Consider the following 56,755-nt stretch of genomic DNA (forward strand, 5'->3'; position numbering starts at 1 on the left):
TCACCGCCTGAATTGTTATTAAACAGCACGTAAACGTTTTTCGACTGCTGTTCAAGCAGCTCAAGGTTTTTCTTCCAGTCTTTTAATTCTTGTTCATTATATAAATATAAATATCTGACCTCACGCCAATTTTGCCCGGAAGACAGCCTTAACCAGCCTTCCTTGTTGCGGCCGTGAAAACGGACGAGCGTTTTCCTGCTGTCAGTCGCATGAAGAACCGTCGGTATGCTGCCTTCGCCCGCCTGGGGTTCATCGCAAATGCTGTGAATCCATTGCTGTTCCTCCATAAAAGCGAGCGTTTTGTCGTAAAACTGGGGCATAAACCATGACCGATGCCTGAATTCAAGCGCACACGGTATATCTCCCATTTTCTCTTTTACCCATCTTAAGTAATTGACGTTTTCTTTTTTGCAATCAAACCATGGCGGAAACTGAAAGAGGACCATCGCCAGCTTGCCCGCTTTTATGTATGGCGTTAACGAAAGCTTAAAAGCAGCAAACATGTCGTCTTTCGTTTCAAAGGGGATTTCCCCGCGCTGATGCCCCGTCATTCCCTGATATGCCTTAATGATAAACTGAAAGGTTTCCGGCGTCTCCTTCACCCATTTTTCATTGTTCCGCTCGGGCTGAATCGCGTAAAAGCTCGCATCAAGCTCGACGATCGGAAAATGCGCCGAATAGTGGATCAGCTTGTTTTGACTGCTTGTCTTGGGCGGATACAGGCTGTCATGATCCCCCCATCCTGTTAATCCAATATAAATCAATGCAGTTCACCTCTTCCTTTAGTTTATCACAGGTTTTTTTCGAAAACTTGATCCAGGTCTGCTTGTAGCATTTCCTTTTTCAGCGGCGGAATACTTGAACATGAAAAAGAAGCCGGATGTCCGGCTTCTTTTAACGGGCTTTCTTCGGAAAAAGGGTAAAGCTGAAACTGTACAGAAAATCGATGGCAAGGATGATCGACCATAAAGAAGCGATGCTGATTAACGGTTCTGTTCTTTCCGGGTCGCCGATGAACAGATGCATCCCGGCCAGCAGCGCCGCCCCGATCAGCCATGCGATAAAATGCCGCAACCAGCCTTTGCGCTCTTTTTTGGCGTGTTCCTTGCCGTACTGCGGGCCTTTGTCAGGCTTCGGACCGCCGGCAAAGCGATAGGCGAACCTTTCATCCGCCCATTTGATCATGCGGCTTCCGAACGCGATGCTGACGCCGATATAAACGGCGGCGAGGCCGTGCAAAACATCCGCTTGCGCCCCATTGTACAGATCAAGCGCCGTTGCAGCCAAAAGCAGCAAATCCAAAACCGGTGTGCATGCAAACATGATCAAACCAGCCTTTTTCCAGCCTGCCATATAGCGAAAAATAAGGCCAAGCAGAATAAAAATCCAAAAACCGATCTCACAAGCTATAATCAATAAACCAATCACCTTTTATCCGCCTCTCTTTTTAACACATTTGTACTAAAAAATTATAACACATATGTATTAAATAATACACCCGTGTTATAATGTGTGTATGCCAAAAATAGTTGATCACGAAAAACAAAAAGAAAAAATTGCCGAAGCGGTGTGGAATGTGATTCACAGAGATGGACTTGAACATTGCACCGTCAGAAATGTCGCTAAGGAAGCCGGACTTTCGGCCGGATCGATGCGCCATTATTTTCCTCAACAGTCTGAGCTTTTCATTTATTCAATGAGGCTTGTGGCAAACCGGGTCAAAACGCGGATTGAGAGCATGACATTTAACGGTACACCGGCTGAGAACGTCAAACAGCTTCTTTTTCAGCTTATGCCTCTTGATGAGGAGCGAAAACTGGAAATGGAGGCATGGTATGCATTTACGGCCAAATCGCTCAGCGATCCGGAGCTCAAACCGTTAAGAAAGGAGATGAATGAAGGCATTTATTCAGCCTGTAAATCGGCTGTTGAAATGCTGGTGAATACCGGCGCCAAACCGGGGATCGATGTTCTAAAGGAAACCGAGCACCTGTACGCCCTTGTCGACGGGCTGGCGCTTCATTTGATCATGGCCCCTGAAAGGCTGACGGCTGAAATGATCGATTCTGTATTGGCCGGTTATTTAAGATCGTTGGAATAGACACAGATCGATCGGATTGCACCAAAAGAGACTTACACAAAACCACGGAAAAGCAGGCCTCTCAGCCTGCTTTTTTTGATTAATTCTCTTGTTTTAGATTCTCACGGATGTCGCAAAATTGTTTTTTCTGGTCATCCCACAAAAAACAGCCTGATCACAGGCTGCTTTTTGCGCTTCAGTGAACCGCTTTTGCTTCTCTTTCGTCTGCCTTAAAAATGTATTGACGCACTGCCGTCAAGCACGCCCAGCACAGCAATCAGCCCGCCGACGCCGATATCAGTTTTTCTTACGCCTTCCGGGCTCACGACGGAAGCGCCTTTCAAAAGCAAGTCAAACGTTTTCATGAGATTAGCCTACTCATGATAGAAATCCAGAGCCGCCTGAAGCGCATTTCCCGGCGATACTGAAGCACCTGTGCGAATGAGAACCGCTTCGAGAGCAGCCAATGTAAAAAGAACATTTTCTTTTCGGCAGCTGTACCCCATTGTCCCGATTCTCCATATCTTTCCGGCCAGCGGTCCGAAAGAGCTGGCGATTTCGACGCCGAAGTCGTCAAGCATCATCTTCCTGACAAGGTCCGCGTCAACCCGATCAGGCACTTTCACACAAGTGACGGTCGGCAGCTTTTTCCGGCCTTCCGTAAACAATTCGAGACCCATCGCTTTGATGCCCTTGATTAGCGCTGCTTCATGCAGCCGGTGTCTTGAGAACCGCTCGCGGAGCCCCTCCTCAAGAACGACCCGCGCTCCTTCACGCAAACCGTACAGCATCGAAGTCGCTTCTGTATGATGATTGAGGCGCCTCGGGCTCCAGTAATCCATCAGCATGCCGAGGTCAAAATAATTGCTGGAAATCGGCAAGCGTCCTGTTTCAAGCTCGATATCTTCTCTTGTGGCAATGCCACGTTCTACCTTTTTCCTTTCATTGATGCGCTTTTCAACCCGGCTGTTAAATGTGATCGGCGCCATCCCGGAAGGAACGGATAAACACTTTTGCGTACCTCCGACGACCGCGTCAAGGCACCATTCATCCGTATTGACATCCGTGCCGCCGATCGTAGCCACCGCATCGACTACACAAAGCACATCAAGCTCCCGGCAGGCCCGGCCGATTTCTTCAAGCGGCTGAATGCATCCCGTTGACGTCTCGCCGTGCACAACCGCGACGATCTCCGGTTTCGTCCGTTTGATTTCGGAGATGATATCTTTCGGTTCAAAAACGTCTCCCCACGGGCATTCCATTGTATAAACATCAGCCCGGTACCGTTCGCAAATTTCGGCCAGCAGATAGCCGAACCGTCCGAAAATGGGAATGAGCACCCGGTCCCCCGGTTTGATGAGACTGGCAAGGACGGCTTCAAGCCCGGCCCGCGATGTCCCGTCTATCGGAAATGCCCATTTATTTGTCGTTCGGAAAATCTGCCGGAGCAGCGCCATGACGTCATTCATCATGTCTGTAAATGCAGGATCGAATTGTCCCAGTACAGGTGAGGAAAGCGCCCTCAGCACTCTCGGATGAACCTCGACAGGACCGGGAGTCATAATTGTCCGTTTCGGAATATTCATTTCGCCAATTGTCATGTGAAGAAACTTCCTTTCTTTTTTCTTGTTATATTTCTTTACAACTCTCTATATAAATACAAGTTTACTGGTAACATGAAAAATAAACATCGGCATAAATGTCACAAATCCGCTCATTTTTTGTTGATAATGACTAAAATGACAAAGGAGGTCTGTACAGATCAATGAATATCTATGACATGATGAAACTCCCCGTGTTTAAAGGCGCAACGCTTGCCGCCGGAAAAACGGGAGGGACCCGGAACATCGAACACATCAATATGATGGATGCGCCAGATATTGCCGATTATCTGCATCACGGCGAGCTCCTCGTCACGACCGCATACCATTTAAAGGACCGGCCTTTTTTATTGAAGGAATTGATTGAAAGGATGATCAGGCGGGGCTGCGCCGGACTCGGCATCAAAACGCGCTTTTTGCAGAAAATACCCGACGAGGTGATCAAGCTTGCCGACGAGCGGTCATTTCCGATCATCGAGCTAAATAAAGATGTCCGCCTCGGTGATATTGTCAATCATACACTGAGCCATATTTTGGACAAACGGACGGCAGAACTCGAACAGGCCATTACCGCCCAAAAAAAGTTCACAACCCATATTATGAGCGGAAAAAGCATTCAATCGCTCTTGCATAACGTCTCTGCTGTTTTGAAGCTTCCCGTTCTTCTTTTCAATCAGCATCTCAAGCCGATCGCCTCCTCAAAAGCGGATGCCGCCGGGACGCTGTCGCATTATGAAGGAATATTTCAAAAAGGAAACAGGACGGGGCTCACCTGTTTTTCAACGCTTCCCGACAAACAAACCTATTCGGTATTTCCGATCTATACTCATGAAAAAAAATGCGGCTTCCTCGTTGTCTGCGGGATGATTTCCCCTTCAGACAAAGGCTTGCTGTTAACCCTCGAACAAGCCGCCAATGTCATCGCCTTTGAGCTGCTGAAGGAAAATGCGCTCAAACAATATTTGCGAAGAGCACGGAACGAGTTTTTCAGCAATTTTTTGGACGGCGCCTTTTCCTCTGCTGAAGAAATTAAAAACCGGGCCAAAGAATTTCAGCTCAAGTGGGATCAAAAATATGTGTGCATTGCGGGCAAATTGGACCGCCGCGAAAAATCGCTCAGCTTCACGGAAAATCAGCTTGAATCAGATTCCGTGTTCGAACGCCTGGAAGAAGAGCTGGTTGACTTTCCGTTCCCTCCGCACCTTTTCACAAAGGGAAATGTCTGCTTCCTGCTGGCCGAAGCGACGGACAGCTGGGCTGAACTGAATGCAGACGTCGGCGGATTTTTAAAGACGTTTCAGCGTCATGCAGCGGAGCACTTTCAGCGGACAATCTCTTTCGGAATCAGCAACCTCAGCCATCAGCTGAGCGACGTTCCGCACATTTGCAAAGAAGCCGTCGACGCGCTCCACTCCGGCCATTTGTCCGGCAGCACCGAGTTCATCCAGACGTACCATATGAAAGACGTCTCTGAGCTTTTACGCATGATTCCGGCTGATGATTTGAAGACATTTTACACGCATGCACTGCATCAGCTTGCCAGCCTGCCGAAGGATGACCAGGGGCTCCTGCAAACATTGTCCGTCTATCTGGAAACGCACTGTCAGATTTCTGAAACGGCCAAGCGCCTGTATGTCCACAGAAACACAGTCATCTACAGGCTTGAAAAATGCGAAGAATTGCTCGGGAAAAGCCTGAAAGATGCGGACACAACCCTGCGCTTGAGACTGGCGCTCAGAATTCAAATGCTGCTTGGATTGTGAGAAACTCCAACAACAGCAACCGGAGAAAGTTAAGCCATACCGGCATTGCTGATGATTAGACATTCACCATAGAAAAAAGCCGGCATATGTGCCGGCTCCCTTATACTTTTTCGGGAATTGCGCGCGTCTGCTGCTTCCGCCCCCAGCTGACTGCCGCCAAAAAGCTGAGCACGAGAACGACCGCACCAAAAATATATGGAATTTCCACGTTCACATCGAATAACAGACCGGCCACCGTCGGTCCGACAATGTTGGCAAGGCTCATAAACGCATTGTTCATGCCTGCGGCAAAGCCCTGTTCATCACCGGCCATTTTTGAAATCAGCGTATTAATCGCCGGACGGAGGATGGACGTCAGCATGAAGAAAACAATTGTTGCACCGAAAACGAGCCAGTACGAACCGGCAATCGAGCAGACGGCAAGCGCTGCGGCTGAACCGATCAGCGTCATGTTCATCAGCTTTTTTTCGCCGAAGCGGTTCGTCAGCATCCCGAGGGCCACCGCCTGGACGAACACGCCGATCAAGCTTGCCGCTGTAATGACAAAGGCAATGTCTCCCGGTGTAAAGCCGTGCTTATGATCGACATAAAGGCTGAATACCGCCTCAAAATTCATGATCCCGAAGTTCAGGATGAACACGAGGACAAACAGAAAAGCATACGGCGATCGCAGCGCGCGCGCCATTTGCTTAGGAAGCGGTTCGCGCTTTTGAGCGGAGCGGCGCTTTTCAAGCATCTTTTCTTGACTGAGCGTTTCCGGGAGGACAAAAAGCGATAAAACCGTCGCCAAGCCGGCTAATCCTGCTGACACGTAAAACGGAAAAGTGAGCCCGTACGCAGCCAAATATCCGCCGGCTCCCGGACCGATGACAAAGCCGAGAGACATCGCGGCGCTGATCAGCCCCATCCCTTTGCTTCGATCCTTTTCCGATGTGATGTCGGCGATGTAGGCAAACATGGCCGGCACCAAAAACGCCGCTCCCGCTCCGCCGAGAAGGCGGGAAACAAACAGCAGCCACATCTGGCTCGCCAAGGCGAAAAGCAACTGGGAAACCGCAAACGCACCGATGCCTAAAATGATCATTTTCCGTCTTCCGTATTTATCGGTCATTTCCCCGGCAACGGGCGAAAACAGCAGCTGGGTAATTCCCGAAGCCGCAATCAGCAACCCGAGCGTGCTGCCTGACGCGCCGAATTCTTCTATAAACGTAGGCATGAGTGGAATAATCAAGCCTATACCAAGCATAACGATGAACACGTTCAGCATGAGAATATACAATCTGGCCATTTTTTTCATCCGCGGATACCTTCCTTAAAGCCCGATAATACCGGACAATCTTAAATTCGATCAATTACTAAATTAGTATATCCACAGATAGGTTCAAAGTCTAGTTTTTTCATATTTTTGCATATTTTTTCTTCTGAAGGAATGATGGGAAAATAAAAAAGCGGAGGATTCCCCCGCCTTTTTATCCATTTACGACCAGCCGACAGCGTTAGCAAACAGCAGGAAAAGCACGGCCGCTCCCATCCAGAGGCAAAACAGCGGAAGGATGAATCGCAGCCACTTGTTCCAGGCAATCCGGCTGATCGCAAGCGTCGCCATAAAGTAACCCGATGTCGGAAAGACGATGTTTGAAAAACCGTCGCCGAATTGGAAAGCCAGAATTGCCGTCTGCCGCGTAATTCCGACAATATCAGCCAAAGGCGCCATAATCGGCATCATTATTAAAGCCTGTCCGCTTCCGCTTGGAACAAAAAAGTTAAACAGCATCTGTGTGAAAAGCATCGCCGTAACCGTTAAATAAGAAGGAAGTTGTGAGACCGCATGAGACAAGCCGTAAACAATCGTATCCATGATCTGCCCGTCGGCCATAACGACCGCAGCAGCTCTTGCAATGCCGCAAATCATCGCCCCGACGAGCACTTCTTTAAAGCCCTCATTAAAGGACTCGGCAATGTCTCTCGAGCTCATGCCGGCAATGTAAGCAGGAATGATGCCGAGCGCGAGGAAATAGCCCGCCATTGTCAGCATATCCCACCTGAAATAAATGACACAGCCAATCAAGCCGGCAAACAACCCAAGCGCCGCGATACCGGCCCATTTCACCCGTCTGCCTGCTTTAAAAGCAGGCACCGCTTCTACTGCTTCTTTCCCCGTCAGGCTTTTTTCAGGATGCGCCCTGACCTTTTCCGCATATTTGAGCACATATACAGCGGCAATCGCCGTAATGACAACAAAGATGACCGCCCTGTACCCCATCCCTGAATAAAGCGGGAGACCGGAAATCATTTGTGAGGTTCCTACGGTAAAAGGGTTTGTCAAAGCGCTCGTAAAGCCGGCGATCGTCCCGCACAACGCAATTGCTGCTGCTGTCATCCGGTCATATCCGAAAGACAGCAGCAGCGGAAGAATGACAGGGACGTAAACGATGGAAAGCTCAGGCGTCCCGATAAAACAGGAAATGCCGGAAAAAACGAATATTAAAACAGGTGTAACGAAAACCGGTTTGTTCCTGAACTGACCCGCCAGCAGACGGACACCGAGCTCAATGACAGACGCTTTCCGCAGAACGGCAAAAGCGCCGCCAATCACAAATGTAAACACGATAATCGGGGCCGCTTCTGTCATCCCTTTCGGAACAGCCGTAAGCAACCCCAAGATATCAACCGGCGTCTGTTCGATCCGTTTGTAGGACGCCGGATCAATCATTTCCCTGCCGTCCGGACTTTCCACCCGTTCATATTCGCCCGCCGGAATCACATATGTCATAAGCGCCATTAGACCAATCATGACAGCCAGAATGACATAAATATGCGGAAATTCCTTTTTGCTTTTTTCTTTCTTGTTCACGTCTTCTGTTTTGTAAGCCGGCATTCCCATTTTCGATCATCCCCTTTTCCATGTTAACTTTTTTAACATATTAAATGATTACAGCATTAATCGCATTGAAAAATCCTCTAAATTTCAGCATGTTTTCAGTTAAAATACCTAAATCTACACGGCCAATCCAGAAAATCGTCATATTTTCTATCAAGTATTAAGCCGACAATCTCGACTGTTCCTTTTCTGCATTTTCATGTAAAGTCATAAGAAAGATCAGCATGTAAAGGAGAGAGTTCACATTGCAACAGTGGATTAAAGAAGTCGCAAGAGGAAAAAGGGGCGCCCGCGATTTAACTTATGAAGAGGCCAAACAGGCTGCAGAAGCGATCGTTACGGGAAATGCCAGCCCCGTCCAGACCGCCGCATTCTTAATAGCGGAGCGGATGAAAACAGAGTCCCCTGAGGAATTGCTCGCGTTTACCGAAGCATTGCGGAACAGCTCGAAAACACTGAACCTTTCCAAAGCTGTAAAAGATGCGGTCATCGATTTTGCGGGACCTTACACAGGAAGACATTCTTTTTTAGCAACCATTCCCGCCTCGCTCCTTCTCGCAGGAAACGGAGTCCCCGTGTTTCTCCACGGCAGTGATGCATTGCCGCCCAAATATGGAACGAGTGTAAAAAATGTCCTAGACAAACTCGGAATCCCCTCTGAGACTGATCCTGCGCAAACGGCACACTCACTGGAAGAGGCCTCAATCGGATTCGCAGCCGCCGAAACATTTTGCAAACCGTTTGTTCGGATGAGGAAAATTCGCGAAGAGATCGGCATCCGCACCGTGCTGAATACAGCTGAAAAACTGGTCAACTTCTCTGATGCCGACAAGCTCATGATTGGCGCGTTTCACCGGACGGCCATTCAGAAAATGCATCCCGTTTTTCAGCACTTGACGTACAAAGAAGTGTTCATTGTCCAGGGGGCGGAAGGCTCGGAAGACGTACCGGTCCACAGAGGCAGCTTTGTGTTTACGATAAAAAACGGCGTGATCGATTCCTTTATATTAAAGCCGGAAAAATTCGGGCTTTACGCAGATGAAGCAAAGCTCAACAAACCGCTGTCTGCTGAGGAACAGGCGGAAAAAATAACGGCCGTTCTCGCCGGAGATGAATCGGCCGATACCGAATACGAAAGAAAACAAGTCATCATGAATACCGCATTGCGCTATTATTTGTTCGGACACTGCGCGGCCATTGAAGAAGGCGTCCGAACGGCGGAAAAACAGCTGAAAGAAAAAGCCGGCCTGGAAGCCCTCGAGAGGTGGAAAGCTTCATTTACAAGACCGTAAGAAAACCGTAACCAAAATGATATTTCCTTTTCATGAAAAGATTGGATAATGGAAGAAATGAAAAGGAGGGAATCGAAAGATGAACCGAAAGTGTCTCATACCGTTTATTTTGATGCTGTCAGCGATGTGCGCGCCCACCCAAAACGCAGAAGCCTTCCAGTTGTTTTCCTTACACGTCCAGCCCCATCAGTCCTCGGCTCCGGCGGATTACTATGAACAGGCGCAAGGCAAAACAGGCGAAGCTTTAAAACAAGCGCTTCACGACACAATCGACGATCATAGAGAGCTTTCTTACAGCGAGGTATGGGAAGCGCTGAAAGCAACGGACGAAGATCCGGCCAATCGAAATAACGTGATTCTCTTATATTCCAGAGAGTCGCGCTCTAAACAGGCGAACGGGGGGCAAACTGGCGATTGGAACCGCGAGCACGTATGGGCAAAATCGCACGGTGATTTCGGAACAAGCAAAGGACCCGGAACAGATTTGCATCATCTCAGGCCCAGCGATGTGCAAGTAAACGCCGCCCGCGGAAACCTTGATTTCGACGAAGGCGGCAGCCCCTATCCCGGTTCTCCCGGAAACCGCTATGACGGCGATTCCTGGGAACCTGACAAAAGCATTAAAGGCGATGTCGCCAGAATGATTTTCTATATGGCGGTCCGCTATGAAGGGGACGACGGCCAGCCGGATCTTGAAATGAACGACACAACGAACAACGGATCTAAACCGTACCATGGAAAAATGTCGGTTTTATTGAAATGGCACCATGAAGATCCTGTCGATGCCCTTGAAAGAAAGCGGAACGACATCATCTATCAGCAATACCAGCATAACCGCAATCCATTCATTGATCACCCTGAATGGGCGGAGGATATTTGGGGCTCAGGCGTTTTGAATTGAACAAAAAAAGCGCCTGCCCGGCGCTCTTTTTTTAAACCTCTCTTTTTTTGTTCAGCACACCGATTTTAGGGCCAGTTCAAATTCATGGTATCCCGCGCGCCTGCAAATATTGGATTCAAACGCTTGTCAAAACGTCTCCTTCTTCAGCATGTCGAGAATGTCAAACAGCGTATGTTTGATGACAAATTTGCGATACTCAGCGGAACCCTGCGCATCGTCCAAAACAGGGCCGGGAAAGCGGCTGATCGCCTTTTCCACCCTTTGATCTACAGGGAGCGATTCGTCATTCAACGCAGATTCCACTTCTGATGAACGAAACGGAAAAGGGCAGACACCGCTAAATGCACAGCGGACGCGTCCGTCTATTTCAAGAGCTGAAATCGTCGCCAAAGGATATCCCGTATCCCATTGCTGCCTCACTTTTATACTTGCAAAAGGCTGATGAAGATAGCGTTCTTCAATCAAAAGGAAAATGAGGATTTCTCCCTTGTTCAGCTTCAGCTGCTGATCGAATACGTCGTGAATCAAATAGCGCTTTTCCCCCTTGTCTCCGATCGTCACCACTTTGCTGTCGGTTAATAAAAAAGGCAGCACTGCTTCGCGGTAAAAGATCTGCCCGCAAATATTGCCGCCAAGCGTAATCTTATTGCGCGCCGTATGGTCGGCCACTTCCCTTACCGCTTTGCTCAACAATGGAAAGCCGCCGTTTTCCGTGATCTCTGTCAATGTTAATGCTGAGCCTAAAGCGAGGTGGCGCCGTTCAAATTGCAGAGTTCTGCACTCAGGTATGTCTTTAATATCGATAACGGCATTTGGATGAATCACACTCAGCTGTCCTGGTATCAAATGTTCTGTTCCGCCGGAAAAATAAGCCGGCTTTTTGCCCTTGCGCTCCAAGCTTTGAAAGAGCTTTACCGCTTCCTGCGCAGATTGGGGCCTGTAATACTCAAAGTCAAACTGGATCATGGCGACCCTCCTTTTACTTTCCAAATTTGTTCGGGAATCAGAGGCGGCCGATTCAACCGAACACCTGCCGTTCAAAAAAACCGGCATGCACTACGAAGAAAGTCAGATGGTTTTCTCAAAATTTTCCTCCATGGATTTATATTGAAAAATTTTCTATTTTAAAACTGTAAACAAGAAAAAAGTTCACTCTAGCTTCGAGTGAACTTTTTTTTGCAACATGATTCAACTTTCAAGCGCGCCGGCCGGATCATATAAAGCGATATCAAGCTCAGGCTCCTCTACCAAGGCGAGCCTTGCCAATTCCGCCCCAAGGTAAGGACCTGACGTGAGCCCTGAAGCGCCAAGGCCGTTGGCAACAAGCAGCCCGCAAATGTTCGGCAATGAGCCGATTACGGGGAGAAAGCCTGGTGTAAACGGCCTGAATCCTACACGCGTCTCAAGCAGCTCACTCAATTCCAAACCCGGCGCAACAGCAAGCGCCTTTGAGAAAATTTCGTGAAGGCCGCCAGCCGTTACCCGAAGATCATCAAGCTCCGCTTCATTTTCGTGAGTAGCGCCGGCAACGATCCGGCCGTCTTCAAATGCCAATATGTATTGGTCATTCGGAGGCATCACAACAGGCCAGCTGCCGGTATCCGCCTCCGGAAGACGAAGATGAACAATCTGCGCTTTTTGGTGGCTGACTGAAAAACGCACGCCGAGCGGCTTCAAAAGCTCGTCCGCCCAAGCGCCCGCTGTGACCAGCACCTGATCAGCGTATATTTTTTTGTCCGCTGTGGAGATCCCTGTTACCCGGTTTCCTTCATAGAGCAATGAAGCGTTTTCGGCAACAACTGAAGCTCCGTATTTCTGTGCGGCATTCACAAGTGAGCGGCGGAGCAAATTTCCGTTTACGCGCGCGGCGCCGCTGATATGAACCGAGCCGTACCCCTCTGCCAAAGGCGGAAATAAGCGCTTCGTTTCCTCATGGGATAAACGGGTGATCTCGCCGATTTCAGGGGCATCCTTGCGCCTGAGATGCGCCCGTTCTTCCATTTTCTCCAGCTTTCGCTCGTCTGTATGCAAGCTGATAGCGCCTGTCCGTTTATACCCCGTATCCGATTCTCCGTCAGCTTCAAGCTGCTTGATTAAATCGGCGTAGTACGCCGCTCCGCCTTTTGCAAGCTTGTACCATGCCTGGTTTCTGCGCTGCGAAAGCCAGGGGCAGACGATTCCCGCCGCGGCATCTGTAGCCCTTCCCCGCTCTCCGCGGTCAATCAAGGTCACTTCCGCGCCCTTTTTTGCAAGATGATAAGCGGCAGAAGCCCCGAGGACGCCCGCTCCGACTACAATAAAAGATTTCATGATTAACACCTTTTTCATTTCTGTTTATTTACAAATATAACGGATCACATCGATGGAACACAACCTAACCAACGGCTACCGATATCACGCCAAGCACCATAAAGACAGCCGCGACAATTCTAAGCCGTCCGAAACCTTCAGACAAAAGAACCGCCCCCATCACCGTTCCGATTAAAATGCTGATTTCCCGAACCGGTGCCACATAGCTGACCGGAGCAAATACCATGACACTCAGCGCCAAAATATAAGCCAAAGAGTTAAAAACCCCCACCCCGACAGCTTCCATCCGGTGATGCTTCCACTCAAAGCGGACTTCGCTCCAGCTTTTCGCGGCAAAAGGAGTCAATATGATCAGACGGCCGAGCGTATTGCAATAATCAAGCAGCAACGGCGGAATGAGAAACCGGCTGACCGCTGCTTTATCAAGGAGGGTATATGCGGCAATAATACCGCCGACCGCCAGCCCGTAAAGAACCGGTGTGAGCGAGCCTGATTCTTTTAACCGCTTGACTCCCCCTGTGAAAAAAAGAATGCTGATCACAATCAAAAGAATCCCTGTTATTGCGGGCAGCGTCAATGACTCGCCAAAAAAGGCGACCGCCAGCACACAGGTGAGCAGCGGGCCAGTTCCTCTCGCAATAGGGTAGACGAGGGAAAGGTCGCCCTTTTTGTACCCTTTTTGAAGAACAAGAAAAAAGCCCAAGTGTGCAAGGATGCTCGCCATAATAATGGCAAGCTGCCAGATGCCGATCTCAGGCTTTTCATATATGACAACACCTATGGCCAACGGCGTGTAGACAACGGCTGCAATCGCTGTGAACAGCCAGATAAATGGAACGCCTCCATCGGCTTTTTTTGAAAGGTAGTTCCATGATGCATGGATAAATGCAGAACATAATAATACACAAAAACCCACGGCAGTCATTACACAGCCCTCCGTTCATCATAATGGAGCTCAATGTTTGATGACAATGTAGCGCTTCAATTCCCCATGCCATTTCTTTCCTTTAACAGCATCCACCCAGACGTCATACTTGCCCGGTTTCAGCTTTTTCGTCGGGAAGCTCACCCGAAAATGAGATTTTCCGCGTGTTAAATGAACATCTCGATAGATCAGGACAGTTCCTTTTTTATTGATCAGCCGGACAGCGATCATCGTTCCCGTAACAGGACTTTTTCCAGTGACAACGATCGAAGTGGCTGATTTCGTATATGTATTGGCATCCGTCCTGAATTTCACCGCGCCTTTGGAAGGCATAGCAAAGGCTTCTGTACTCCCGGCAAATGCGGCCAGCAAGAAAACAGCGGCTGTCAACACAGCCTTTTTCAACATTTTCACTGGTCATATCCTTTCTTATACAGTATGAATGTCACATGCTATACCCTTCATTATACATGACAATATGATCTAATAAAGATATTTTACAAGAAGATCCTGTTCTTCTTTTAATGGACAAATACTGTATAAGTGGGTGAAAGGGGATGATTTAAATGTATGAAGCTAAGGTGAAAAGATTAAGACAGGTATACAAATTGTTGATGAAGATGGGTATTTTCATGATGATCTTTTTCTCGCAGGCAGCCTTGTGGAAATACTCGTCGATCGAATAGCAGCCCGATTTTTTTAACAAATTTGCTTTTGCCTGGAACACAAGGCGCGCTTCATTTTATACCCATTAAATGACAATATATTAAAGAAAAAAGTAATTTAATAATGTATTGCTAGTTCAAGTCGTGAATTCCAATAAAATAAAGCCCTTCTAGCAAAATGAGAAGGGCTGTTTTGACATGCTAATTTGCTGGAATGCGCACTGAATTTATATCAAAATTATTACATCAATAATCAGAGAGTGCTTAGGATTGTAGTCTATCAGCGACTTTAAATGTAGCGTTATCTGATTGTGCAACAGAAACACCTACTATACCTATAGTCCCTATAAACAAAACAACACAAAGCAATATTTTAGCCTTCATTTGCTATCCCACTCCTTTGAATTTGTCGTCTCGCATCATATGCAATACGGTAGAACTCAAGAGCGTCGTAAATCTTTTCTCTTTTCGTTAAAGCTTCAGCCACTATAACCCCGTAATCTTCCATATCTGCATACATGCCATTTTCCCTGAAAAACTTGAATGAATCTCTGATTAAATCTAAATCGAACGATAGGTATAACCCTTTAATCATTTCCAGCTTTGCAAGGATATCAAAATTCCTATTATTCTCAGCTACTTCCTTCCCTTCAAGGTATGCGTCTTCTGCGTTACCCAATTTACGAAGTTTTGCCATAACATAGGACAAATTAAACAGTGTTTTAGGCAAGAAACTCAGATATCCATCCCTATATAGATTCAGGGCTTCCTTCAAATGATTGGATGACTTTTCAAGTTCTTCAAGCTGATTATAACATATTCCGAGATTCAAATGCGATGAGCCAATTAAATGATCAGCACCGAGATTATTGGATTCCTCAAGCGCTTTATGTAAATTGACTAAGGCTTTTTCTGGATACATTTTGTCAATTAAATTCCCTGTAAGAATAAACTGACATTGAACTCTTCTCTCCCCATAAGTGTCATATTTTTTATATATGTTATATGCACGGTTCGCGTAATTCATCGAAAAGAATGTTTGTTTCATATGATAGTAAACTTCTGATGCCTTGAAATAAAATTCTGCTTTTTCCAACTCATCACAATCAAAAGAATCAAGCTGTTTCTCGGCATTCCTGTAAAAATTCAACGCAAGTATCAATTCTTTTTGTCTGAAATGATACATACCTGCGAAGAATTGATAGTAATATTCCAACATTCCTTCAAGGCTGTTCTGATCTCGAATTTTTTTGAACTCATCAAATCGACTCGCTAAATTACCTCCAGCATCAGAATACATATAATCAAATTGAAGGTTGTGCCGAAACAACAATAAGTTATAATAGACAATCACATCTTGATTTTGCTCCATTTGTTCTAATTCTCTTTCAACTTCTTTCCTAGTATCTTCTGCCTTGCCAGGCCAATTGTTTTTTAGGGCGGTGTACCAAAAATTCATTTTCGTCGCAACCAAATCATATGGTATTACGCTCACTTATCCTCTTCCTTTCTCGTAAGATTATAATTTTTCAGAAATATCAGCAGGTTTTTCCTTTTTCTTCATAGTCATCATTTTACATAAAAGAATAATTTTTCACAACAACATTCTAAGAAATCTTTAAAAGTTAGAGGTTCTTTGACCTGATCAATTTGATTCATTTTTACTGTTGAATTTTAGGATTATAAAATTGGGATCAGAAAAGTTGTAGGATTATATATATCTGTTGGTATGATAAAAGGTAGTATAAAATGCGGTTTCTTTTGTTGAAACGTATCGTCACAGAATCGTTAAGAGAATATAAAATTGAGTCAGAGTTCTGACCGCACTTATCAAACCAGTGTTCCTCCGAACCGTATGATATTATAACTCAAAATTGAAACCGGCAAGCCGAAAAAAAAACCGTAGATATACCCCCATCTTGTCAATAAAAATTGAAGACAGGCAATAGTTTATATCTACGGTGCACAAACACATAAAATGATGACGGGTAAACAAATCGAAATCTGCTATAACCGATGGACGACCCTACCACCTTGTTTAAAGTTGCTTAAAATAGTCTTAACCACAAATATTAGTCGCTCTGCTAATTAAGCTCCAAATCCGCGGAATAATTTGGTTTATCTTATTATAATCCGGACCTGCGACAACCACAATTTCCTAAAATCGATATTGATCAATTCTTAAATGCATAATCACAACTGTGTGATCATCGGTTAAGCAGGTAACTGCACGGGCATGATTCACTACATTTGAGTAGTAATACCTTAACTCATTTGCTATGCATTCCTTGTGTCGTGCAATGTCTGAATAACTGTTGATGTTGGCTGAATAATTGACCGATGGATAAGCCATTTAATTTTCCCCCTCAGAAAATTTCCGAAAGTTATTATTTTCCAGTCATCAATTATATGCCTACTGCAAGTTAATTGTTACTTCTAAGAAATAAGTTATTCTCCCTGTTGTTGAATAAAAAAAGCAGGGTTTCCCCTGCCAATCCCCACTGCTGTAGAGAGATCAAACAAATACTTAGAAAAAAAGAAGAAGACGAACTTCAAAAGTTCGCCTCAACATTTTTTATATATTAACCAATAGACCCTTCCATTTCGAACTTGATCAAACGGTTCATCTCAACCGCGTATTCCATCGGCAGTTCTTTCGTGAACGGCTCAATGAAGCCCATGACGATCATTTCTGTTGCTTCTTCTTCAGAAATGCCGCGGCTCATCAAGTAGAAGAGCTGCTCTTCAGATACTTTTGATACTTTCGCTTCGTGCTCCAATGAAATGTTGTCGTTCAAAATTTCATTGTATGGGATTGTATCAGAAGTTGATTTGTTATCCATGATCAGCGTGTCGCATTCGATGTTTGAGCGGGCGCCTTCGGCTTTGCGTCCGAAGTGGACGATTCCGCGGTATGTGACTTTTCCGCCTTGTTTTGAGATCGATTTTGAAACGATTGTGGATGACGTATTTGGTGCAAGGTGAATCATTTTCGCACCGGCATCCTGATGCTGTCCTTTTCCTGCGAGAGCGATAGAAAGCGTCATGCCGCGCGCGCCTTCGCCTTTCAGGATAACGGCAGGATATTTCATTGTCAGCTTGGAGCCGATGTTTCCGTCGATCCATTCCATTGTCGCGTTTTCTTCACAGACCGCACGCTTTGTCACAAGGTTGAAGACGTTGTTCGCCCAGTTTTGAATCGTTGTATAACGGCAGTAGCCGCCTTTTTTAACGATGATCTCAACAACCGCGCTGTGAAGGGAGTTTGTTGTATAAACAGGTGCTGTACATCCCTCTACATAGTGAACGTGAGCGCCTTCGTCGACGATGATCAGCGTCCGTTCGAACTGTCCCATATTTTCTGAGTTGATGCGGAAGTAAGCTTGCAGCGGAGTATCAACTTTTACGCCTTTTGGCACGTAGATGAATGATCCGCCGGACCATACCGCAGAGTTCAAGGCCGCAAACTTGTTGTCAGTCGGCGGGATGACTTTTGCCCAATGCTCGCGGAAAATGTCTTCATTTTCTTTGAGGGCGCTGTCTGTGTCTTTAAAGACGATCCCTTGAGACTCAAGATCTTCTTTCATGTTATGGTAAACGACTTCTGACTCATACTGCGCAGATACACCGGCCAAATATTTTTGCTCAGCTTCAGGAATTCCAAGCTTGTCAAATGTTTGTTTGATTTCCTCAGGAACTTCGTCCCATGATCTTTCTGAACGCTCAGAAGGCTTTACATAGTACGTGATTTCATCAAAGTTCAATGAGTTTAAATCTCCGCCCCATTGCGGCATTGGCATATTGTAGAAGTGTTCAAGAGATTTCAGGCGAAAGTCGAGCATCCACTCCGGCTCTTCTTTCATGCGTGAAATTTCCTCAACGATTTCTTTTGTCAATCCCCGCTCTGAACGGAAAATGGAAACGTCTTTGTCGGCAAAACCGTATTTATATTCGCCGATATCCGGCATTTTCTTAGCCATCCATTTTCACTCCAATCTTTATTCGTTATCGCTGTTTTCTTTGGAAACGCCTTTTTCAAGGGCTTTCCATGACAATGTTGCACATTTAATCCGGGCCGGAAATTTTGAAACGCCTTGCAGGGCTTCAATATCGCCTAAATCGATCGAATCGTCGTAGTCTTTGCCCTGCATCATATCTGAAAAGATCTGTGACATCTGAAGGGCGGTCTCCACGTCTTTCCCTTTGATCGCCTGTGTCATCATGGACGCAGAGGCCATTGAGATTGAGCATCCTTCGCCTTCAAATTTTGCATCTTCTACTTTACCGTCTGTTATCTTCATCGTCAGTCTGATTCGGTCACCGCATGTCGGGTTGTTCATATCAACAACGATGCTGTCATTTAAAACCCCTTTGTTTCTCGGGTTTTTGTAGTGATCCATTATCACCTGGCGATACAGTGTATCCAAGTTCACATTAAAAGACATTTGTGAAATACTCCTTTGTCTTCTGAAGAGCTTCAATCAGTTTGTCGATGTCTTCTTCCGTATTATACAGATAAAAGCTTGCTCTTGCAGTGGCGGAAACGTTCAGCCATTTCATCAAAGGCTGTGCGCAGTGATGACCGGCTCTGACGGCGACCCCTTCTGCATCAAGCACGGTTGCCACATCGTGCGGATGAACGTCTTCAAGGTTGAATGTCACGAGTCCTGCACGTTCGGCCGGACCATAGACAGTCGCGCCTTCAAGCTCTTTAAAGCGCTCCAGGGCGTAGGCCGCCAAACGGTGTTCATGCGCCAATATTTCGTCAAGTCCGATGTCTTCAAGGAAGTCAATCGCCGCTCCCAATCCGATCGCACCGGCAATGATCGGTGTGCCGGCTTCGAATTTCCAAGGCAGCTCCTTCCAAGTCGATTCGTAAAGACCGACAAAATCAATCATTTCTCCGCCGAATTCTGCGGGTTCCATGTTTTCAAGCAATGCTCTTTTTCCATACAATACCCCGACCCCGGTCGGACCACACATTTTGTGGGCTGAAAACGTGTAGAAATCGCAGTCCAAATCCTGGACGTCAATTTTCATGTGAGGTGTGCTTTGCGCACCGTCTACGACCATGACCGCGCCGTTGTCATGCGCGATTTTGGCTATTTCCTTAATCGGGTTGATCGTACCGAGAACGTTTGAAACATGCGCAGCCGAGACGATTTTTGTATTTTCCGTCACCGTTTCCCTGACATCGTCCAAGGAAATGGTTCCGTCTTCCTGAAGCGGAATGTACTTCAGCGTGGCGCCGGTTGCTTTGACAGCCTGCTGCCACGGAATAATATTCGCATGGTGCTCCATCGGTGTAATGACGATTTCATCACCAGGCTTGAGGTTTGCGCGGGCATAGCTGAGCGCAACCATATTCAGGGCCGTTGTCGTACCCCTTGTAAAAATAATTTCCTGCATAGACTTCGCGTTTATAAACTTCCTGACCTTCTCACGAGCTCCTTCATATCCATCCGTTGCTTTCGTTCCTAATGTATGAACGCCGCGATGGACATTGGAATTGTAAGAGTTGTAATACTCATCAAGCGTCTCGATGACAACGCGCGGCTTCTGCGAGGTTGCCGCGCTGTCCAAATAAACGAGATCGTGTCCGTTGACCTGTTGGCTGAGAATCGGAAACTGTTCGCGAATATCTTTGGCATTCATTATTTTACTTTCCTTTCAATCACAGAGACCAGCTGCTTCTTCACGCCTTCGATCGGAAGTTCATTGACAACCGGTGCGAGGAAGCCGTAAATGACGAGGCGCTCTGCTTCTTCTTTTGGAATTCCGCGGCTCATCAAATAGTAAAGCTGAACCGGATCGACGCGGCCGACGGATGCAGCGTGCCCTGCCGTTACATCGTCTTCATCAATTAACAGGATCGGGTTGGCGTCGCCGCGCGCTTTTTCACTCAGCATAAGAACGCGTGATTCCTGCTCTGCATTTGATTTTGACGCGCCGTGCTCGATTTTTCCGATGCCGTTGAAGATCGAAGATGCGGAATCTTTCATAACGCCGTGTTTTAAAATATAGCCTTCTGAATGCTTTCCGTGATGAATGATTTGCGTTGTAAAGTTTTGAGTCTGTTCTCCTCTGCCGACGACAACCGTTTTCGTATCGCCGAATGTGCCGTCTCCATGCAGATTTGTCGTGTTTTCAGAAACGGTGTCTCCGTCATTCATTAAACCGAGCGCCCATTCAATTTTGCTGTCGCGTCCGAGTGCAGTTCCGCGGCGGCTGACATAAGCCGTCACCCCTGCGGAAAGGTTGTCGACCGCACCGTATTGCACGCGGGCATTCGCGCCTGTGATCACTTCTGACACGATGTTAAAGACCGCTTCCTTAGGGTTCACAGTGCTGATGTAGTTTTCTACATATGTGACTGCACTATTGTCATCAGCAACGACAAGTACATGGTTGAAAAGCGTTGTATCATTGCTTTCATGGACATAAACAGCTTGCACCGGCGCTTCCAGTTCGACGTTTTTCGGAACGTAAAGGAAGGCTCCGCCGTTCAGGAGGGCTGCATGCAATGCCGTTAATTTATGCTCATCGGCTTTTACGCCGTCTTTCATAAAGTATTTTTTGACTAGCTCGCCGTGTTCGCGGAACGCAGTATGAATATCTGTAAAGATGACGCCTTTATCCTGCAGCTCTTTTGAAAGAGAAAGGTAAGCCGGCGTCTGGTCTCTTTGGACATAAAGCGTTTTGTCTTCATTTCCAAGATCGATCAGCGATTTGACCTCATCTGAAAGATCATCCAAAGAATCAAGCGGTTTATTTTCTACAGTATGCTTATCAAACCGTGTAAAATTCCAATTTGTAATTTTCGTTTTATCAGGTTTCGGCAGCGGCAGATCTTCTGCTTTTTCAAGCGCTTCTAAGCGTAGATCTTGCAGCCATGCAGGTTCCTGGTGCTTCTCAGAGAAGCTTTTGACATATTCCCGATCTACAGATAGTTTTGTTTCCAATGTCATGTTTATCCCCCTAACGCTTACGCTTCTTGACCGACAGTTTCGTCTTCGATTCCAAGCTCATGCTTAATCCAGTCATATCCTTCAGCCTCAAGGCGCTGCGCCAGCTCAGGTCCGCCGGATTTCACAACGCGGCCCTGCATCATGACGTGCACATGGTCAGGCGTAATGTAGTTCAAGAGGCGCTGATAGTGCGTGATGATCAGGCAGCCGAAGTCCTCGCCGCGCATTTTGTTGATTCCTTTTGAAACGACTTTAAGGGCGTCGATATCCAAACCTGAATCGATTTCGTCAAGAATCGCGATTTTCGGTTCGATCATCATCAGCTGAAGAATTTCGTTGCGTTTTTTCTCACCGCCTGAGAAACCTTCGTTCAAGTAGCGCTGCGCCATATCAGGATCCATTTCAAGAAATTCCATGTTTTCGTCCATTTTGCGGATGAATTTCATTAAAGAAATCTCGTCGCCTTCTTCTCTGCGCGCGTTGATCGCTGAACGGAGAAAATCGGCATTTGTAACACCGCTGATTTCACTCGGATACTGCATAGCCAAAAACAGGCCGGCCTGAGCGCGCTCGTCCACTTCCATTTCCAGAACGTCCTTGCCGTCAAGCGTGATGCTTCCTTTTGTTACTTCGTATTTAGGGTGCCCCATAATCGCCGCGGATAAAGTTGATTTACCCGTTCCGTTCGGTCCCATTACAGCGTGGAATTCCCCGCCTTTTATTTCAAGGTTTACACCTTTTAAAATCTCTTTTCCTTCAATCTCAACGTGAAGATCTTTGATTGTTAATGTCGAAGCAGCCATGAAATATACCTCCAATATATATAATCATCATTCTCAATTTATTCTCATTCTAATTTTATAACAAATGAAAAGTGAATACAACAATAGTCTTCCTATCTTTTCGTGTACATGTTCTCAAGTTTAACAAAAAACGTTTTGTTCTTAAAGAGATTGGGACAAGAAAACTTCCCGGACGAGAGATGTGTACCTTACAATCAACAAGCTATAGAAAAACAGCGGGAATTACGAGCGGGAACGGTTTGATCCCAGGCTGCACGATTCATGACGGGAACAGCGCTCCCCTTCTATTTGGACCGTCACATGCTCCACGTTGCATTCTTTCCTTAGATATTTTGATACTTGTTTTAAGATTCTATCCCTGTCACTGTTTTCGTCTGCCACGATATGGCAGCTTAATGACGGCATGTCAGATGAGATCGACCAAATGTGGAGATCGTGAACCTCTCTGACTGACGGAATGGAAAGCAGGCCGTTTTTAAGCGCTTCCGCATCAATGTCTTTCGGTTTTCCTTCCATTAATATATGCACCGAGTCTTTCGTCACCCGCCACCCGCTGACAAGAACCAAAGCCGCGACGGCGGCGCTTGCGATTGGATCGGCGATATTCCAATTGAAGAAAAGCATGAGGAGGCCTGCGATAATCGCGCCGAAAGATCCCAGCATATCACCGATGACGTGCAAAAATGCGCTCCGCATGTTTAAATTCCCGCTTGTGTCGCCTTTCATTAATATCCAGGCTGCAGCAATGTTGACGAACAAACCAACCGTTGCAATCACCAGCATGCCACTGCCGGCGACTTCCGGCGGGCTGAAAAAGCGGTTGTACGCTTCCCAAAAGATATAAAGTGAAATCAAAAGCAAGGTGATGCCATTGATAAACGCAGCCAAAATTTCAAAGCGCCTGTAGCCGAATGTTTTGTTCACAGTTGCGGCCTTTTCCCCAATTTTAAACGCCAAGAGGCTGAAACCAAGCGCTGCAGCGTCGCTGAGCATATGTCCCGCATCCGACAGCAAAGCGAGGCTGTTCGTCAATATCCCACCTATCACTTCAATGATCATAAAAGTAAAAATTAAACCGAAGCTGATGTAGAGCGCTTTTTGATTTGCTGATCGGCTGCCATGGTGGCTGTGACCTGTGTGATCGTGAGAATGAGCCATCATAAATCCTCCTTTTAATATATGATCATATATTCATATTTAAATTTTACCTTTTCCTTCACTTATGGTCAAGCGGATTCTAAAGACATATAGAAGGACGGATTGACATCCGCCCCCCTCGTTTTATCCGATCATGGGTAAATTTGATACGATCTGCTTGCTTTTTTGATGCTGCTCTTCGCGCCTTTTCTCAACTTCAAGCCGGTTCACATGGCTTCTGCTGTACTCCTCGTACCCCATTCCATGCGACTTGTGCATCGCTTTTTCCATTTCGGCCGTGAATTCAAGGTCAAGCTGATCTTGGCTTGAACAAATAATGAATCATCCTTTCAGAGATTTTCTTTCATAGTACCAGTTATATACAAACTCTTCAAAGATGTGTGTGCTTTCAATATGCTTTCACGGATGAAAAATCAATGCTTCATTTGCTGGAATTCTTCCATCGCCTGCAGAACGAGCGTGACAGCTTGGCTCATGGCCGCGCCCCCGCCAAATGCCGCAGTTACGCCGACCGCTTCAAGAATTTCTTCCTCCGACGCTCCGCAATCCAGGCAGCCCTTGATATGATAAATAATGCAATATTCATCCTGTGTATTAACACTGATGCCCAGTGCGATCAGCTGCTTATCCTTTTCGCTGAGCGCGCCTTTTTTAAAGCATTCCTCTGTAAATTCGTTGTATTTGGCGGCAATTCCGGGCATTTTTTCGGAAAAGATGCCGATCCCTGCTTTATATTCATGCAGTGCGGATTCGATAATGCTTTCTGATTCATGCTGATTCACGTTTTGTTCCTCCATTTTCAGTTGGTAGTCTTTTTTTATTATGAGCCTCTTTTCAAAAAATACGCGAAAAAAACCCCGGTTTTCTCCAAAACCGGGGTGTTCTTTCATTTACTCAGAAACAGAAATGACAGAGCCTTCATATTTTTTGTCGATGAACTTTTTAATGTCATCAGAGCGCAATACGTCCATCAGAGCTTTCACTTTGTCAGAATCTTCGTCGCCTTTGCGGACGGCGATGATGTTAGCGTAAGGATTGTCTTTTGGAGACTCAAGCTCGATTGAATCAGTTTTCGGATTGAGCTTGTTTTGGATCGCGTAGTTCACATTGATGAACACTGCGTCAGCTTCATTGGCTTCGTATGCTTTTGCCGTCATTTCAGGCGCCACATCATTTTTGATTTTGAGGTTTTTCTTGTTTTCTGTAATATCTTTTACTGTCGCATCCACTTTTTCAATGCCTGATTTCAGCTTGATCAGTCCGGCATTTTCAAGCATTGCAAGCATGCGGCCCTGTTCAGCGGCGTTGTTGCTCATAATAATTTTTGCACCGTCAGGAAGGTCTTTTAAAGATTTATACTTTTTGGAGTAAATGCCGAATGGCTCAAGGTGTACCGCGCCGACGTTAACAAGATCGTAATCTTTATTTTCTTTCATTTCCTGTTCAAGATACGGGACGTGCTGGAAGTAGTTCGCATCGAGATCTTTCGTTGCAAGCGCCTTGTTGATCAGTTTGTAGTCCGTGAAATTTTTGATTTTAAGCTCATAGCCTTTTTCTTTCAAAAGCGGCTTTGCTTCTTCAAGGATTTCAGCGTGAGGCGTCGGCGTCGCTCCGACTGTGATGACTTTGCTGTCTTTATCCCCTTCGCTGCTGGAAGATCCGCAAGCGGCTAAAACGCCTGCAAAAATGATGAATAAAGCTGTTAATAAACCTTTTTTCATGTTGATGTCCTCCCTAACGTTTGTCTAATTTATTTGTTATAAAATCCCCGATAAACTGGATGATAAACACAATAGCTAAGATGAAAATAGTGGCGATGAGTATAATATCGGGATTGTTCATCTGAAAACCGTTTACATAGGCAAGGTTCCCGAGTCCGCCTGAACCGATTGCTCCGGCCATCGCCGTCGAACCGATCAGTGCAATCGCCGTAACCGTAATGCCAGAGATCAAGGCCGGCATCGATTCGGGCAGGAGCACTTTAAATATGATCGTCGATGTTTTGGCTCCCATCGATTTTGCCGCTTCAATCACGCCCTTATCAACTTCGCGCAAAGCGATTTCAACCAGGCGGGCATAGAACGGAGCGGATGCGATAATCAAAGCCGGAAGTGCGGCGTTCGGCCCCAAGATCGTGTTCATTAAAAACTTTGTGAAACCAAGCAGCAAAATAATCAATATAATAAAAGGAATAGACCTGAACACATTGACGATTGCCGAGATTACACCGTTCACGACTCGATTCTGCCAAATGTTTCCTTTTGAAGTCAGATACAGCAGCATACCGAGAATCACTCCGATGATAAAAGCAAACAATAGGGAAATTCCTGTCATATATATCGTTTCATACGTAGCTTCCCACAGCTGCTCCATATCTACGTTTGGAAACAGTTTTTCAAACATTCGTGATCACCTCTGCTTCTACTTGACGGCTCTTGATGAAATCGACCACATCATTGACCTCGTTTTCATATCCGTCGACATGAATGAACAATGAACCGTATGCGCCGTCCTGAGTTTGCGAGATTTTGCCTTGAAGGATGTTGACTTCAACATCGAACTTCCGAATGATCTGTGTGATCAGCGGCGATTCGGCCGCTTCACCGACGAAGGTGAGCTTGATCGTCCGCCCGGATGTCGTTTCTTCGAGGAAATGCTTCAGCGTTTCCTGTGTTTCCACCGGTTCTGTTACCTGCTGAACAAAGCGCTTTGTCATTTCTTCCTGCGGCTTGAGGAATACGTTCAGCACATCGCCTTCTTCCACGACCTTTCCGTTTTCCATGACGGCCACTCTGTGGCAGATTTTCCTGATGACATGCATTTCATGAGTAATCAGGACAATGGTCAGTCCGAGCCTTTCATTGATATCGGACAGAAGACCCAGGATCGAGTCAGTCGTCTGCGGATCAAGCGCTGATGTCGCTTCATCGCATAAGAGAACTTTCGGATTGTTTGCGAGCGCCCGAGCGATGCCGACGCGCTGCTTTTGGCCTCCGCTAAGCTGTGAAGGGTAGGCATTTTCCTTGCCTTCAAGTCCGACAAGCTTTATCAGTTCAGCGACTCTTTTCAGACGTTTTGCTTTGCTGACACCGGCGATCTCCAGCGGAAACGCAATATTGTCGCGGACCGTTCTTGACCACAATAGGTTGAAGTGCTGGAAAATCATGCTGATTTCCTGCCTTGCATTCCTCAGCTTCTTCCCTTTGATCTCACTGATTGTTCTGCCGGCTACTTCAACCGTGCCTGAAGTCGGCTGTTCAAGTCCGTTCAAAAGACGGATCAAGGAGCTTTTTCCAGCTCCGCTATATCCAATAATTCCGAAGATTTCACCTTTTTTAATCGTAAGGGTGACATCCTGGACAGCATTGACATCTCCATGCTTTGACCGATAAATCTTTGAAACATTTTGAAGATTTATCAAAAGCCATCACCTGCTTTCTTGCTCAATTCTCATAGTTGTCTAAATCCCTGATCAAACAATGAAAAAAGCCTTTCTGCACACATGAGCAGAAAGGCTTTTGAATAGTCTGGGCCTTTCTCTCATCTTTCAAAGCATAACGCTTCGTGTGAATTGGCACCATTTCAACACGTGTTGATGGTTGCCGGGTTTCATAGGGCACTTCCCTCCACCTCTCTGGATAAGAGAATCATATATTTATTTTTTGATTATTATGATCGGAATTCTTAAAGTAGGATATCATGCGAAAAAATAGTTGTCAACTATTTTTCGTAAGACAATCGGCCTACGGCGAAAAGAGACAAACGTAAACGCTCGTCTCTGTCCGACTTATACACGGAATGTGCCGATTTTTCAAATTTTTAAAATGTCTCTGAATAAAGATCGCTGTTTTTAAAAAAGCCGTCTGTCAGCCATAAAATCGCTTCAAGCTTCAATAAAGCTCTGAATGAGCCTTTTACTTGAACAGTGCCGCGCTGTACGAGATGCTGCAATGAAATATCGCCGTGAAGAAGGTCAATAATCTCGCTTTGCTCTCCAAAAAAGGTCAAATGAGCTTTCTCTGCAAGAGAAGATTTTTCCATTTCTCCTTTTTCGTTGATCGCTAACGTAAAAGCTTCTTTCTCGCCTTGAAACGTAATCAGCAAAGCCGTTGTCGATAATAGAGGTTTTAAAAAAAGAGCCTTGTCCTCTCTTTCTATCAATCCCATTTTCTCCAACTGTATAACCTCCTGTAAATTGGTCATACTTACAAATTCTCTGTCTGCCGCAGGAGTTCCTTTAGGAATTGCTCGACAAGTTTTTGCTGGTTATTTCCCGAGAAATATGTCAAAACCGCCCTTAATCCACAACATTTTGTTTAATCGTATCGTATAAGTAGGAAACGGAGTGAAAAGCGTATTCTTTTTTGACGACTTCCCCGTTTTTGTAAAGGATAAAGCATGGAACGCTTTCTATTTCCTGCTGCTTGGCAAATGCCGGGGAATAATTGAGATTGTTTTTATAAAAAGGAATGTCCTTTATCATTTCATCAACGACTTCCAGCATTCTTCCGGCCAGCTGACACGTTCCGCAGAACGGCGTGTATACATATAGAAGACAGGTCTCATGTTCAAGCCGTTTTAGCTCTTTTTCTTGGAGTTCTTGCATCTGTTGAACCGCACCTCAATACATTTTATAATAAATATTTTGTATGTACCCGGATGTTTGAACGAATTAATACTTCTGCAACATGCTGACTCGGGGCGGAAGCGACTTCTTTGTATACCCTATCGATGTATAGATGCGAAGCTTGGGGGAGCTCCCTCGTCAGCTGCCGGCGGAGCTTTTCCCCTGATTCATCGGCATCCACCAGGATATAAACGTCTTTATCAAACAGCGTTTCGGCGAATTCATCTAGTTTTGCCTGGCTGATCGTTCCGTTTGTGCAAATGATATCCACGGGCTCTTCGATGACATGCTTCACTTTTTGCTTATCTGATTTCCCTTCGACGATCATGACTTTTTCATTTTCCGGCATATGGATCACCTTTAAAGATTTACTTGTAAAAAAAGGCAGTGAATGTTCACCGCCTGACTTGATTAACACCAGCCTTGGTGGTCATCACAGTCTACATATTTAGCATCCGGACCGCTTACGGTATCCGCCGTTTTGTAAAATCTCTCATCTTGGAATGAATATCCAGATTTCAACTCGTATTGATCCTTTCCGGTCATTCGGCCGATCAGCTCATTCTCATGGTACAGCTGCATTCCGCCGTTTTTTAATCGGCTTTCCACATGTTCTGTAATATCAATACGTTCTTTTTTCAGCGTCAATTTGGACACCCCCTCTTGATATAGAGTATCCAAACGACACATGGCTATCCTGAATAATCCTTAGTCTTCTTTTATCATGTCCTCATATTGCTCGGCTGTCATCAGATTTTCGATTTCAGAAGCATCGGACGGCTCGACGATAATCATCCAAGCCTTTTCATACGGAGACTCGTTGACGAATTCAGGGCTGTCTTCCAGATCTTCGTTCACTTCGACCACTTTTCCGTTGATCGGGGCATACAGCTCAGAAACGGTCTTTACGGATTCAACGCTGCCAAAAGGCTCGTCCGCTTTGATTTCGTCTCCCACTTCAGGAAGCTCGACAAATACGATGTCTCCAAGTTCGGATTGGGCGAAGTCTGTAATGCCGATTCTGACTTTATCTCCTTCTGTTTTCACCCATTCGTGTTCTTCTGAATAACGCAACTCTTTCGGTGTGCTCATGCTAACCCCTCCATAAAGTGTTTTAATCGATCCTACATTGAAGATATCATATTTTGATGGGTTATAACCAGTATGTCTTAAACTGATCTTCTTTAAAACCGACCGTTACTTTACTGCCGTCTGTCGCAATCGGACGTTTGATCAGCATACCGTCCGAAGCCAGCAGTTCCAGCTGCTCATCTTCAGACATGTTTTGCAGCTTGTCTTTTAAGCCGAGTTCACGGTATTTTTGTCCGCTCGTGTTGAAAAACTTCTTCAATTCAAGCCCGCTTTTCTCGTAGAGCTCTTTCAGTTTTTCCTTGCTTGGCGGCTCTTCTGCGATATGTATCCCATTGATTTCTTTGCCATGGTCTTCAAGCCATTTTTTCGCTTTGCGGCATGTCCCGCATTTCGGATACCAGTAAAAATCCAAAGCCATACATACACACCCCTCTCATTTAATCGAGGTAATTTTAACACAGATCGAATGAAAAACCTAAAACCGTGCTCCATTCTATAACAGCTAAAAACCCCGCCTAAGCAGGGCTTTTCGTTTAAACGATATATTTCTCAGCTTCAAAGACTCCCTTGGCTGCCTGGCGCTTTTTCTCAATGACATTGACAGGCGTAAAGCGCGTCAATTTGCGGAGCGCAGACAGCATCATCCGCAGCGAATCACCTGATTCCATCGCAATGAGCGATTCCTTGGCATGGCTTTCAATTTCCTGAAAGGCAACTTGTGCAAAAATCTGCGTATAAAGAATTTTCTGGGCGTTTTTGTCTTCCCCGGTTGCCTGGATGGCTTTTTCTGTACGCAAAATAGCTGCTTCCATGGCGTAGACCTGGCTGACAATGTCGGCGATATTCACGAGGATTTCCTGCTCCTGGTCGAGCGCTTTTCCATATTTTTGCGCGGCGAGTCCCGCGATCATGAGCGCGATTTTTTTGGCGTTTCTCAGCAGATACTTTTCCTGTTCCAAAACGCCGTCACCTGGTTCTTCAGGCATGAGCATCATCAGTTCTTCCTGAAGCGCCTTCGCTTTCTCAAACAGAGGAAGCTCGCCTTTCATCGCTTTTTTCAAGTATGTGCCCGGGACGATGAGACGGTTGATTTCATTTGTGCCTTCAAAAATCCGGTTGATCCGTGAATCGCGGTAAGCCCGCTCCACTTCGTATTCCTGCATGAATCCGTAACCGCCGTGGATTTGGACGCCTTCATCAACGATATAATCAAGCGTTTCAGATCCAAATACTTTGTTAAGGGAGCATTCGATTGCATATTCAGCGATCGATTTCGCGACCTGGCGCCCGTCTTTTTGCTCTTCTTCGCTCAAGGTGCCCATTTTGTCTTCAAACAGCCCGACCGTACGATAAACAGAGCTTTCCATCGCATAAAGTCTGGCTGACATAGTGGCGATTTTTTCCCCGATTAAGCTGAACTTTGAAATCGGCGTCTTAAATTGCTGGCGCTGATTGGCGTATGAAGCGGACAGCTCGATGACCCGTTTGGAAGCGCCGATTGTCCCGACAGCAAGCTTATAGCGGCCGATATTTAAAATATTGAAGGCGATGACATGCCCTTTTCCCGGTTCGCCTAAAAGGTTTTCTTTCGGAACTTGAACCTGGTCTAAGATGAGCGTACGGGTCGAAGAGCCTTTGATGCCCATTTTTTTCTCTTCAGGCCCTGTGGAAACACCTTCGTAATCTTTTTCCACAATGAAGGCCGAAAAATGCTCGCCGTCTATTTTCGCGTAGACGATGAAAACATCGGCAAAAGCTGAGTTTGTAATCCATTGCTTTTCACCGTTTAATATATAGTGGGTTCCCGCCTCATTCAAAACGGCCGTTGTTTTTGCCCCTAATGCATCAGATCCGGAGCCAGGCTCTGTTAAGGCATAGGCTGCAAATTTTTCCCCTGTTGCAAGGGACGGCAGATACTTTTTCTTTTGCTCCTCGGTTCCGAAAAATACGATCGGAAGCGTGCCGATCCCGACGTGCGCCCCGTACGATAACGAAAAGCTTCCCGCTCTTGAGAATTTTTCGGTAATCAGCGCCGAGCTGATTTTATCGAGCCCGAGTCCGCCATACTCTTCAGGAACGTCAGCACCGAGAAGCCCGAGTTCTCCAGCTTTTTTCAGGAGCCTGACAGAGTGATCGAAATTGTGCTCTTCAATTTCGTCGATGTATGGCAAAACATCTCCGAGAATATAATCTTCAGTCGTTTTGGCGATCATTTTATGTTCATCTGTGAAATCTTCCGGTGTAAACAGCTGATCAGCCGTCACCTCTTCGATCAGAAAGGCTCCGCCTTTTTTCATATGGTCTTTTGTTTGTTCCATTGTTCCATCCCCCTTGTGATTAAACTAATTCGAATACCCCTGCTGCTCCCATACCTCCGCCGATACACATTGTTACAACGCCGAATTGCTCGCTTCTCCGCCGCATTTCGTGGATCAATGTCAGCGTGAGCTTTGTGCCCGTGCAGCCGAGCGGATGTCCGAGCGCAATCGCTCCACCGTTGACATTGACTTTTTCTTCATCGATGCCAAGCGACCTGATCACCTGGATCGCTTGTGATGCAAACGCTTCATTTAATTCGAATAAACCGATATCAGAGAGCTCAAGTCCCGCCATCTTCAGCGCCCTTGGAACAGCTTCAACAGGACCGATGCCCATCACCTCCGGCGGAACGCCGCCGACTGCGAACGAACGGAACCTTGCGAGGGGCTTTAACCCAAGCGCATCCGCTTTTTCTCTGTCCATGATCATCACTGCGGCCGCCCCGTCACTCGTCTGCGATGAATTCCCTGCCGTAACAGAACCGTCCGCCGAAAACGCCGGTTTTAACGTTGACAGAACGTCTTTCGTTGTCCCCGGGCGCACACCTTCATCGGCAGAGAAAGTAAACGTCCGCTCCTTCAGCTTGTGATGGTCATCCACTTCTCTGACGGTGACGTCCACCGGGACGATTTCATCTTCGAACTTTCCTTCCGCGATCGCTTTGGCTGCTTTTTGATGGCTGCTGACGGCAAATGCATCCTGATCATCCCTGGAAACGCCGTATTTAACGGCAACCTGTTCAGCCGTATGGCCCATTCCCATATAATATTCAGGAGCTGTTTCCGCGAGCGCCGCGTTCGGTCTGACGATATGTCCCATCATCGGCACGATGCTCATCGATTCAGCGCCGCCGGCAATGACCGTGTCGGCAGCTCCAAGCATGATTTTTTCGGCTCCGTAAGCGATCGATTGAAGTCCTGAAGAACAATATCTGTTGATCGTAACGGCCGGAACTGTGTGCGGCAGCCCGGCAAGCGCGCCGATATTGCGCGCCATATTCAACCCTTGTTCGGCTTCCGGCGTAGCGCAGCCGATGATTAAATCATCGATATTCCCTTCATAACCGCCAGCTCTTTTCAACGTCTCTCTCACTGCATATGCGCCTAAATCATCGGGACGGACAGTCCTCAATGAGCCTTTTTTTGCTTTTCCGATCGGGGTTCTCGCTCCCGATACAATAACTGCCTCTTTCATTATTTTCCCTCCTTAATTACGCAAAGGTTTGCCTTTTACAAGCATATGCTGCATTCTCGCCTGCGTTTTCGGTTCGCTCACAAGGCTCAGGAAAGCTTCTCTTTCCAAATTGAGCAAGTATTCTTCCGTTACTTCAGCGCCGAACGGAACCCTCCCGCCCGCAATGACAAACGCCAGCTTTTTCGCTATCTTCATGTCGTGTTCAGAGATGGCGCCGGACAGCTTTAACGATTCCGCACCGAGCAGGAGCGCCGCATAGCCGGTTTCGCCTGTCACCGGAACTTTCTTTTTCACCGGCGGACGGTAGCCGCTTTCGGAAAGTGTCAGGACGAGTTTTTTAGCATCGTATAACAAGTGATCCTGGTTGATGCTAATTTGATCCTCTGCGGTTAAGATGTTCAGCTCTTTCGCTTCATGAGCCGAAGTCGACGTTTTTGCAAGAGCAATTGTCTCAAACGTTTTGATGGCGGCCTCCTGGATATCCGGTTTAACGCCTTCAGGCAGCCCCTGCAAGTAGTTTAAATAAAGCTCTTTATTGCCTCCGCCGCCCGGAATCAGGCCGACGCCTGTTTCAACGAGGCCCATGTATGATTCACTTGAAGCTTGAACACGGGCTGCAGGCAGACAAAGCTCAGTCCCTCCGCCAAGCGTCATCCCGAACGGAGCAGCGACGACCGGCTTGGTACTGTATTTCACTTTCATCATCGTCTCCTGGAACTGACGGATGATCATGTCAATTTCCATATAGTTGTCGTCTTGGGCTTCCATCAGCATCATCGCAAGATTGGCTCCGACGCAGAAATTTTTGCCCTGGTTGCCGATCACAAGTCCTTTATAATTGGCATCTACTTCCTCAAGAGCGAATTTGAGCATTTGGATGATGTCGAGGCCGATTGCATTGCTTTTCGAATGAAATTCGAGCAGTGCGACATCATCGCCTAAATCGATCAAACTTGCCCCGCTGTTTTTCTTGATGACGCCTTTTGTTTCTTTGAGTGACGACAAATGGATCGTTCTCTTGTTTTCTTGAAGCGCCCTGTATTCGCCGCTTTCAAAACAGTAGCAGAACGTCTTTCCGTTTTCTCTAAGGTAGAAGGTCTCATGTCCTTTTGCGAGCATTTCCTTCACCCAGTCCGCGACTTTCCAGCCCTCTGCTTCAAGCTTTTGCACCGCGTTTTTCACACCGATGCTGTCCCACATTTCAAACGGACCTTCTGACCAGCCGAACCCCCATTTCATCGCCTGATCAATCGCCGTTATGCTGTCAGCGATTTCCCCTGTCAGCTCAGCCGAATAGACAAGCGTCGGAGCTGTCATGTTCCAAAGAAGGCTTCCCGCTCTGTCATCTGAATAAATAAGCGCTTTCAATCTCGCTCCTGCGCCTTTCATTTGCTTGGCCGCTTCAAGTCCCGATGTTTTTAATGTTTGGCGTTTGCTGTAGGTCATCGTCATCGGATCGAGCTCAAGGATGTCTTTTCCTTCTTTTTTGTAAAAACCTTGTTTCGCTTTGCTTCCGATCCAGCCTTTTTCGAGCATTTGTTCAATAAATTCAGGCAGCCGGAAAACGTTTTTTTCTTCGCCAGTGACTTGGTTATAGACATTTTTGGCAACGTGCGAAAATGTATCAAGCCCGACGACATCTAGCGTTCTGAAAGTTGCGCTTTTCGGGCGTCCGATCAGCGGGCCTGTAATCGAATCGACTTCGCCTATCGTGTAGCCGCCTTTCAGCATTTCCTGAACCGCCACAAGCAAGCCGTAGGTTCCGATGCGGTTGGCGATAAAGTTTGGCGTGTCTTTCGCTTCAACAACCCCTTTGCCAAGGACGTCTTCGCCGAATTTCTTCATAAAATCCAGCACTCCGGGATCCGTTTCATCAATCGGAATCACCTCAAGCAGCTTTAAATAGCGGGCCGGGTTAAAAAAGTGCGTTCCTAAAAAGTGCTTTTTAAAATCAGCGGACCTTCCCTCCGCCATCTGCCTGACGGAGATGCCTGATGTATTGCTGCTGACGATGCTTCCGTGTTTTCTGTATTGATCGACCTTTGAAAACACTTGCTTCTTGATCTCCAGGTTTTCGACAACCACTTCAATAACCCAGTCGGCATCTTTAATTTTTTCAAAATCGTCTTCCATGTTCCCTGTGCTGATACGGCTGATATTCTTCTTCGAAGTAAGCGGAGCCGGTTTTTGCTTTAGCAGCTTTTGTACGGCTGACTGTGCCAGCCGGTTGCGCACATCCGGGTCTTCAAGGGTGCGGCCTTTTTTTCTTTCCTCATCTGTTAATTCACGCGGCACCATATCGAGCAGTAACACAGGAATCCCGATATTGGCTAAGTGAGCCGCGATTCCGGAACCCATTACACCGGAACCGATAACGGCGGCTTTACGAATATGCTTGACCATGAAAGATCCTCCCCTACTTTGAATGAATACTCATTCATTTTTGCTCCAAAAAAATAAACTCTCCTGTCTTCTTTCATCTTAAAAGATTTTGGAAGCGAGTTCAATAACTTGGTGCAAAATTTCTGAAATTTTTTCAGCGGGTATTATTTTGCCGCGGTTACATGTTTCCCCGCTTTTGGGACAAACCAATAGAGAGGGAGGTGAAGGCCTTGGTACGTGAAAGAAAAAATCCATCTTCAGCCGCAGTCAGCGCCGCAAGCATAAAAGGCAATGCAGGTCCGGATTATAAAAAGGCGGATGCGGGCGGAAAACGGACAAGCCAAAACCAGCAATATAAAAAGCATAATATGGATGTTCCTGAAGATCACTAAGCCCCCTTTAAGCAGCCGGTATAAATTTCCGCTGTGTTAGGAAATCTAAAAATAAACGCTAAAAGGAGGCAGACTCATGCAGCAACAGCAAGGAATGACAACACCGCCGCCAGTCATTTCAACAAAGGATCATCTGTATTTGCAGGATATGCTGAACTGGAACTTGCTCGCAATGAAAAAAGCGCATTTTATGGCGGACCAGTGCCAGGATCAGTCTCTTAAAACAGAACTCGACAGGGTCGGACAAATGCACCATCACCATTACAATGTGATATTGGAGCAGCTTCGTCAAAATCAAACGCAAAACCCGTCAGCATACATGCAATAGGAGGTTAATGATGAATCAGCAAAACCAACAGAAAATCGGCAATCAGGAAACTCCTGTCCCGAAAACGAGCACGATGAATGACAGGGATTTTGTCAACGAACTGCTGACAACCGAAAAATACATGACGGCAGCATACTCGACAGCGCTTAATGAATTAAGCCATGAGTCGCTTTACCAAGCTGTTCAGCCGCTGTTTAACGAGGCGCAAAACGTACAGCGCAGATTGTACCAGGTGATGTTTCAAAACGGATGGTACAAGGTGGAGGCAGAAGATGCCCAGAAAATCCAGCAGTCTTATCAGCAGTTCCATTCTACATTGCAAGACCAGTCGCCATATCAGCAAAACCAATAAACAAAAAATAAGCAGAGGAGTCTCCCTGCTTATTTTTTTTGATTAGCCGCTCGGTGCGCTTCATTTCGTTCTTTAATTTGGCGGATTACTTCTTTTATCTCCTGCTTCGCATCCGGATAAGCTCCGTTCCAATGCTTGGCGAGGGGCGGCATGCTTTTGGCGATATGGCTGTAGATGATCCACATCTTCACCTGTTCTTTCAGTTCTTCGTCCGTTTCGCCTAAAAGCAGCTCCGTATATTTCTCAACAAGTCCATCCAGCTGCTCCTTTAGTTTTTCCACTCACGACACCCTTTCTTTACGTTTATTTCTCGGGCATGTCCTGCATTTGACACCGTTTTTGTCTGTTGCATAATACAGACAGCAAGTCGTCCGTGTCCGGTCCTCCGCATGCTGTCCGGGATAAAACCTTTTGAGAGGGTTTTCGTCCGCCCCTTCTTCAAAAAGACCGGGCTCAGCTTCATAAAGAAGAAAATGAAAATCTTGCGCCGCCCGCGCCTTGAGTTTCGGATCTTCCAGAAGCGTGTCATACATCCAATACAGATATACGGCAATATTTTCCCAAAGAATATGCTTTGAAATCGAAAATACCCGCCGACAGGCCGCGATCAGGCCGCCAAGGTGGCACCTGAAGATATCCTCAGTCAATCTTTTCAGTTCTTCGGTGCGATCCGCTTCGATAAGCTCAGCACCTTTGTGAAAATAAAACGACGGCATCCACCCTCGATCATCGGCTTCTATCTCCCATGACACGGAAGCAGGAGCGGTTGGCAAGCGCTTTCCCCAAACCGTAAACAGATAGAAATGCAGCGCAGCCAGCATCCCACTGCGCTTGACGAGCATTGAAGCCGCAACTTTTTGATTCGGAGCGTTCAGCCTGTCTTTAATATCTTCTACATAACGTTCTAAAAAATCCTCATCAAGGAGCTTGTTTCCTTTAACAGAGAATAAGGAGCCGGTCTGCTTCGTTCCAAGGCGAAAACGAAGCAATGACTCAAGCTCCTCTTTTGTTAAATTAAGCATGGGACTGAACCACTTGCTGGACGATGCATCTTCCTCTTCCGTACGGAATGCAATGCGGCGTGCCGAAAAGCGGATCTTTCGTCACTTCGCAGTCCATTTCAAAAACGTCCTGCACAAGCTTGCAGTTGATAATGGATTCAGGCCGGCCTTCGGCATATATCTTTTTATCTTTAATCGCGACGAGGTGGTGAGCGTAGCGGCAGGCAAGGTTCAAATCGTGCAGCACCATCACGATCGTGCGCTTTTCGTGTTCATTTAATTCAAACAAAAGGTCCAGAATTTCAATTTGATGCGTCATATCCAAGTATGTCGTTGGTTCATCCAGTAATATGATATCCGTTTCCTGGGCGAGCGTCATCGCGATCCAGGCGCGCTGCCGCTGGCCTCCTGACAAGGAATCGACTGTGCGCTCAGCCAGTTCTTCCATTCTTGTCGCTTTCAAAGCCTTTTGCACGGCCTCTTCATCTTCCGCCGACCATTGCTTCAGCCAGTTTTGGTAAGGGTACCGCCCCTGCTTAACGAGCTGGAGAACGGTCAGGCCTTCCGGAGCCGAAGGGCCTTGAGGCAGAATGGCCAGCTCCTTTGCCACTTCTTTCGTGGGAAGTTTGGCGATGGAGCTGCCTTCGAGAAGCACTGAACCGCCCTTTGGCTTCATCAAACGTGCGAGAGACCGAAGGAGAGTCGACTTACCGCAGCCGTTGCTGCCGATAAATACGGTGATTTCACCTTTTGGGATCGTTAAGTTTAACTCATCAATAATGATTGTTTCTCCATAACCTAAGCTTAACGTTTCTGTTGAAATGGCACTCATAAATGAAATCTCTCCTTTTATTGGTTTCTGCTTTTATACAGCAAGTAGATAAAGTAAGGGGCGCCGATCGCTGCAGTAAACACACCGGCAGGCACTTCAACGGGAGAAAAAAGCGTGCGTCCGATGATGTCGGCAATCAGCACAAGCAATCCTCCGATCAGCGCTGCAACCGGCAAGAGGGCGCCGAATGATGAACCGACAAGCCTTCTTGCGATATGCGGGGCCATCAAACCGACAAATCCGACGGTTCCGGCAAAGGCAACGGCAATTCCGGCAAAAGCCGTGCTCAGCAGAAGGAGCAAAAAGCGGTTCCGCTGAACCGAGCTGCCCGCTCCTGTCGCCAGTTCTTCACCAAGCGTCTGAATGTTGACGTTTCTGGCGGCGGCTGCGGATATCAGCAAAAGGACAAGCGCAGCCGGCATTAAAATATTCACATCCTGCCAGTTCGATCCATATACTGATCCGGTAATCCAGACGTTCGCCTGAGACATTCTGTATATCGGTCCTTTTATCATAAACAATGTCGTTAGCGACTGGGCAAGCATCGAAAATCCGATTCCGATCAAAACGAGCCTGAAAGTCGAAGAGCCGTTTTTATATGAAAGAAAATAAACGAGCATTCCGGCGAGAGCCGCGCCGATAAATGCGGCAACCGGGAGCCAGCTGATGCTGACCGTAAGCGCATTGTTTTTATTGGAAAACAGCATTAAAAACAAGACAACGGCGACTGAAGCCCCGCCGGTCACACCGATAATATCCGGCGAAGCGAGCGGATTGCGGATCAAACCCTGAAGGATCGATCCGGCTGCCGCCAGACAGATTCCGGCAAACAGAGCGACCAAAATCCGCGGCATCCTGAAGGACATAATGATCAGGTCATCGCCCGGATCCCCCATGCCCAAAAACGTTTTCGCGACGGCGCCCGGAGAAATAAAACGTTCACCGATGCCGGCGCTGAGGATGACTGCACAAGCCGTCAACACCAATAGGATCACGAACGAAAACAGCGCTTTTTTGCCGATCAACAATGAAATGCCGCCTTTTCCGATTCTCAGCGTGCGGTAATTTTTCATTTTTGGAACCCCCTTCTCGCGATATAGACAAAAATGGGTGTCCCAATGATGGCTGTCATGACGCCGACAGGCACTTCTTCAGGCATAATCAGGTACCTTGCGCCAATGTCTGCGGTTACAAGCAGGATGGCTCCCAGCACGGCACAGTACGGAAGAACCCAGCGATGGTCGTGGCCGACGATAAATTTTGCAAAATGCGGGATAACAATACCGATAAAACCGATCGGCCCGGCGACGGCGACAGATCCCCCGGCAAGCAGGATAATCGAAACCGCCATCAACGCTTTGATCAGCCACGTTTTCTGGCCGAGGCTTTTTGCCACTTCCTCTCCCATCGTTAAGACATTGATTTTCGCCCCGAGTAAAAAGCTGATGATGAATGCCGGCACGATATATGGAAGGACGGAGACCAAGAGGCTGAGGTCGCGCCCCTGGACAGAGCCCGCAAGCCAAAACAGCGCCTGCTCAAGAGCTGCTTCATTAACGGAAAGCATGCCTTGCGTCAATGATGAGAACAGCGCTGACATCGCCGCCCCTGCAAGCGTCAGCTTGACCGGCGTCAGCCCTTCCCTTCCGAGAGAGCCGACAAAATAGACGACAAGCGCGGCAAACGCTGCACCAAAAAACGAGATCCATGCAATCGTCTGAAGCGAACTGACGTGATAGAAAAACAGCGCTCCAACAACAAAGAAACCGGCACCCGCGTTCACGCCGAAAATTCCCGGGGAAGCAAGCGGGTTTTTGGTCATCGCCTGCATTAAAGCGCCGGCAACTCCGAGGGAAGCGCCGACAGTTGCAGCAATCAGCGCGCGCGGCAAACGCACGTTTTTGATGACAAGATGTTCATTAGAGCCGCTGAAGCCGGTAAAAGCCTTGTAGGCCATCGACCATGACGTATTCGTATAACCGTATACGATACTAGCGCAAACGGCGGCAACCAGCACCAAAATAAAAGACAGTAGTGCGATTGTTCTATATTTATTCGTTCTTAAGAGCATAAATTAAAATTCTCCTAGTTTGACTGAAACATCTACTGGTTATTGTATCAGATAACATTGATCTTGAAAATCATTTTCAATTAACAATTGACAAAATTCTGATCAAAAATTATGATCAGGATGAATGACTTACATACCTAAGGAGGACACACATGAAGAGATGGTCAATTGTTGGATTTATCGCTTTGTTAGCGATTTCAATTCTTGCAGCCTGCGGCGGAGGCAAGGATGACTCTGCAAAGGGCGGAGAGAATAAAGATACGATCACCGTTAAACACGCAATGGGTACGGAAGAACGAGTGCCTGCAGACCCAAAAAGAGTCGTCGTCCTGACAAATGAAGGAACCGAAGCGCTTTTGGAACTCGGAATCAAACCTGTGGGTGCAGTCAAATCCTGGACAGGCGATCCTTGGTATAAGCATATTCAAGCCGATATGAAAGGCGTTAAGCAAGTCGGGCTCGAAGGCGAACCGAATATCGAAGCGATAGCCGAGCTAAAGCCTGATTTAATCATCGGGAATAAAATGAGACATGAAAAAATCTACGACAAGCTTGAAAAAATTGCTCCGACTGTCTTCTCTGAAACGCTGCGCGGCGAATGGAAAGACAACTTCTCCCTCTACGCGAAAGCGGTAAACAAAGAGGAAAAGGGCAAAGAAGTTTTAGAAGATTTCGATAAAAAAGTCAGCGAATTAAGCGACAAGCTCGGTGACCAGAAAAAGAAACGGGTGTCGGTTGTCAGATTTATGGCCGGCCAATCAAGGATTTACTATAAAGATTCTTTCCCGGGAATCATCTTGGATCAGCTCGGTTTTAAGTATCCGGAAAAACAGGAAAAACTGTTTGAAAAACAAGACGACAAATTTGTTTTTATGACGGAAAATAAAGAATCGATCCCTGAAATGGATGGGGATGTCCTGTTCTATTTCACATATAAACCTGCCGAAAGCAAAACAGAGGCCGAAACATGGCAAAACGATTGGACAAGCGATCCGCTTTGGAAAAAATTGAACGCTGTCAAAACCGGAAACGCCCACGAAGTCGACGATGCGATCTGGACGACGGCCGGCGGTGTTAAAGCAGCGTATCTGTTCCTTGATGACATCGAAAAATACTTTTTAAAATCGTAAGCAAAAAAGAGCATTTCCGCCGTTGGAAATGCTCTTTTGTTTATTTTCCGTGATAGATTCTTGACGTACCATCCGGCCATTTCACCCGCAGATGAAACAGGTCATATCGCTCATCAAGATTGAAAGCCTCGAGCACATTGCTGATCACGTCCTGCTTTGAATCGGATTTGGCGATCGAAAGCTCGCTTAAAACCATTTTCATTTCGTTTAAAGCTTCTTCCCCTTCGCGGTCCGCTCCGTTCAGGTGGTCTTTAATCGATGCTTCTTCCCGCTCCTGTTTGTCGTATACGGCTGTAAACGAATTGTGCTTTCCACGGCCATAGTTCACTTCCAATGCAAATGCAGCGTAAGGCACGCTTTCCACATCTGAAACAGGAGCGTTATCGGGAACGGCCTCCTTGCCTTCGGCATGTTCTTCCGCTATTGAACGGCAGCCGGTCATCAGGATCATGACGAGAGCGATAACGGCTATCCGAAATAGGTTCATACCGTTCATCTCCTCTATGCACATTATCCTTAGCTATGTCCACTTTGCGGAAACTCATTCAATCTCTCAGCGGAAGCCTTTATATCATCTCTAACAATGCTTCTGCATCACGGACAGCCGGCTGAATGGCCGCTTCCCAGAAATCCCGCTTCGTCAGATCGGCGCCGAGATGCTTCATCGCCAGTTCCTCAACAGACATGGAGGCTGTATCTTTTAAGAGCGCGATATATTTTTCTTCAAACGCAGCCCCCTCTTTCAGCGCTTGCGCGTAAATGCCAAGCGAAAACAAGTAGCCGAACGTATAAGGAAAATTGTAGAACGGGACAGACGTAATATAAAAATGAAGCTTTGATGCCCAAAAATACGGATGATACTCGCCAAGCGCGCCGCAAAACGCTTCTTTCTGAGCTTCTTCCATCAGCTCGTTCAGTCTTCCGGCGGATACGACGCCGTTTTTTCGTTCATCGTAAAAGCGGGTTTCAAATAGAAACCTCGCGTGAATGTTCATAAAAAAGGCGACGCTTCGCTGGACTTTATCTTCCAGAAGGACGAGTTTTTCTTCGTCTGAACCGGCTTGTTTTAATGCCGCATCAGCCACGATCATTTCTGCAAAAGTAGACGCGGTTTCCGCCACGTTCATCGCGTACGCCCTGTTTAGCGGTCTGACGTCCAGCATGGATTCCTGATGAAAGGCATGGCCAAGCTCATGCGCCAGCGTGGAAACGTTTGACTGGCTTCCTGCAAATGTCATAAATATTCTCGATTCCCCGCTGTCAGGAAAATTGGCGCAAAAGCCGCCCGGGCGTTTGCCTCCCCTGTCCTCAGCTTCAACCCATCTGTCTCTGAGCGCTTTTTCGGCAAAGGAGGAGAGCTTTTCTCCAAACGTTTTAAACTGCCCGGTAATAAAAGCGGCTGCCTCTTGATACGAATATTCCTTTGCCGCTGAACCGATCGGCGCTTCGACGTCATACCAGCTCAGTTTATCCAGCCCAAGCATAGACGCCTTCCGGGAAAGATAGTCTGCAAACGGCTTTTTATGATCAATAATGACCTGCCACATGACATCAAGGGTTTCCTGCTTCATGCGATTGATGTCCAGGGGTTCTTTTAATACATTGTCCCAGCCTCTCGCCTCATAGACGTTCAGTCTGAAACCGGCGAGGTGATTCAGCGCGCTGCTGAGCAAATCAGCGTGCTGTTCCCAGCCGTGGTCCAAATTTTCCGATACGGAGCGGCGGATCTTTCTGTCAGGTTTAGATGTCAGGTTCTGCGCCTGTCCGACAGACAGAATTTTCGTCTCGCCATCTTCTTCATACGGGATTTGAATTTGGTCGACGATGCTGTCGTACATATCGCCCCAAGCATGATATCCGTCAACAGACAAACCTTGAATCAATGTTTCCTGTTCGGTACCAAGCTTTTCCGTTACCCGCTCCCTTCTCTCATTCAAAATATAAGCGATATCGGAAATGCCTTCTTCTTGAAGGATCGCTTCCCATTCTTCATTTGAGACAACGGCAAATTTGCTGTCAAGCACGACCAGCGCCTTCTGAGCATCGGCAGCGAGCTGGGTGACCTCAAAATTAAGGGCATTCGCCTTTAAATCCGCGGTGTCCTGCGCTTGGAGACATCCGACAAAAGCGTCTGCTTCGCGGATTTTAACATCAATTGTTTCAAAAAGCGCGAGTGTTTCCTTCAATTCATCAAGACCGCTTTTTGAGACGGTAAGAGCCTCGGCAGAGCGTTTAAAAGTTGAAAGCAGCGCTTTAATTTCATTTAAATATTGACGGAACTCGACGGAGCCGCTCCCGCCTTTAAAGAAAACCTCGAGATCCCACGTATCTTTAAGTTGATGAAATGTCATTGTTCCCGTCCCCTTTCATTGGCTTGTTTCCATTATAAGATAAATTTGGCTTTTCAGGGCAAATAAAAAACGGCCGGCTTGTGAGCCGGCACGCCTCTTCCCTGATCATATTACAGCTGCCTCATCCGTTTGACCGCATAGCTGGCCGTCAATAAACCGATTAGGCCGAACACAAATAAATACAATCCGCCTTTACTTTGCGGCGGGCCTTGAACAGCATCTGTGCCGCTTGATATTTCCGCGCTGAATGGTTCTGCGATTTGCAGGGCCTGAAGCAGCCTGCCGTCCTCCCCTTTAATGTTCAGAATTCCGTCGCTGTCTACATTTTCACTTAGGGCTTCGCCTTTCTTTTTCGTCACGTATAAAGGGTTTTTCAGTTCATGGCTTGTCCCGTTCTGGTCGGTAAACGCCTCTCCCTTTTTGAGTTCTTGTGTCTCGTAATTGTGAAATCCTTCATCCAGAAGCGTTTTTGTATCGCTGTACATCATTTTCTTGCTATCGGCCTTCATGATGACGGCGATTAAATTAAGGCTGCCCCGTGTTGCCGTTGTGACAAGGGTATGCTTTGATTCATCCACAAATCCAGTTTTGCCGCCGGTTATTCCTTTGTAAGGAATCTCACCTGTCAGCATTCGGTGATGGTTTTTCAGCGTCGTGTCCCACGTCTGTCCGTGCCATGACGTTTGCTTTTCCGAAAAAAGCGCTCGAAACGTTTTGTTTTTCATTGCGTACTCGGTAATTCTCGCCATGTCGGCGGACGTCGTATAATGATTTTTGTCAAACAGTCCGTGAGGATTCACAAAATGAGTGTCATGCACTCCGGCATGCTCAGCAATAAACGCGTTCAAATCATCCGCAAACTGTTTCACGCTTCCGCTGACATGTTCGGCGATCGCCGTTCCGGCGTCATTTCCCGAATTCATCAGCAGCCCTTGGAGCAGCCGTTTTAATGGAACCGACTCCCCCGCTTCCAGATATACGCTTGATCCTTCCGTTTGAGCAGCATTTTTGCTGACTTTCACACGATCTTCTAGATTTCCGTTTTCTATTGCATAAATCGCCGTGGCAATTTTTGTAATGCTGGCCGGGTACATTTTTTTGCGGCTGTTTTTTTCATAGAGAACCTGCCCCGATTTCCCATCGATCAATATGGCGGAAACACTTTTAATTTCCGGTTTGTTTTTTTCTCCTGCTTGAGCCGAGCTATGAAAAAACAGCGTCAGACATAGTACAATAATGAACAGGAGGGATCGTTTAACATTCATTGTGTCACGCTGCCTTCTTTCTCTCTTGCGTTTTTTTATAAAAAATAGGTCTTTTAGCACTTTTTAAATTTTAGCAATGATAAACTGCCGCTGACAAGCCTTTTTTTGTCAACAAGCCAAAATTTTGAATGGAGGAAACTCATTGAATAATAAAATCGCCATCGTAACAGGCGCGACGAGCGGATTTGGTTTATTGACCGCTTTAAAACTCGCCGGCACTCATTTCGTCATCGCAACGGCGCGCCATCCCGAAAAAGCGGAAGCTTTACGGAACCGCATAGCGGAGCTTTCGATCGATTCATCGATTGCCGTCACTGAACTAGATGTCACAAACGAACAATCGATTTCAACATTTACCGAAGAGCTGAAACCGTACGGACAGATAGACGTTCTCGTCAATAATGCAGGAACGGCATACGGCGGATTTACTGAAGAGCTTTCTCTTGACGACTACAGAAAACAGTATGAGACAAATGTTTTCGGCCTGATGGCCGTAACGAAAGCGGTCCTTCCTTATATGAAGAAACACAGCGGCGCCAAAATCATTAATCTGAGCAGTATCAGCGGACAGATCGCTTTCCCCGCTTTCTCGGCATATGCTTCATCAAAGCATGCGGTTGAAGGCTTTTCAGAAAGCCTCCGCCTCGAACTCCGCCCATTCGGAATCGATGTGGCCGTCGTCCAGCCGGGATCGTATCAGACGGCGATTTGGGAGACATCATTTGCCGCCCAGGTCACTGCACCTGAAGCCGAATCACGGTACAGTACATATTTTGAGCGAATCTCCGCCTACATTGCGGCGAACCGCCAACATTACGGAAACCCTGATGATGTGGCTGAACTGATTTGCCGCCTCGCTGTAAAAAAGCGGCTGAACAGGCTGCGCTATCCGATCGGCAGGGGCGTCCGCCTCATGATCCTCCTCCACAGCGCCCTGCCATGGAGGATTTGGGAACGCGCGGTCATTAAAAATTTGTTTAAATAAGGTTATTTAAAATAATTATAATTTAGTATTGATTTTAATATTATATTTGTTATAATATAATTAACAAATGAAAACACGAGGAGGAAATATCACATGATCTCTCAACAATTAAAACAGCAAAATCCTGTACTTGAAAACTCAATGAATACGAATTTGTCCAACTGGTTCATTCTCTACACGAAGCTTCACCGTTTTCACTGGTATGTAAAAGGGCCGCAGTTCTTTACCCTTCATGAAAAATTCGAAGAGCTTTACAACCATGCCGCAGAAACAGCAGATGTGGTCGCGGAACGCTTGCTGGCCATCGGCGGACAGCCGCTTGCCACAATGAAAGAATACCTTGACCACGGCACAATCGAGGAAAACGGATCCGAAAAAACGGCCGAAGAAATGGTTTCCGCACTTGTCAGCGATTACCGTCAAATCCGCGATGAAATTCAGCATACCATAGAACTGGCGGAAGAAAAATCAGACCATTCTACCGCTGACCTTTATATCGCCCTGACAGAGGAAATTGATAAGCAAATTTGGATGCTTAGTTCATTTTTGGACAAGTAATATGAAAAAGCCATGGCAGACGCCATGGCTTCAGCTTGTCGACAAAGCCACAAAAAGTGGCTTGATCGACAAGCTTTTTTTGTTAAAATGTGAGTGAAATCTAGTTTTTGGAGGTTTTGCCATGTTGTCTAAGCACTCTAAAGATCAGCGCGAACAGCTTGAAGTCTTTGCCTTAAGTGAACTTGTCCCGGAAGACCATCTGGTCAGGAAAATAGAAGAAGCCATGGACTTTTCTTTTATTTATGAAAAAGTTGCTCCCCTTTATTCTTCAAAAGGGCGCCCAAGCATTGATCCCGTTGTATTGATCAAAATGGTTCTGATTCAGTACGTGTTTGGCCACCGCTCGATGCGCGAAACCATTAAACGGATCGAAACCGATGTCGCTTATCGCTGGTTTATTGGATATGGATTTTCTGAAAAAATCCCTCATTTTTCAACCTTCAGTAAAAACTATGAGCGCCGTTTTCATGATACGGACCTATTTGAAACAATCTTCTATAAAATCTTGCGTCAGGCCATGGATCTCGGTCTTGTCGACCCGTCGGTCGCCTTTATCGATGGAACCCATGTCAAAGCCAATGCGAATAAGAAAAAGTTTGTGAAGAAGATTGTGAGAAAAGAAACAAGAGCTTATCAGGAACAATTAGATCGAGAAATTAATGCCGATCGCGAAGCCAACGGCAAAAAGCCCTTAAAGCCCAGGCAATGCTCAGAAGAACGGGAAATAAAAGAAAGTACGACAGATCCTGAGAGCGGTTATTTTGTAAAAGGTGAACGGGAACGTCTTTTTGCTTATGGTTTTCATACAGCTTGTGACCGGAATGGATTTGTGCTGGGGGCGGTTGTTGAGCCTGCCAATATTCATGACAGCCAAGTGTTCACGACCCTGTTTCAACAGGTGAAAGAGCACGTCGCTAAGCCTCATACAGTCGCAGTTGATGCCGGATATAAAACGCCGTTTATCGCAAAGTTTCTAAGTGATCAAAATGTCCGTCCCGTCATGCCTTACACTCGACCACAAACTAAAAAAGGGTTCATGAGAAAACATGAATATGTATACGATGAATATTACGATGCTTATATTTGCCCTGACGATCACGTTCTGACATATCGCACAACCAACCGTGAAGGCTATCGGATTTATGCATCAGATCCAAACCGATGTGAACACTGTTCTTTTCTGAAGCAATGTACGGAAAGTCGAAATCATCGAAAGATGATTCACAGGCATCTCTGGCAGGATCATTTGGATGAAGCCGACCATCTTCGCCACACGGATGAGAATAGGCGAATCTACGCCAAACGCAAAGAAACGATCGAACGAGTTTTTGCGGATTTAAAACACAAGCATGGCCTGCGCTGGACAACCCTGCGGGGAAAGAAAAAATTGTCCATGCAGGCGATGCTTGTTTTCGCTGCCATGAATCTCAAAAAGCTGGCGAATTGGACCTGGAAAGGGCCTGATCGTCAGCATTCTCATCGAAAAAACAGAATAAATTGGACAAAAATAGGTCGGATTATAAAAATCCGACCTATTTTGTCAACAGTCTGAAGCCATGGCAGACGCCATGGCTTTTATTTATGATTTGCTTTTCGCAAGCTTTGCTTTCATTGTTGTTTGCTTTCCGTTTCTCAGCACCTCAAATGTGACGGTATCTCCTGCTTTTGCTTCAGTATAAAGAATTTTTCTGAGATCTGAAGTGGTTTCGACGTTTTTGCCGTTCATTTTGGTGATGACGTCGCCGGCTTTCATGCCAGCATCAGCCGCAGGCGATTTCGGCGATACTTTATCGACGTACACGCCTTTATTGAGCTGGTCTCCGAAAAGGCCAAGCGTATTTTGCTGATACTGTTCCGGCACCTGCTGCATATCGATCATTTGCACACCCAGGAAAGGCCGCTCCACTTTTCCTTTTTGCAAAAGCTCGTCAACGATCGGCTGAACATCATTGCTCGGAATCGCGAAACCAAGTGATTCAACACCGCTTTGGCTGATCTTCAGGCTGTTGATGCCGATGACCTGCCCGCTGCTATTAATCAGAGGGCCGCCGCTGTTTCCAGGGTTGATCGCCGCATCTGTCTGAAGGACGTTCATATCCCAATTCCCTTCAGATGTGGAGACTTCAATTGTCCGGTTGACACCGCTGATGATACCTTCTGTAACCGTTCTTGAAAATTGAAGGCCGAGAGGGTTCCCGATCGCGATTACTTTTTCACCGGCGCGAAGTTTTGCGGAATCTCCGAAACTTGCAACCTTATCAACGCCTTTGCTGCTGATCTCTAAAACAGCCAGATCAGTCAAAGCGTCACTGCCGATAATCTTGGCATCCGCTGTCTTACCGTTGTATAAGGAGATGGTTACCTTCGAAGCGCCTTCAACGACATGGTTGTTTGTAATAATGTAGGCCTTGCCGCCGTCTTTCTTAAAGACGACGCCTGATCCCGTGCCGCTTTCCTCCACGTCGTCCTCAGAGAAGCCGAAGCTCGTTTGAATATTTGAAACGCCGACGATCGCAGGCTCCAAATCTTCCACCATATCAGGCACGTTATCTGCGTTTGTGACAGGTTTTGTGTTGAAATTCTGCGACTGCTTTGGCTCTGTCTGTTCGGTTCCGGCGGTTTCGCTCGGATGATCGCCCGGAAGATACGGAGAGATTCCAAGCACTAAACCGCCCCCGATGATGCCGCCCAAAATCGGGCTCAGCCACGAAGCCTTACGCCGCTTTTCTTTTGCCGCTCTCGTTTCCTTGGCATCTTCCAGGGCTGCAGCGGTTTCTTTATTCGTAAGATCTGACTGATCGTCTGTATCTTTCTTTAAAATCAGCTCGGGCTCCTTTGCCGGCTGTTCTGACTGCTGCTCCTCAGAACCTGCCGTTTGCGGCGTCTGCGCTTCTTCGCGAAGCTGCTCTTCATTTGCATGTTTTTGTTCGTCATCGCGTCTAAAATCCATAAGCGTACACTTCCTTTATTTTTCTTGTCTTCAACTATCGCAAATGGCATAAAAGCTTTAACATCCACAAAAAAAGAGACCCGGCCGTCGTTCACTCTGTTTTCATTCCCTTTCTTCCCTGATGAGTATGTTACGAAAACATTGTGGGATAAAAATGAAAAGAATATGTGAAATTATGAAAATTGACCAGACTTATGTTAAAACTAGTATAATGACGTAGAAAGGATGTGAACCGCCCTTGTCATACTCCATTTATCTAGTTGAAGATGAAGAGAATTTAAATGAATTGCTGACAAAATACTTAGAGAGTGAAGGCTGGCACGTCACTTCTTTTCTAAACGGTGAAAGTGCCAGGCAAAAAATAGGCCAGTCACCTCATTTATGGATTCTCGATATCATGTTACCAGATATCGACGGGTATACGCTAATAAAAGAAATAAAAAATCATGATCCGGAAGTCCCCGTCATTTTTATTTCTGCACGCGATGCCGATATTGACAGAGTGCTGGGGCTTGAGCTGGGCAGCAGCGACTATATATCTAAGCCGTTTCTCCCCAGGGAACTGATCATCCGCGTACAAAAGCTGCTCAAGCTGATATATAAAGAAGAACCGGGAGAAATGAAGAAAGGAACGCCGGTTTCCTGCTATGAAGTCTATGAAGACTTGAGAGAAGTCTATGAAAATGGCAGCATGATCAATTTGACGTCAAAGGAATTTGATCTTCTGCTTCTATTTATAAACAACAAAGGCCGCGCCTTTTCAAGGGAGGATATCCTCACCAGCGTCTGGGGAGACGATTACTTCGGAACCGACCGCGTCGTTGACGATCTTGTCAGAAGGCTGCGCAAGAAAATGCCCGAACTGAAAGTGGAAACCATCTACGGGTTCGGCTACAGGATGTTGAAATCATGAAGAACAGGTCGCTCGCCTTTCAAATTTGGAGTGTCATTTGCGGCATCCTGTTAACGGTCTCGATTTTGCTGACGTTTTTATTCTCGACAACACTGCAGAACTTTTTTACTGACGAAATTTATACGAACATTGAAAATGAGCAGCATGTTCTCACAGAATACGGATTTTCCGATTCACCGGAAAGAGGCTTCGGCGGAAGCAGCGGCTCACGAAGCACAAACCGCCACGTTCAGCACGTCCTGCTGCCTGAGAGAGGAACCGTCTACCAAAGCCCGCAGATTCTCCCTGATTCATTTATCGAGAAGGTTCAGAAGCTCGGCAAAAGACAGGACGAGTCCTCAAAAAGGTATTCGGAGAATGTCAACGGAGAGCACATTTTCTTTGTGCTCAAAAAAATCCAGACCCAGGACCAGACGTTTCTGCTATTGTCCTATGCGCTTGATTCATACAGGGACGATTTGTCCCATACGCTGTTTAAGCAGCTGCTGTTTATTTTGATTGTCGTCATTTTGCTGAGCTGGATTCCTTCCATCTGGCTGGCGAAATATTTATCAAGACCGCTCGTCACGCTTGAAAAACACGTCAAACAAATCTCTAAACAGGACTGGGATGATCCCGTGATTGTCGACAGGGAAGACGAAATCGGCAAGCTCGGGCACACCATTGAGGACATGCGGCAAAAGCTCATCCAGAAAGATGAGACAGAACGCACGCTCCTGCAAAACATCTCCCACGATCTGAAAACGCCGGTCATGGTCATCCGCGGGTATACCCAGTCGATCAAAGACGGCATCTACCCTAAAGGAGATTTGGAAAACACGATTGAAGTCATTGAAGGCGAAGCTGAAAAACTTGAAAAGAAAATCAAGGATCTTCTTTATCTGACAAAGCTTGATTATTTGCTGAGACAAGAAAGACAGTACGGAACTTTTGATATACAAGAGGTCATTAAAGAAGTTGTTGAACGCTTGAAATGGTCCAAAAAAGAATTGAACTGGAAGATTGATCTTGAAGAGGAAACAATGTTGACGGGCGATCAAGAACAATGGAGCAAGCTGTTGGAAAACGTTCTTGAAAACCAGATCCGCTATGCGGAGACATGCATTGAAATCAGCGTCAGGTCGACGAAAAAACATACGTTGATCACCATTAAAAATGACGGACCACACATTGAAGAAGAGATGCTTTCCAGCCTGTATGAGCCTTTTAATAAAGGGAAGAAAGGCGAATTCGGCATTGGACTCAGCATCGTTAAACGAATCTTGACGCTCCACCATGCTGACATGACCATTCGGAATGATCAAACCGGTGTGTGCTACTCAATATCCGTTCCGCGAAATTAGACTGTAGACGCTGCAGTCTTTTTTCATATAAACGAATAGCCGTTGAAATCCCGATAGCTGGGCTTCATCGTGTTTTTCGGCTTTTTCATCCATTTCTTTTCGCACAGGACATGCTTTGGATATTTGACTTTGTCCACCTTAATTCCCCTGCTGCGCAGACGCCTGATCATATCATCGATTTCTTTCATCAACCTTCACCCTTTCTCCACAAATTTTGACCACTCGGTCACCTTACTTTATAATATAAATAATATCAAACAAAAAAACAAGTTACAATCTAGTTAAAAATATAACGGAGCAGAAAAAGTGACCCGCCAGTCACCACGGTCCGCCGAAAGCCGCTTTCGGGTTCGATCTTTCAGGAAGGTGAAAGCAATGAAACAAAAAGAGAAAGTCATTATTGAAACAGCCATCAAACTTTTCGCAAAAAAAGGATACAGCTCTACTTCAGTTCAGGAGATTGCAAAAGAGTGCCAAATGTCAAAAGGCGCTTTCTACATTTATTTTAAATCAAAGGAAGCGCTCCTCCTTTCAGTCCTTCACTACTACTATGAAAGAATCTTTACCCGAATTCAGAAAATCAAAACGGAGCATGACCATCCGCGCGATGTGTACCGGATGCAGCTCGTCGTTTTTTTCGAAAACATTTTGGAGCACAAAGAGTTTATCACGATGCAGTTTAATGAGCGGTCAATGCCGATCAATGACGAAATTGAAGCGTTCGCGAAAAAAATGCGGAGAACCACGCTCAGGCTGCACATCGAAAACATCCAGAACATTTACGGCAAAGACATTGAACCGTACAGCGCCGAACTGTGCTTTATGATCAACGGAATGAGCGATGTCTATCTTGAGCTGATGATTTTGCTGCACCATTCGTTCGACCTGCAGTCTCTCGCCGACCACATGCTGAACCGCCTCGACGATTTGGCAAAGGGGATGATCAAGCGCAATGATCAGCCGCTGATTTCATTCGAAAAAGCAGACGAGTGGTTCGGCCCCTTTTACACATTTGATCCGCTGAAGGACGCCCTCCTCAATGAAATGCGGATCAAAGCGAACAAGCAGTACAACGGGGCTCCTCCTGCCGACCTTGCCGAAAGCCTGGATATTCTGGAAAAAGAGCTTAGAAAAGAAAAGCGCAAAAACGCCATCATCAAAGGCATGATATCCAACTTGAAGGAATATGATGCGATTCGAAAAGAAACGGACAAACTCGCTGAATTGATCAAAAAAGACATGCACCATCCGCACGGATGATTCGCAAAACAAAACCGGCTGCAATACATGCAGCCGGTTTGTTGATTATGCTTTCGGTTTCACCATTTCTTCAGGTTTTACAACTTCGTCGAACTGCTCCTCTGTTAAAAGGTTCAGTTTGAGCGCCGCTTCTTTCAGCGTCAGCCCTTCTTTATGGGCCAGCTTCGCGATTTTCGCCGCATTTTCGTATCCGATATGCGGGTTTAAAGCCGTAACCAGCATGAGAGAATTGGTCAGGTTCTTTTCAATTGTTTCCCGATTAGGCTCGATTCCCACGGCACACTTGTCATGGAATGAATTCATGCCGTCGGCAAGAAGCTGAACGGATTGCAGGAAGTTGTATATAATCACCGGTTTAAAGACGTTCAGCTCAAAGTTCCCCTGGCTCGCGGCAAAGCCGATCGTTGCGTCATTCCCCATGATTTGGGATGCGACCATTGTCAGCGCTTCGCTTTGCGTAGGGTTTACTTTTCCAGGCATGATCGAGCTTCCCGGCTCATTTTCCGGAATAATCAATTCGCCGATTCCGCAGCGCGGTCCGCTTGCAAGCCATCTGACATCATTGGCGATTTTCATGAGATCTGCTGCAAGCGCTTTAAGTGCGCCATGAACGTGTGTCAGTTCATCATGGCTTGTCAGCGCATGAAACTTATTAGGCGAGCTTTTGAATGTCTGTCCGGTCAAGGCGCTGATCTCTCCGGCAACAGTGCTTCCGAATTCAGGGTGAGCATTAATGCCTGTTCCCACGGCAGTTCCGCCGATGGCAAGATCGCGGATTTTGTCAGCCGATTCAAGGATCATCTCTTTAGAACGGTCCAGCATGTATACCCAGCCGCTGATTTCCTGTCCCAATGTCAGCGGTGTCGCGTCCTGCAAATGAGTGCGGCCGATTTTGACAATGTCTTTGAACGCTTCAGCTTTTTCATGCAGCGTGCCTCTCAAGCGGTCAATCGCCGGGATCAGTTTATCGTGAATCGCGAGGACAGCAGCCACGTGCATCGCTGTCGGGAATGTATCGTTAGAGCTTTGGCTGCGGTTGACATCATCATTCGGATGAATCTTCAGGCTTGAGCCTTTTTCCTGCAAATAAGCCGTTCCCCTGTTTGCCACGACTTCATTCATATTCATGTTGCTCTGTGTTCCGCTCCCGGTCTGCCAGACGACCAGCGGAAAATGGCTGTCATACTTTCCTTCTAAAATATCATCGCATACGGAAACAATCGCTTCCTTTTTTTCCGCTTCAAGATTGCCAAGCTTTTCATTGGCAATCGCGGCGCTTCTTTTTAGGATTGCAAACGCATACACAATTTCCTGCGGCATTTTCTCAGAACCGATTTTAAAGTTCTCCTTGCTTCTTTGGGTTTGAGCTCCCCAAAACTTATCGGCGGGAACCTTGACTTCACCCATCGTATCTTTTTCAATTCTGTAATCCACTTTCGAATCCCTTCCTTCTCTCAATCTGCAATAATCTATATTTCGATAAAAATCGATAAAACCCTTCCATTTAAATTTTATCTTTATTTTAATCTTAGCTCAATATAAACTCGGGAATCTTTTGCATATTTATATTTCGGGTTTGTCTTGCCGTATTCTTTCGATACATATGAAACCTCATAATGCTTAGAAAAAGATTGGATAATGCGTTCAATCTCTTCCGGTTTCCCCGTAAGCCTGATCTGCGCCAACTTTTCTCACTCCGTCTCTGTTCAATGAAAATTTCACCAAACACTACTGTAACACAGTATATTGTTTTTTTAACAGGAAAAGATAACCTATATCAAATTCCAGAAACACCAGGCAGGTGACGATCATGACTCAGTCGGAATTCAAGGAACACATCCATGAGAATCTCGCAATTCTTCTTCCCCATCTTGAGCACAACGATGATCTGATTCAAAACAAAAAAATGCTGAAAAACGGAATCATTTTTTACTTTTTGTACTTTAAAGATTTGAATGATGATAAGAAAATCCAAAAAGCGGCGAAATTGCTGGTCTCGGATGACAGCTCTTATTCACTGGAGGATGTCCGTCTCCGTTTAAATAAGCTGAATGCGGAACCCGTTACAAAAGAAAAAGACGCCATCAACGCGATATTCAAAGGAAAGTGCCTGCTCTTGATCAATGGCATGAATGTTATTTTTGCGCTGCCGACATCTGAGAAAAAGAAAAGAAGTCTTGGAGTCGTAGATACGGAAAACGTCGTCAGAGGCCCGAAAATCGGCTTTATCGAGGATGTCGATACAAATGTGGCCCTGGTCAGGCAGCGTGTCCCGGATCAAGAACTGACCGTGGAAAAAATACCGATCGGCAAGAACAAGTTTAAAGACGCGACCATTATCTATATCCAGGGCAAAGCGGACGATTCGGTCATTAAAGATCTAAAAAAACGCCTCAAGAAGGTTCGGCTGGATGACATTCAGGATACCGGGGTTCTTGAAGAATTAATCGAGGATAATAAGTACTCGCCGTTCCCGCAGATTCAGAACACCGAAAGGCCTGACAAGGTTTCTTCAGCGCTGTTTAATGGACGGATCGCCATCTTTGTCGATTACTCGCCATTTGCCCTGATCGTTCCCGCTTCTTTCGGAATGGTGATGCAGTCCCCGGACGATTTTTACGAGAGGTGGATCGCCGCGACCTTAATTAGATTTCTCCGGTTCAGCTCGATTTTCATCACCTTGTTCCTGTCGGCGTTTTATATTTCGCTTGTGTCTTTTCATCAAGGGATGCTGCCGACAGCACTCGCTGTTACGATTGCAAGCACGCGCGAAAATGTGCCGTTTCCGCCGCTCCTTGAAGCGATGATTATGGAAGTAACGATCGAACTCTTAAGGGAAGCAGGACTGCGGCTTCCCAATCCGCTCGGCCAGACAATCGGCCTCGTGGGAGGAGTCGTCATCGGCCAGGCGGCGGTCGAAGCCAATATCGTCAGCTCCGTGATGGTAATCATCGTCAGCATTATCGCCCTTGCGTCATTTACTGTGCCGCAGTACGGCATGGGTCTGTCGTTTCGCGTGCTGCGGTTTATTTCCATGATAGCTGCATCCGTGTTCGGACTTTACGGGATCATATTATGCATGCTCGTCATCTTCACTCATTTGGTCAGGCAAAGGAGCTTCGGCATCGCGTATTTTAACCCGAACCATTTTTTCAGCTTAAAACATACCGATGAAGCCATCATTCGTCTGCCAACAAAAGACCGGGAGGTGAACCCTGAAAATGGTTCCAAGAAATCAGCACGATCGGATTAGCACATATGAAGCCGCTTCGATCATTACGAGCACAATGCTCGGGGCAGGCCTGCTAACGCTGCCGAGGGCGCTGACGCAAAAGACGCTGTCGCCAGATGGATGGATCGTATTGATCGTAGAGGGGCTCGTCTTTTTTCTCATTATCTACATCAATGCCAAAATCGTTAAAAAGCACAACGTCCTGTCTTTTTTTGATTACACAAGAGAAGGCTGCGGCTTTATGATCGGGAATATTCTCAACCTTTTAATCGTTTTATACTTCATGGGCGTGGCCAGCTTTGAAGCAAGGGCAATGGCTGAAATGGCAAAGTTTTTCCTTCTTCAGTTCACACCGATGGGCGTGACAATTTTTGCTTTTATCGTTTGTGCAATTTATTTGGTCATCGGCGGTATCAGCGATATGTCCAAGCTATTTCCGTTCTTTCTGTCCATTACGATCGTCGTTCTTCTCATCGTTTACGGACTGAGCATGAATATGTTTCAGCTGAACCATTTGCGTCCGGTTCTCGGCCTTGGATTGGAGCCGGTCAGCAGAGCTTTGACGGTGGTTTCCATTTCATTTTTAGGGGTGGAGCTGATGATGTTTCTGCCGAAATACATTAAAAACAAAGAAAAGCTCTTTAAAGCATCCGCGATCGGATTTGGGATCCCGCTCTTCTTATATATTCTCACCTTCACGGTCGTTGTCGGGGCGCTGACAGCGACTGAGGTTATGACAATGACATGGCCGACGATCTCGTTATTTCAGTCTTTTGAGATAAGAGGGATTTTCATCGAAAGGTTCGAATCTTTTTTGCTCGTCATTTGGAC

General features: G+C 46.5%; 58 protein-coding genes and 1 riboswitch (2 of these 59 only partly in view). Of the genes, 16 read left to right on the top strand and 42 right to left on the bottom strand.

All coding sequences use genetic code 11. The features are described from left to right. Both MKZ04_RS12600 and MKZ04_RS12605 read right to left on the bottom strand, forming a co-directional pair. On the bottom strand, nt 1-764 hold the 5' portion of the coding sequence (locus MKZ04_RS12600; protein WP_341046036.1) for a DUF72 domain-containing protein. It extends 88 nt beyond the left edge of the window; only the first 764 of its 852 coding nucleotides appear in the window; it begins with the start codon at nt 762-764; the stop codon falls past the left edge of the window. Nucleotides 765-894: 130 nt separating this feature from the next. Further along, complete coding sequence (locus tag MKZ04_RS12605; RefSeq protein WP_025809811.1) at nt 895-1,428, bottom strand: membrane protein; 534 nt, start codon at nt 1,426-1,428, stop codon at nt 895-897. A gap of 88 nt (nt 1,429-1,516) precedes the next feature. Here MKZ04_RS12605 and MKZ04_RS12610 point away from each other — a divergent pair, with 88 nt between their 5' ends. Further along, complete coding sequence (locus MKZ04_RS12610) at nt 1,517-2,101, top strand: TetR/AcrR family transcriptional regulator (RefSeq protein ID WP_020452853.1); 585 nt, start codon at nt 1,517-1,519, stop codon at nt 2,099-2,101. 209 nt (nt 2,102-2,310) lie between these two features. Here MKZ04_RS12610 and MKZ04_RS12615 read toward each other — a convergent pair whose 3' ends face one another. Together MKZ04_RS12615 and MKZ04_RS12620 are read right to left on the bottom strand one after the other, a co-directional pair. Continuing rightward, a complete protein-coding gene (locus tag MKZ04_RS12615; protein ID WP_257007285.1) occupies nt 2,311-2,445 on the bottom strand; it encodes a hypothetical protein in 135 nt (44 codons plus the stop codon). 9 nt (nt 2,446-2,454) lie between these two features. Further along, nucleotides 2,455-3,681, bottom strand: coding sequence for a pyridoxal-phosphate-dependent aminotransferase family protein (locus tag MKZ04_RS12620; RefSeq protein WP_025809814.1), 1,227 nt, complete (start codon nt 3,679-3,681; stop codon nt 2,455-2,457). Between the two features lie 164 nt (nt 3,682-3,845). Between MKZ04_RS12620 and MKZ04_RS12625 the strand changes: the two genes are divergently transcribed. Further along, the gene (locus MKZ04_RS12625; protein ID WP_025809816.1) at nt 3,846-5,444 is read left to right on the top strand and encodes a PucR family transcriptional regulator; all 1,599 of its coding nucleotides are present in this window, start codon (nt 3,846-3,848) and stop codon (nt 5,442-5,444) included. Between the two features lie 100 nt (nt 5,445-5,544). On the opposite strand, the gene MKZ04_RS12630 is transcribed toward MKZ04_RS12625, so the two are convergent. Together MKZ04_RS12630 and MKZ04_RS12635 are read right to left on the bottom strand one after the other, a co-directional pair. Further along, nucleotides 5,545-6,741 carry an MFS transporter gene (locus MKZ04_RS12630; protein WP_020452856.1) on the bottom strand — a complete coding sequence of 399 codons (1,197 nt, stop codon included), beginning with the start codon at nt 6,739-6,741 and terminating at the stop codon, nt 5,545-5,547. A gap of 180 nt (nt 6,742-6,921) precedes the next feature. Then, nucleotides 6,922-8,328 (bottom strand): YfcC family protein, encoded by a 1,407-nt coding sequence (locus MKZ04_RS12635; protein WP_023856201.1) that lies wholly within the window; start codon nt 8,326-8,328, stop codon nt 6,922-6,924. 242 nt (nt 8,329-8,570) lie between these two features. Between MKZ04_RS12635 and MKZ04_RS12640 the strand changes: the two genes are divergently transcribed. Continuing rightward, complete coding sequence (locus MKZ04_RS12640; RefSeq protein WP_023856202.1) at nt 8,571-9,617, top strand: anthranilate phosphoribosyltransferase; 1,047 nt, start codon at nt 8,571-8,573, stop codon at nt 9,615-9,617. Between the two features lie 79 nt (nt 9,618-9,696). Then, complete coding sequence (locus tag MKZ04_RS12645; protein WP_020452859.1) at nt 9,697-10,518, top strand: endonuclease I family protein; 822 nt, start codon at nt 9,697-9,699, stop codon at nt 10,516-10,518. Between the two features lie 126 nt (nt 10,519-10,644). Here MKZ04_RS12645 and MKZ04_RS12650 read toward each other — a convergent pair whose 3' ends face one another. The 24 genes from MKZ04_RS12650 to MKZ04_RS12765 form a co-directional block, all read right to left on the bottom strand. Further along, nucleotides 10,645-11,484: an FAD binding domain-containing protein gene (locus tag MKZ04_RS12650; protein WP_149169289.1), complete on the bottom strand. Its 840-nt coding sequence runs from the start codon at nt 11,482-11,484 to the stop codon at nt 10,645-10,647. A 222-nt stretch (nt 11,485-11,706) separates the two neighbouring features. After that, on the bottom strand, nt 11,707-12,828 hold the full coding sequence (locus MKZ04_RS12655; RefSeq protein WP_341046045.1) for an NAD(P)/FAD-dependent oxidoreductase: 1,122 nt from the start codon (nt 12,826-12,828) through the stop codon (nt 11,707-11,709). Nucleotides 12,829-12,892: 64 nt separating this feature from the next. Further along, nucleotides 12,893-13,753 carry a DMT family transporter gene (locus tag MKZ04_RS12660; protein WP_020452862.1) on the bottom strand — a complete coding sequence of 287 codons (861 nt, stop codon included), beginning with the start codon at nt 13,751-13,753 and terminating at the stop codon, nt 12,893-12,895. Nucleotides 13,754-13,783: 30 nt separating this feature from the next. Further along, nucleotides 13,784-14,167 (bottom strand): hypothetical protein, encoded by a 384-nt coding sequence (locus MKZ04_RS12665; protein WP_023856206.1) that lies wholly within the window; start codon nt 14,165-14,167, stop codon nt 13,784-13,786. Nucleotides 14,168-14,791: 624 nt separating this feature from the next. After that, nucleotides 14,792-15,913 (bottom strand): Rap family tetratricopeptide repeat protein, encoded by a 1,122-nt coding sequence (locus tag MKZ04_RS12670; protein ID WP_020452864.1) that lies wholly within the window; start codon nt 15,911-15,913, stop codon nt 14,792-14,794. Between the two features lie 1,087 nt (nt 15,914-17,000). Then, nucleotides 17,001-18,398, bottom strand: coding sequence for a Fe-S cluster assembly protein SufB (gene sufB, locus MKZ04_RS12675; protein ID WP_020452865.1), 1,398 nt, complete (start codon nt 18,396-18,398; stop codon nt 17,001-17,003). 18 nt (nt 18,399-18,416) lie between these two features. Beyond that, nucleotides 18,417-18,863, bottom strand: coding sequence for a Fe-S cluster assembly sulfur transfer protein SufU (sufU, locus tag MKZ04_RS12680; protein WP_020452866.1), 447 nt, complete (start codon nt 18,861-18,863; stop codon nt 18,417-18,419). Further along, nucleotides 18,853-20,073, bottom strand: coding sequence for a cysteine desulfurase SufS (gene sufS / locus MKZ04_RS12685; RefSeq protein WP_020452867.1), 1,221 nt, complete (start codon nt 20,071-20,073; stop codon nt 18,853-18,855). Before sufS ends, sufU begins: the two co-directional genes overlap by 11 nt. Next, the gene (gene sufD / locus MKZ04_RS12690) at nt 20,073-21,386 is read right to left on the bottom strand and encodes a Fe-S cluster assembly protein SufD (RefSeq protein ID WP_023856210.1); all 1,314 of its coding nucleotides are present in this window, start codon (nt 21,384-21,386) and stop codon (nt 20,073-20,075) included. Before sufD ends, sufS begins: the two co-directional genes overlap by 1 nt. A gap of 17 nt (nt 21,387-21,403) precedes the next feature. Beyond that, nucleotides 21,404-22,189, bottom strand: coding sequence for a Fe-S cluster assembly ATPase SufC (sufC, locus tag MKZ04_RS12695; protein WP_020452869.1), 786 nt, complete (start codon nt 22,187-22,189; stop codon nt 21,404-21,406). Between the two features lie 222 nt (nt 22,190-22,411). Further along, nucleotides 22,412-23,347, bottom strand: coding sequence for a cation diffusion facilitator family transporter (locus MKZ04_RS12700; protein WP_341046048.1), 936 nt, complete (start codon nt 23,345-23,347; stop codon nt 22,412-22,414). A gap of 413 nt (nt 23,348-23,760) precedes the next feature. Beyond that, nucleotides 23,761-24,144 carry a carboxymuconolactone decarboxylase family protein gene (locus MKZ04_RS12705; RefSeq protein ID WP_031305044.1) on the bottom strand — a complete coding sequence of 128 codons (384 nt, stop codon included), beginning with the start codon at nt 24,142-24,144 and terminating at the stop codon, nt 23,761-23,763. 93 nt (nt 24,145-24,237) lie between these two features. Continuing rightward, complete coding sequence (gene metQ / locus MKZ04_RS12710; protein ID WP_023856213.1) at nt 24,238-25,068, bottom strand: methionine ABC transporter substrate-binding lipoprotein MetQ; 831 nt, start codon at nt 25,066-25,068, stop codon at nt 24,238-24,240. Nucleotides 25,069-25,081: 13 nt separating this feature from the next. Continuing rightward, nucleotides 25,082-25,750, bottom strand: coding sequence for a methionine ABC transporter permease (locus MKZ04_RS12715; RefSeq protein ID WP_003185053.1), 669 nt, complete (start codon nt 25,748-25,750; stop codon nt 25,082-25,084). Continuing rightward, complete coding sequence (gene metN, locus MKZ04_RS12720) at nt 25,743-26,768, bottom strand: methionine ABC transporter ATP-binding protein MetN (RefSeq protein WP_023856214.1); 1,026 nt, start codon at nt 26,766-26,768, stop codon at nt 25,743-25,745. The genes MKZ04_RS12715 and metN overlap by 8 nt, the downstream gene beginning before the upstream one ends. Nucleotides 26,769-26,884: 116 nt before the next feature. Then, nucleotides 26,885-26,992: riboswitch (SAM riboswitch) on the bottom strand. 174 nt (nt 26,993-27,166) lie between these two features. Continuing rightward, nucleotides 27,167-27,523, bottom strand: a complete 357-nt coding sequence (locus MKZ04_RS12725) for an SCP2 sterol-binding domain-containing protein (protein ID WP_020452875.1) — start codon at nt 27,521-27,523, stop codon at nt 27,167-27,169. A 121-nt stretch (nt 27,524-27,644) separates the two neighbouring features. Then, nucleotides 27,645-27,953, bottom strand: coding sequence for a thioredoxin family protein (locus MKZ04_RS12730; protein ID WP_023856215.1), 309 nt, complete (start codon nt 27,951-27,953; stop codon nt 27,645-27,647). 25 nt (nt 27,954-27,978) lie between these two features. Next, a complete protein-coding gene (locus MKZ04_RS12735; RefSeq protein WP_023856216.1) occupies nt 27,979-28,323 on the bottom strand; it encodes a toprim domain-containing protein in 345 nt (114 codons plus the stop codon). A 62-nt stretch (nt 28,324-28,385) separates the two neighbouring features. Then, on the bottom strand, nt 28,386-28,622 hold the full coding sequence (locus tag MKZ04_RS12740) for a YusG family protein (protein WP_020452878.1): 237 nt from the start codon (nt 28,620-28,622) through the stop codon (nt 28,386-28,388). Nucleotides 28,623-28,682: 60 nt separating this feature from the next. Next, nucleotides 28,683-29,066, bottom strand: coding sequence for a glycine cleavage system protein GcvH (gene gcvH, locus MKZ04_RS12745; protein WP_020452879.1), 384 nt, complete (start codon nt 29,064-29,066; stop codon nt 28,683-28,685). A 61-nt stretch (nt 29,067-29,127) separates the two neighbouring features. Then, on the bottom strand, nt 29,128-29,484 hold the full coding sequence (locus MKZ04_RS12750) for an arsenate reductase family protein (RefSeq protein ID WP_020452880.1): 357 nt from the start codon (nt 29,482-29,484) through the stop codon (nt 29,128-29,130). Nucleotides 29,485-29,599: 115 nt separating this feature from the next. Continuing rightward, a complete protein-coding gene (locus MKZ04_RS12755) occupies nt 29,600-31,384 on the bottom strand; it encodes an acyl-CoA dehydrogenase family protein (RefSeq protein ID WP_145654530.1) in 1,785 nt (594 codons plus the stop codon). A gap of 19 nt (nt 31,385-31,403) precedes the next feature. Next, nucleotides 31,404-32,579 carry an acetyl-CoA C-acetyltransferase gene (locus MKZ04_RS12760; protein ID WP_025809838.1) on the bottom strand — a complete coding sequence of 392 codons (1,176 nt, stop codon included), beginning with the start codon at nt 32,577-32,579 and terminating at the stop codon, nt 31,404-31,406. Nucleotides 32,580-32,591: 12 nt separating this feature from the next. After that, the gene (locus tag MKZ04_RS12765) at nt 32,592-34,982 is read right to left on the bottom strand and encodes a 3-hydroxyacyl-CoA dehydrogenase/enoyl-CoA hydratase family protein (RefSeq protein WP_341046056.1); all 2,391 of its coding nucleotides are present in this window, start codon (nt 34,980-34,982) and stop codon (nt 32,592-32,594) included. 209 nt (nt 34,983-35,191) lie between these two features. Between MKZ04_RS12765 and MKZ04_RS12770 the strand changes: the two genes are divergently transcribed. The 3 genes from MKZ04_RS12770 (at nt 35,192) to MKZ04_RS12780 (ending at nt 36,033) form a co-directional block, all read left to right on the top strand. Beyond that, nucleotides 35,192-35,353, top strand: a complete 162-nt coding sequence (locus MKZ04_RS12770; RefSeq protein WP_020452884.1) for a YuzL family protein — start codon at nt 35,192-35,194, stop codon at nt 35,351-35,353. Between the two features lie 76 nt (nt 35,354-35,429). Further along, entirely contained in the window at nt 35,430-35,681 is a 252-nt protein-coding gene (locus tag MKZ04_RS12775) for a hypothetical protein (protein ID WP_023856221.1), read from the top strand. A gap of 10 nt (nt 35,682-35,691) precedes the next feature. Then, a complete protein-coding gene (locus MKZ04_RS12780) occupies nt 35,692-36,033 on the top strand; it encodes a spore coat protein (RefSeq protein WP_075212655.1) in 342 nt (113 codons plus the stop codon). Nucleotides 36,034-36,062: 29 nt separating this feature from the next. Here the strand turns inward: MKZ04_RS12780 and MKZ04_RS12785 are convergent, their stop codons facing one another. The 5 genes from MKZ04_RS12785 to MKZ04_RS12805 are packed head-to-tail and all read right to left on the bottom strand — an operon-like array spanning nt 36,063 to nt 39,937. Then, nucleotides 36,063-36,314: a YusU family protein gene (locus tag MKZ04_RS12785; RefSeq protein WP_020452886.1), complete on the bottom strand. Its 252-nt coding sequence runs from the start codon at nt 36,312-36,314 to the stop codon at nt 36,063-36,065. Continuing rightward, entirely contained in the window at nt 36,315-37,055 is a 741-nt protein-coding gene (locus MKZ04_RS12790) for an IucA/IucC family C-terminal-domain containing protein (RefSeq protein WP_103750111.1), read from the bottom strand. Next, entirely contained in the window at nt 37,048-37,866 is an 819-nt protein-coding gene (locus tag MKZ04_RS12795) for an ABC transporter ATP-binding protein (protein WP_020452888.1), read from the bottom strand. Before MKZ04_RS12795 ends, MKZ04_RS12790 begins: the two co-directional genes overlap by 8 nt. A gap of 17 nt (nt 37,867-37,883) precedes the next feature. Then, complete coding sequence (locus MKZ04_RS12800; RefSeq protein ID WP_035400297.1) at nt 37,884-38,939, bottom strand: FecCD family ABC transporter permease; 1,056 nt, start codon at nt 38,937-38,939, stop codon at nt 37,884-37,886. Further along, nucleotides 38,936-39,937, bottom strand: a complete 1,002-nt coding sequence (locus MKZ04_RS12805; RefSeq protein WP_328066849.1) for a FecCD family ABC transporter permease — start codon at nt 39,935-39,937, stop codon at nt 38,936-38,938. The genes MKZ04_RS12800 and MKZ04_RS12805 overlap by 4 nt, the downstream gene beginning before the upstream one ends. 152 nt (nt 39,938-40,089) lie before the next feature. Here MKZ04_RS12805 and MKZ04_RS12810 point away from each other — a divergent pair, with 152 nt between their 5' ends. Further along, nucleotides 40,090-41,067: an ABC transporter substrate-binding protein gene (locus MKZ04_RS12810; protein WP_020452891.1), complete on the top strand. Its 978-nt coding sequence runs from the start codon at nt 40,090-40,092 to the stop codon at nt 41,065-41,067. 40 nt (nt 41,068-41,107) lie between these two features. Here the strand turns inward: MKZ04_RS12810 and MKZ04_RS12815 are convergent, their stop codons facing one another. From MKZ04_RS12815 to MKZ04_RS12825, 3 genes are all read right to left on the bottom strand, one after another. After that, entirely contained in the window at nt 41,108-41,554 is a 447-nt protein-coding gene (locus tag MKZ04_RS12815) for a YusW family protein (protein ID WP_328066850.1), read from the bottom strand. Nucleotides 41,555-41,633: 79 nt separating this feature from the next. Further along, nucleotides 41,634-43,418 carry a M3 family oligoendopeptidase gene (locus tag MKZ04_RS12820; protein ID WP_341046061.1) on the bottom strand — a complete coding sequence of 595 codons (1,785 nt, stop codon included), beginning with the start codon at nt 43,416-43,418 and terminating at the stop codon, nt 41,634-41,636. Nucleotides 43,419-43,528: 110 nt separating this feature from the next. Then, a complete protein-coding gene (locus MKZ04_RS12825; RefSeq protein ID WP_026580086.1) occupies nt 43,529-44,683 on the bottom strand; it encodes a D-alanyl-D-alanine carboxypeptidase family protein in 1,155 nt (384 codons plus the stop codon). 142 nt (nt 44,684-44,825) lie between these two features. Between MKZ04_RS12825 and MKZ04_RS12830 the strand changes: the two genes are divergently transcribed. The 3 genes from MKZ04_RS12830 (at nt 44,826) to MKZ04_RS12840 (ending at nt 47,778) form a co-directional block, all read left to right on the top strand. Beyond that, nucleotides 44,826-45,668: an oxidoreductase gene (locus MKZ04_RS12830; protein ID WP_101561492.1), complete on the top strand. Its 843-nt coding sequence runs from the start codon at nt 44,826-44,828 to the stop codon at nt 45,666-45,668. Between the two features lie 93 nt (nt 45,669-45,761). After that, on the top strand, nt 45,762-46,226 hold the full coding sequence (locus MKZ04_RS12835; protein ID WP_020452896.1) for a Dps family protein: 465 nt from the start codon (nt 45,762-45,764) through the stop codon (nt 46,224-46,226). A gap of 121 nt (nt 46,227-46,347) precedes the next feature. Beyond that, nucleotides 46,348-47,778 (top strand): IS1182 family transposase, encoded by a 1,431-nt coding sequence (locus MKZ04_RS12840; protein WP_079289155.1) that lies wholly within the window; start codon nt 46,348-46,350, stop codon nt 47,776-47,778. A gap of 27 nt (nt 47,779-47,805) precedes the next feature. Here MKZ04_RS12840 and MKZ04_RS12845 read toward each other — a convergent pair whose 3' ends face one another. Further along, entirely contained in the window at nt 47,806-49,176 is a 1,371-nt protein-coding gene (locus MKZ04_RS12845; RefSeq protein ID WP_095292314.1) for a S1C family serine protease, read from the bottom strand. A gap of 238 nt (nt 49,177-49,414) precedes the next feature. On the opposite strand from MKZ04_RS12845, the gene MKZ04_RS12850 reads away from it, so the two are divergent. Both MKZ04_RS12850 and MKZ04_RS12855 read left to right on the top strand, forming a co-directional pair. Further along, the gene (locus tag MKZ04_RS12850) at nt 49,415-50,089 is read left to right on the top strand and encodes a response regulator transcription factor (protein ID WP_023856226.1); all 675 of its coding nucleotides are present in this window, start codon (nt 49,415-49,417) and stop codon (nt 50,087-50,089) included. Next, nucleotides 50,086-51,432: a sensor histidine kinase gene (locus tag MKZ04_RS12855; RefSeq protein WP_026580088.1), complete on the top strand. Its 1,347-nt coding sequence runs from the start codon at nt 50,086-50,088 to the stop codon at nt 51,430-51,432. The genes MKZ04_RS12850 and MKZ04_RS12855 overlap by 4 nt, the downstream gene beginning before the upstream one ends. A 23-nt stretch (nt 51,433-51,455) precedes the next feature. On the opposite strand, the gene spxO is transcribed toward MKZ04_RS12855, so the two are convergent. Next, a complete protein-coding gene (gene spxO / locus MKZ04_RS12860) occupies nt 51,456-51,620 on the bottom strand; it encodes an anti-adapter protein SpxO (protein WP_023856228.1) in 165 nt (54 codons plus the stop codon). Nucleotides 51,621-51,807: 187 nt separating this feature from the next. Here spxO and MKZ04_RS12865 point away from each other — a divergent pair, with 187 nt between their 5' ends. Beyond that, on the top strand, nt 51,808-52,692 hold the full coding sequence (locus MKZ04_RS12865; RefSeq protein WP_101561491.1) for a TetR/AcrR family transcriptional regulator: 885 nt from the start codon (nt 51,808-51,810) through the stop codon (nt 52,690-52,692). Between the two features lie 45 nt (nt 52,693-52,737). Here the strand turns inward: MKZ04_RS12865 and fumC are convergent, their stop codons facing one another. Next, nucleotides 52,738-54,126, bottom strand: a complete 1,389-nt coding sequence (gene fumC / locus MKZ04_RS12870) for a class II fumarate hydratase (protein WP_095292311.1) — start codon at nt 54,124-54,126, stop codon at nt 52,738-52,740. An 83-nt stretch (nt 54,127-54,209) separates the two neighbouring features. Beyond that, nucleotides 54,210-54,377, bottom strand: coding sequence for a YvzF family protein (locus MKZ04_RS12875; RefSeq protein ID WP_341046068.1), 168 nt, complete (start codon nt 54,375-54,377; stop codon nt 54,210-54,212). 125 nt (nt 54,378-54,502) lie between these two features. Between MKZ04_RS12875 and MKZ04_RS12880 the strand changes: the two genes are divergently transcribed. Together MKZ04_RS12880 and MKZ04_RS12885 are read left to right on the top strand one after the other, a co-directional pair. Then, on the top strand, nt 54,503-55,945 hold the full coding sequence (locus MKZ04_RS12880) for a spore germination protein (RefSeq protein WP_341046070.1): 1,443 nt from the start codon (nt 54,503-54,505) through the stop codon (nt 55,943-55,945). Then, on the top strand, nt 55,914-56,755 hold the 5' portion of the coding sequence (locus tag MKZ04_RS12885; protein WP_026580091.1) for an endospore germination permease. The gene runs 259 nt beyond the window's last position; only the first 842 of its 1,101 coding nucleotides appear in the window; the start codon lies at nt 55,914-55,916; the stop codon falls past the right edge of the window. Before MKZ04_RS12880 ends, MKZ04_RS12885 begins: the two co-directional genes overlap by 32 nt.

Origin of the sequence: Bacillus sp. FSL W7-1354, assembly GCF_038002405.1 — a bacterium.
GTDB lineage: Bacteria > Bacillota > Bacilli > Bacillales > Bacillaceae > Bacillus > Bacillus paralicheniformis.

What these genes read in the sequence shown, in the direction of transcription:
- MKZ04_RS12815 (WP_328066850.1), bottom strand. Translation starts at nt 41,554, where the DNA reads ATGAACCTATTTCGGATAGCCGTTATCGCTCTCGTCATGATCCTGATG.
- MKZ04_RS12715 (WP_003185053.1), bottom strand. Translation starts at nt 25,750, where the DNA reads ATGTTTGAAAAACTGTTTCCAAACGTAGATATGGAGCAGCTGTGGGAA.
- MKZ04_RS12655 (WP_341046045.1), bottom strand. Translation starts at nt 12,828, where the DNA reads ATGAAATCTTTTATTGTAGTCGGAGCGGGCGTCCTCGGGGCTTCTGCC.
- MKZ04_RS12730 (WP_023856215.1), bottom strand. Translation starts at nt 27,953, where the DNA reads ATGCAAGAACTCCAAGAAAAAGAGCTAAAACGGCTTGAACATGAGACC.
- gcvH (WP_020452879.1), bottom strand. Translation starts at nt 29,066, where the DNA reads ATGAGCACACCGAAAGAGTTGCGTTATTCAGAAGAACACGAATGGGTG.
- MKZ04_RS12855 (WP_026580088.1), top strand. Translation starts at nt 50,086, where the DNA reads ATGAAGAACAGGTCGCTCGCCTTTCAAATTTGGAGTGTCATTTGCGGC.
- sufB (WP_020452865.1), bottom strand. Translation starts at nt 18,398, where the DNA reads ATGGCTAAGAAAATGCCGGATATCGGCGAATATAAATACGGTTTTGCC.
- MKZ04_RS12625 (WP_025809816.1), top strand. Translation starts at nt 3,846, where the DNA reads ATGAATATCTATGACATGATGAAACTCCCCGTGTTTAAAGGCGCAACG.
- MKZ04_RS12780 (WP_075212655.1), top strand. Translation starts at nt 35,692, where the DNA reads ATGAATCAGCAAAACCAACAGAAAATCGGCAATCAGGAAACTCCTGTC.
- MKZ04_RS12755 (WP_145654530.1), bottom strand. Translation starts at nt 31,384, where the DNA reads ATGGAACAAACAAAAGACCATATGAAAAAAGGCGGAGCCTTTCTGATC.
- MKZ04_RS12790 (WP_103750111.1), bottom strand. Translation starts at nt 37,055, where the DNA reads ATGCTTAATTTAACAAAAGAGGAGCTTGAGTCATTGCTTCGTTTTCGC.
- MKZ04_RS12650 (WP_149169289.1), bottom strand. Translation starts at nt 11,484, where the DNA reads ATGATCCAGTTTGACTTTGAGTATTACAGGCCCCAATCTGCGCAGGAA.
- MKZ04_RS12620 (WP_025809814.1), bottom strand. Translation starts at nt 3,681, where the DNA reads ATGACAATTGGCGAAATGAATATTCCGAAACGGACAATTATGACTCCC.
- MKZ04_RS12840 (WP_079289155.1), top strand. Translation starts at nt 46,348, where the DNA reads ATGTTGTCTAAGCACTCTAAAGATCAGCGCGAACAGCTTGAAGTCTTT.
- MKZ04_RS12750 (WP_020452880.1), bottom strand. Translation starts at nt 29,484, where the DNA reads ATGGCTTTGGATTTTTACTGGTATCCGAAATGCGGGACATGCCGCAAA.
- MKZ04_RS12760 (WP_025809838.1), bottom strand. Translation starts at nt 32,579, where the DNA reads ATGAAAGAGGCAGTTATTGTATCGGGAGCGAGAACCCCGATCGGAAAA.
- sufC (WP_020452869.1), bottom strand. Translation starts at nt 22,189, where the DNA reads ATGGCTGCTTCGACATTAACAATCAAAGATCTTCACGTTGAGATTGAA.
- MKZ04_RS12630 (WP_020452856.1), bottom strand. Translation starts at nt 6,741, where the DNA reads ATGAAAAAAATGGCCAGATTGTATATTCTCATGCTGAACGTGTTCATC.
- MKZ04_RS12645 (WP_020452859.1), top strand. Translation starts at nt 9,697, where the DNA reads ATGAACCGAAAGTGTCTCATACCGTTTATTTTGATGCTGTCAGCGATG.
- MKZ04_RS12805 (WP_328066849.1), bottom strand. Translation starts at nt 39,937, where the DNA reads ATGCTCTTAAGAACGAATAAATATAGAACAATCGCACTACTGTCTTTT.
- MKZ04_RS12880 (WP_341046070.1), top strand. Translation starts at nt 54,503, where the DNA reads ATGACTCAGTCGGAATTCAAGGAACACATCCATGAGAATCTCGCAATT.
- MKZ04_RS12660 (WP_020452862.1), bottom strand. Translation starts at nt 13,753, where the DNA reads ATGACTGCCGTGGGTTTTTGTGTATTATTATGTTCTGCATTTATCCAT.
- MKZ04_RS12810 (WP_020452891.1), top strand. Translation starts at nt 40,090, where the DNA reads ATGAAGAGATGGTCAATTGTTGGATTTATCGCTTTGTTAGCGATTTCA.
- MKZ04_RS12845 (WP_095292314.1), bottom strand. Translation starts at nt 49,176, where the DNA reads ATGGATTTTAGACGCGATGACGAACAAAAACATGCAAATGAAGAGCAG.
- sufD (WP_023856210.1), bottom strand. Translation starts at nt 21,386, where the DNA reads ATGACATTGGAAACAAAACTATCTGTAGATCGGGAATATGTCAAAAGC.
- MKZ04_RS12835 (WP_020452896.1), top strand. Translation starts at nt 45,762, where the DNA reads ATGATCTCTCAACAATTAAAACAGCAAAATCCTGTACTTGAAAACTCA.
- MKZ04_RS12635 (WP_023856201.1), bottom strand. Translation starts at nt 8,328, where the DNA reads ATGGGAATGCCGGCTTACAAAACAGAAGACGTGAACAAGAAAGAAAAA.
- spxO (WP_023856228.1), bottom strand. Translation starts at nt 51,620, where the DNA reads ATGAAAGAAATCGATGATATGATCAGGCGTCTGCGCAGCAGGGGAATT.
- MKZ04_RS12800 (WP_035400297.1), bottom strand. Translation starts at nt 38,939, where the DNA reads ATGAAAAATTACCGCACGCTGAGAATCGGAAAAGGCGGCATTTCATTG.
- sufU (WP_020452866.1), bottom strand. Translation starts at nt 18,863, where the DNA reads ATGTCTTTTAATGTGAACTTGGATACACTGTATCGCCAGGTGATAATG.
- MKZ04_RS12825 (WP_026580086.1), bottom strand. Translation starts at nt 44,683, where the DNA reads ATGAATGTTAAACGATCCCTCCTGTTCATTATTGTACTATGTCTGACG.
- MKZ04_RS12765 (WP_341046056.1), bottom strand. Translation starts at nt 34,982, where the DNA reads ATGGTCAAGCATATTCGTAAAGCCGCCGTTATCGGTTCCGGTGTAATG.
- MKZ04_RS12820 (WP_341046061.1), bottom strand. Translation starts at nt 43,418, where the DNA reads ATGACATTTCATCAACTTAAAGATACGTGGGATCTCGAGGTTTTCTTT.
- MKZ04_RS12865 (WP_101561491.1), top strand. Translation starts at nt 51,808, where the DNA reads ATGAAACAAAAAGAGAAAGTCATTATTGAAACAGCCATCAAACTTTTC.
- MKZ04_RS12700 (WP_341046048.1), bottom strand. Translation starts at nt 23,347, where the DNA reads ATGGCTCATTCTCACGATCACACAGGTCACAGCCACCATGGCAGCCGA.
- metQ (WP_023856213.1), bottom strand. Translation starts at nt 25,068, where the DNA reads ATGAAAAAAGGTTTATTAACAGCTTTATTCATCATTTTTGCAGGCGTT.
- MKZ04_RS12705 (WP_031305044.1), bottom strand. Translation starts at nt 24,144, where the DNA reads ATGGAGGAACAAAACGTGAATCAGCATGAATCAGAAAGCATTATCGAA.
- MKZ04_RS12615 (WP_257007285.1), bottom strand. Translation starts at nt 2,445, where the DNA reads ATGAAAACGTTTGACTTGCTTTTGAAAGGCGCTTCCGTCGTGAGCCCG.
- MKZ04_RS12610 (WP_020452853.1), top strand. Translation starts at nt 1,517, where the DNA reads ATGCCAAAAATAGTTGATCACGAAAAACAAAAAGAAAAAATTGCCGAA.
- MKZ04_RS12735 (WP_023856216.1), bottom strand. Translation starts at nt 28,323, where the DNA reads ATGCCGGAAAATGAAAAAGTCATGATCGTCGAAGGGAAATCAGATAAG.
- sufS (WP_020452867.1), bottom strand. Translation starts at nt 20,073, where the DNA reads ATGAATGCCAAAGATATTCGCGAACAGTTTCCGATTCTCAGCCAACAG.
- MKZ04_RS12775 (WP_023856221.1), top strand. Translation starts at nt 35,430, where the DNA reads ATGCAGCAACAGCAAGGAATGACAACACCGCCGCCAGTCATTTCAACA.
- MKZ04_RS12795 (WP_020452888.1), bottom strand. Translation starts at nt 37,866, where the DNA reads ATGAGTGCCATTTCAACAGAAACGTTAAGCTTAGGTTATGGAGAAACA.